The organism is Ruegeria sp. SAZD013, assembly GCF_059612525.1.
The window spans coordinates 1-54308 of sequence record NZ_JBXWQT010000018.1 but is presented as its reverse complement, the minus strand read 5'-3'; the positions used below and the strand labels follow the sequence as shown (position 1 = coordinate 54308).

General features: G+C 56.2%; 58 protein-coding genes, 1 tRNA gene and 7 pseudogenes (1 of these 66 running past the window's edge). 37 read left to right on the top strand and 29 right to left on the bottom strand.

From position 1 onward, the window contains the following. Both AC2FLU_RS04585 and AC2FLU_RS04580 read left to right on the top strand, forming a co-directional pair. Positions 1 to 221: the 3' portion of a hypothetical protein gene (locus AC2FLU_RS04585; RefSeq protein ID WP_496809048.1), read on the top strand. The gene continues 196 nt to the left of window position 1, outside the view; 221 of the gene's 417 nt are visible here — the last part of the coding sequence; its start codon lies off the left edge, out of view; the stop codon is at positions 219 to 221. 171 nt (positions 222 to 392) lie between these two features. Next, positions 393 to 593, top strand: coding sequence for a hypothetical protein (locus AC2FLU_RS04580; protein ID WP_480606770.1), 201 nt, complete (start codon positions 393 to 395; stop codon positions 591 to 593). Positions 594 to 648: 55 nt separating this feature from the next. Here the strand turns inward: AC2FLU_RS04580 and AC2FLU_RS04575 are convergent, their stop codons facing one another. Next, positions 649 to 1380, bottom strand: coding sequence for a Crp/Fnr family transcriptional regulator (locus AC2FLU_RS04575; RefSeq protein WP_496809049.1), 732 nt, complete (start codon positions 1378 to 1380; stop codon positions 649 to 651). Positions 1381 to 1535: 155 nt separating this feature from the next. Here AC2FLU_RS04575 and AC2FLU_RS04570 point away from each other — a divergent pair, with 155 nt between their 5' ends. Beyond that, entirely contained in the window at positions 1536 to 1772 is a 237-nt protein-coding gene (locus tag AC2FLU_RS04570; protein WP_480606776.1) for a hypothetical protein, read from the top strand. A 17-nt stretch (positions 1773 to 1789) separates the two neighbouring features. Continuing rightward, positions 1790 to 1990, top strand: coding sequence for a hypothetical protein (locus AC2FLU_RS04565; protein ID WP_496811882.1), 201 nt, complete (start codon positions 1790 to 1792; stop codon positions 1988 to 1990). A gap of 57 nt (positions 1991 to 2047) precedes the next feature. Here the strand turns inward: AC2FLU_RS04565 and AC2FLU_RS04560 are convergent, their stop codons facing one another. The 8 genes from AC2FLU_RS04560 to AC2FLU_RS04525 form a co-directional block, all read right to left on the bottom strand. Continuing rightward, positions 2048 to 2266 carry a hypothetical protein gene (locus AC2FLU_RS04560; RefSeq protein ID WP_496809051.1) on the bottom strand — a complete coding sequence of 73 codons (219 nt, stop codon included), beginning with the start codon at positions 2264 to 2266 and terminating at the stop codon, positions 2048 to 2050. A gap of 83 nt (positions 2267 to 2349) precedes the next feature. Beyond that, entirely contained in the window at positions 2350 to 2481 is a 132-nt protein-coding gene (locus tag AC2FLU_RS04555) for a hypothetical protein (protein WP_268952749.1), read from the bottom strand. A 380-nt stretch (positions 2482 to 2861) separates the two neighbouring features. Continuing rightward, complete coding sequence (gene hflC, locus AC2FLU_RS04550; protein WP_496809052.1) at positions 2862 to 3881, bottom strand: protease modulator HflC; 1020 nt, start codon at positions 3879 to 3881, stop codon at positions 2862 to 2864. Further along, the gene (gene hflK, locus AC2FLU_RS04545; protein ID WP_496809053.1) at positions 3878 to 4945 is read right to left on the bottom strand and encodes an FtsH protease activity modulator HflK; all 1068 of its coding nucleotides are present in this window, start codon (positions 4943 to 4945) and stop codon (positions 3878 to 3880) included. Before hflK ends, hflC begins: the two co-directional genes overlap by 4 nt. 75 nt (positions 4946 to 5020) lie before the next feature. Further along, positions 5021 to 5512 (bottom strand): hypothetical protein, encoded by a 492-nt coding sequence (locus tag AC2FLU_RS04540; RefSeq protein ID WP_496809054.1) that lies wholly within the window; start codon positions 5510 to 5512, stop codon positions 5021 to 5023. 16 nt (positions 5513 to 5528) lie between these two features. Further along, on the bottom strand, positions 5529 to 5987 hold the full coding sequence (locus AC2FLU_RS04535; protein WP_496809055.1) for a hypothetical protein: 459 nt from the start codon (positions 5985 to 5987) through the stop codon (positions 5529 to 5531). Between the two features lie 8 nt (positions 5988 to 5995). Continuing rightward, positions 5996 to 6382 (bottom strand): hypothetical protein, encoded by a 387-nt coding sequence (locus AC2FLU_RS04530; RefSeq protein WP_496809056.1) that lies wholly within the window; start codon positions 6380 to 6382, stop codon positions 5996 to 5998. A gap of 38 nt (positions 6383 to 6420) precedes the next feature. After that, entirely contained in the window at positions 6421 to 6687 is a 267-nt protein-coding gene (locus tag AC2FLU_RS04525; protein ID WP_496809057.1) for a hypothetical protein, read from the bottom strand. Positions 6688 to 7037: 350 nt separating this feature from the next. Here AC2FLU_RS04525 and AC2FLU_RS04520 point away from each other — a divergent pair, with 350 nt between their 5' ends. The 3 genes from AC2FLU_RS04520 to AC2FLU_RS04510 all read left to right on the top strand — a co-directional run bounded on the left by AC2FLU_RS04520 (position 7038) and on the right by AC2FLU_RS04510 (position 8365). Continuing rightward, positions 7038 to 7457 carry a hypothetical protein gene (locus AC2FLU_RS04520; RefSeq protein ID WP_496809058.1) on the top strand — a complete coding sequence of 140 codons (420 nt, stop codon included), beginning with the start codon at positions 7038 to 7040 and terminating at the stop codon, positions 7455 to 7457. Beyond that, positions 7454 to 7852 carry a hypothetical protein gene (locus tag AC2FLU_RS04515; RefSeq protein WP_496809059.1) on the top strand — a complete coding sequence of 133 codons (399 nt, stop codon included), beginning with the start codon at positions 7454 to 7456 and terminating at the stop codon, positions 7850 to 7852. The genes AC2FLU_RS04520 and AC2FLU_RS04515 overlap by 4 nt, the downstream gene beginning before the upstream one ends. 324 nt (positions 7853 to 8176) lie before the next feature. Beyond that, positions 8177 to 8365 carry a hypothetical protein gene (locus tag AC2FLU_RS04510; RefSeq protein WP_496809060.1) on the top strand — a complete coding sequence of 63 codons (189 nt, stop codon included), beginning with the start codon at positions 8177 to 8179 and terminating at the stop codon, positions 8363 to 8365. Positions 8366 to 8423: 58 nt separating this feature from the next. On the opposite strand, the gene AC2FLU_RS04505 is transcribed toward AC2FLU_RS04510, so the two are convergent. Beyond that, positions 8424 to 9158, bottom strand: a complete 735-nt coding sequence (locus tag AC2FLU_RS04505; RefSeq protein ID WP_496809061.1) for a Crp/Fnr family transcriptional regulator — start codon at positions 9156 to 9158, stop codon at positions 8424 to 8426. Positions 9159 to 9312: 154 nt separating this feature from the next. Here AC2FLU_RS04505 and AC2FLU_RS04500 point away from each other — a divergent pair, with 154 nt between their 5' ends. The 3 genes from AC2FLU_RS04500 (at position 9313) to AC2FLU_RS04490 (ending at position 12815) form a co-directional block, all read left to right on the top strand. Beyond that, positions 9313 to 9555, top strand: a complete 243-nt coding sequence (locus AC2FLU_RS04500) for a hypothetical protein (RefSeq protein ID WP_496809062.1) — start codon at positions 9313 to 9315, stop codon at positions 9553 to 9555. Between the two features lie 273 nt (positions 9556 to 9828). Next, a complete protein-coding gene (locus AC2FLU_RS04495) occupies positions 9829 to 10794 on the top strand; it encodes a fatty acid desaturase (RefSeq protein WP_496809084.1) in 966 nt (321 codons plus the stop codon). A gap of 221 nt (positions 10795 to 11015) precedes the next feature. Further along, positions 11016 to 12815: an SLC13 family permease gene (locus tag AC2FLU_RS04490; RefSeq protein WP_496809063.1), complete on the top strand. Its 1800-nt coding sequence runs from the start codon at positions 11016 to 11018 to the stop codon at positions 12813 to 12815. Here AC2FLU_RS04490 and AC2FLU_RS04485 read toward each other — a convergent pair. The 3 genes and pseudogenes from AC2FLU_RS04485 to AC2FLU_RS04475 all read right to left on the bottom strand — a co-directional run. Then, a pseudogene (locus AC2FLU_RS04485) lies at positions 12812 to 13750 on the bottom strand (Na+/H+ antiporter NhaA); the annotation flags it as partial. The gene AC2FLU_RS04490 and the pseudogene AC2FLU_RS04485 overlap by 4 nt on opposite strands. 54 nt (positions 13751 to 13804) lie before the next feature. After that, positions 13805 to 14008, bottom strand: a complete 204-nt coding sequence (locus tag AC2FLU_RS04480; RefSeq protein ID WP_496809064.1) for a hypothetical protein — start codon at positions 14006 to 14008, stop codon at positions 13805 to 13807. Between the two features lie 654 nt (positions 14009 to 14662). After that, on the bottom strand, positions 14663 to 15592 hold the full coding sequence (locus tag AC2FLU_RS04475; protein WP_480481453.1) for a LysR family transcriptional regulator: 930 nt from the start codon (positions 15590 to 15592) through the stop codon (positions 14663 to 14665). Between the two features lie 105 nt (positions 15593 to 15697). On the opposite strand from AC2FLU_RS04475, the gene AC2FLU_RS04470 reads away from it, so the two are divergent. The 13 genes from AC2FLU_RS04470 to AC2FLU_RS04410 all read left to right on the top strand — a co-directional run bounded on the left by AC2FLU_RS04470 (position 15698) and on the right by AC2FLU_RS04410 (position 25361). Further along, positions 15698 to 16657 (top strand): tripartite tricarboxylate transporter substrate binding protein, encoded by a 960-nt coding sequence (locus tag AC2FLU_RS04470; protein WP_480481455.1) that lies wholly within the window; start codon positions 15698 to 15700, stop codon positions 16655 to 16657. 73 nt (positions 16658 to 16730) lie between these two features. Beyond that, complete coding sequence (locus AC2FLU_RS04465) at positions 16731 to 17201, top strand: tripartite tricarboxylate transporter TctB family protein (protein WP_496715808.1); 471 nt, start codon at positions 16731 to 16733, stop codon at positions 17199 to 17201. A 5-nt stretch (positions 17202 to 17206) separates the two neighbouring features. Continuing rightward, positions 17207 to 18721 (top strand): tripartite tricarboxylate transporter permease, encoded by a 1515-nt coding sequence (locus tag AC2FLU_RS04460; protein ID WP_496715807.1) that lies wholly within the window; start codon positions 17207 to 17209, stop codon positions 18719 to 18721. Beyond that, positions 18714 to 19811 (top strand): lyase family protein, encoded by a 1098-nt coding sequence (locus AC2FLU_RS04455; protein ID WP_496715806.1) that lies wholly within the window; start codon positions 18714 to 18716, stop codon positions 19809 to 19811. Before AC2FLU_RS04460 ends, AC2FLU_RS04455 begins: the two co-directional genes overlap by 8 nt. Positions 19812 to 19913: 102 nt before the next feature. Beyond that, complete coding sequence (locus AC2FLU_RS04450; protein ID WP_480481464.1) at positions 19914 to 20360, top strand: DUF2141 domain-containing protein; 447 nt, start codon at positions 19914 to 19916, stop codon at positions 20358 to 20360. Between the two features lies 1 nt (position 20361). After that, the gene (locus AC2FLU_RS04445) at positions 20362 to 20955 is read left to right on the top strand and encodes a TetR/AcrR family transcriptional regulator (protein ID WP_480481466.1); all 594 of its coding nucleotides are present in this window, start codon (positions 20362 to 20364) and stop codon (positions 20953 to 20955) included. Then, positions 20952 to 21203: a hypothetical protein gene (locus AC2FLU_RS04440; RefSeq protein ID WP_480481468.1), complete on the top strand. Its 252-nt coding sequence runs from the start codon at positions 20952 to 20954 to the stop codon at positions 21201 to 21203. The genes AC2FLU_RS04445 and AC2FLU_RS04440 overlap by 4 nt, the downstream gene beginning before the upstream one ends. 22 nt (positions 21204 to 21225) lie before the next feature. Continuing rightward, positions 21226 to 22380 carry an aromatic ring-hydroxylating oxygenase subunit alpha gene (locus tag AC2FLU_RS04435; protein WP_480481470.1) on the top strand — a complete coding sequence of 385 codons (1155 nt, stop codon included), beginning with the start codon at positions 21226 to 21228 and terminating at the stop codon, positions 22378 to 22380. Further along, the gene (locus AC2FLU_RS04430; RefSeq protein WP_480481472.1) at positions 22377 to 23441 is read left to right on the top strand and encodes a 2Fe-2S iron-sulfur cluster-binding protein; all 1065 of its coding nucleotides are present in this window, start codon (positions 22377 to 22379) and stop codon (positions 23439 to 23441) included. The genes AC2FLU_RS04435 and AC2FLU_RS04430 overlap by 4 nt, the downstream gene beginning before the upstream one ends. Continuing rightward, the gene (locus AC2FLU_RS04425) at positions 23434 to 23841 is read left to right on the top strand and encodes a hypothetical protein (protein ID WP_496809065.1); all 408 of its coding nucleotides are present in this window, start codon (positions 23434 to 23436) and stop codon (positions 23839 to 23841) included. The genes AC2FLU_RS04430 and AC2FLU_RS04425 overlap by 8 nt, the downstream gene beginning before the upstream one ends. After that, a complete protein-coding gene (locus tag AC2FLU_RS04420; protein ID WP_496809066.1) occupies positions 23750 to 24280 on the top strand; it encodes a nucleotidyl transferase AbiEii/AbiGii toxin family protein in 531 nt (176 codons plus the stop codon). Before AC2FLU_RS04425 ends, AC2FLU_RS04420 begins: the two co-directional genes overlap by 92 nt. After that, positions 24223 to 24582: a carbohydrate ABC transporter permease gene (locus AC2FLU_RS04415; protein ID WP_496809067.1), complete on the top strand. Its 360-nt coding sequence runs from the start codon at positions 24223 to 24225 to the stop codon at positions 24580 to 24582. Before AC2FLU_RS04420 ends, AC2FLU_RS04415 begins: the two co-directional genes overlap by 58 nt. Continuing rightward, complete coding sequence (locus tag AC2FLU_RS04410) at positions 24582 to 25361, top strand: inositol monophosphatase family protein (RefSeq protein ID WP_496809068.1); 780 nt, start codon at positions 24582 to 24584, stop codon at positions 25359 to 25361. The genes AC2FLU_RS04415 and AC2FLU_RS04410 overlap by 1 nt, the downstream gene beginning before the upstream one ends. Before the next feature lie 324 nt (positions 25362 to 25685). On the opposite strand, the pseudogene AC2FLU_RS04405 reads toward AC2FLU_RS04410, so the two are convergent. The 3 genes and pseudogenes from AC2FLU_RS04405 to AC2FLU_RS04395 form a co-directional block, all read right to left on the bottom strand. Further along, positions 25686 to 25790 (bottom strand): annotated as a pseudogene (locus tag AC2FLU_RS04405) (IS5/IS1182 family transposase); the annotation flags it as partial. A 316-nt stretch (positions 25791 to 26106) separates the two neighbouring features. Then, entirely contained in the window at positions 26107 to 26325 is a 219-nt protein-coding gene (locus AC2FLU_RS04400) for a GDCCVxC domain-containing (seleno)protein (protein ID WP_480520996.1), read from the bottom strand. A gap of 4 nt (positions 26326 to 26329) precedes the next feature. Next, a complete protein-coding gene (locus AC2FLU_RS04395; protein WP_480520997.1) occupies positions 26330 to 26653 on the bottom strand; it encodes a hypothetical protein in 324 nt (107 codons plus the stop codon). Between the two features lie 98 nt (positions 26654 to 26751). Here AC2FLU_RS04395 and AC2FLU_RS04390 point away from each other — a divergent pair, with 98 nt between their 5' ends. The 3 genes from AC2FLU_RS04390 (at position 26752) to AC2FLU_RS04380 (ending at position 28938) form a co-directional block, all read left to right on the top strand. Then, a complete protein-coding gene (locus AC2FLU_RS04390; protein WP_496809070.1) occupies positions 26752 to 27141 on the top strand; it encodes a MerR family transcriptional regulator in 390 nt (129 codons plus the stop codon). 504 nt (positions 27142 to 27645) lie between these two features. Next, positions 27646 to 27852 carry a cold-shock protein gene (locus AC2FLU_RS04385; protein WP_480473585.1) on the top strand — a complete coding sequence of 69 codons (207 nt, stop codon included), beginning with the start codon at positions 27646 to 27648 and terminating at the stop codon, positions 27850 to 27852. Between the two features lie 72 nt (positions 27853 to 27924). Further along, positions 27925 to 28938, top strand: a complete 1014-nt coding sequence (locus AC2FLU_RS04380; RefSeq protein ID WP_496811881.1) for a fatty acid desaturase — start codon at positions 27925 to 27927, stop codon at positions 28936 to 28938. Here AC2FLU_RS04380 and AC2FLU_RS04375 read toward each other — a convergent pair. From AC2FLU_RS04375 to AC2FLU_RS04360, 4 genes and pseudogenes are all read right to left on the bottom strand, one after another. Continuing rightward, a complete protein-coding gene (locus AC2FLU_RS04375; protein ID WP_496715598.1) occupies positions 28930 to 29178 on the bottom strand; it encodes a ParB N-terminal domain-containing protein in 249 nt (82 codons plus the stop codon). The two genes, AC2FLU_RS04380 and AC2FLU_RS04375, sit on opposite strands and share 9 nt — an antisense overlap. Before the next feature lie 73 nt (positions 29179 to 29251). Next, the gene (locus AC2FLU_RS04370) at positions 29252 to 29941 is read right to left on the bottom strand and encodes a hypothetical protein (RefSeq protein ID WP_480473582.1); all 690 of its coding nucleotides are present in this window, start codon (positions 29939 to 29941) and stop codon (positions 29252 to 29254) included. A 183-nt stretch (positions 29942 to 30124) separates the two neighbouring features. Next, positions 30125 to 30913, bottom strand: coding sequence for a hypothetical protein (locus AC2FLU_RS04365; RefSeq protein ID WP_480521003.1), 789 nt, complete (start codon positions 30911 to 30913; stop codon positions 30125 to 30127). 404 nt (positions 30914 to 31317) lie between these two features. Continuing rightward, positions 31318 to 31494: pseudogene (locus AC2FLU_RS04360) on the bottom strand (IS21 family transposase); the annotation flags it as partial. A gap of 27 nt (positions 31495 to 31521) precedes the next feature. Here AC2FLU_RS04360 and AC2FLU_RS04355 point away from each other — a divergent pair. The 3 genes and pseudogenes from AC2FLU_RS04355 to AC2FLU_RS04345 form a co-directional block, all read left to right on the top strand. After that, positions 31522 to 32223 (top strand): annotated as a pseudogene (locus tag AC2FLU_RS04355) (IS6 family transposase). Between the two features lie 250 nt (positions 32224 to 32473). Further along, on the top strand, positions 32474 to 32962 hold the full coding sequence (locus tag AC2FLU_RS04350; RefSeq protein WP_480521005.1) for an outer membrane protein: 489 nt from the start codon (positions 32474 to 32476) through the stop codon (positions 32960 to 32962). Between the two features lie 701 nt (positions 32963 to 33663). After that, positions 33664 to 33879: pseudogene (locus tag AC2FLU_RS04345) on the top strand (transposase domain-containing protein); the annotation flags it as partial. A 222-nt stretch (positions 33880 to 34101) separates the two neighbouring features. On the opposite strand, the gene AC2FLU_RS04340 reads toward AC2FLU_RS04345, so the two are convergent. Together AC2FLU_RS04340 and AC2FLU_RS04335 are read right to left on the bottom strand one after the other, a co-directional pair. Further along, a complete protein-coding gene (locus AC2FLU_RS04340) occupies positions 34102 to 35070 on the bottom strand; it encodes a hypothetical protein (protein ID WP_496809072.1) in 969 nt (322 codons plus the stop codon). Between the two features lie 9 nt (positions 35071 to 35079). Beyond that, positions 35080 to 36051, bottom strand: coding sequence for a SphA family protein (locus AC2FLU_RS04335; protein WP_496811880.1), 972 nt, complete (start codon positions 36049 to 36051; stop codon positions 35080 to 35082). 339 nt (positions 36052 to 36390) lie between these two features. On the opposite strand from AC2FLU_RS04335, the gene AC2FLU_RS04330 reads away from it, so the two are divergent. Continuing rightward, positions 36391 to 36885, top strand: a complete 495-nt coding sequence (locus AC2FLU_RS04330; RefSeq protein WP_496809073.1) for a hypothetical protein — start codon at positions 36391 to 36393, stop codon at positions 36883 to 36885. A 521-nt stretch (positions 36886 to 37406) separates the two neighbouring features. Here the strand turns inward: AC2FLU_RS04330 and AC2FLU_RS04325 are convergent. After that, a complete protein-coding gene (locus tag AC2FLU_RS04325; protein WP_496809074.1) occupies positions 37407 to 39146 on the bottom strand; it encodes an amidohydrolase in 1740 nt (579 codons plus the stop codon). Positions 39147 to 39364: 218 nt separating this feature from the next. Here AC2FLU_RS04325 and AC2FLU_RS04320 point away from each other — a divergent pair, with 218 nt between their 5' ends. Together AC2FLU_RS04320 and AC2FLU_RS04315 are read left to right on the top strand one after the other, a co-directional pair. Next, entirely contained in the window at positions 39365 to 40933 is a 1569-nt protein-coding gene (locus tag AC2FLU_RS04320; RefSeq protein ID WP_496811879.1) for a hypothetical protein, read from the top strand. Between the two features lie 471 nt (positions 40934 to 41404). Next, positions 41405 to 41666, top strand: a pseudogene (locus AC2FLU_RS04315) (DDE-type integrase/transposase/recombinase); the annotation flags it as partial. Between the two features lie 90 nt (positions 41667 to 41756). On the opposite strand, the gene AC2FLU_RS04310 reads toward AC2FLU_RS04315, so the two are convergent. Continuing rightward, on the bottom strand, positions 41757 to 42512 hold the full coding sequence (locus AC2FLU_RS04310) for a MipA/OmpV family protein (protein ID WP_480521017.1): 756 nt from the start codon (positions 42510 to 42512) through the stop codon (positions 41757 to 41759). Between the two features lie 553 nt (positions 42513 to 43065). Between AC2FLU_RS04310 and AC2FLU_RS04305 the strand changes: the two genes are divergently transcribed. The 3 genes and pseudogenes from AC2FLU_RS04305 to AC2FLU_RS04295 all read left to right on the top strand — a co-directional run bounded on the left by AC2FLU_RS04305 (position 43066) and on the right by AC2FLU_RS04295 (position 45680). Then, complete coding sequence (locus AC2FLU_RS04305) at positions 43066 to 43290, top strand: hypothetical protein (RefSeq protein ID WP_480521019.1); 225 nt, start codon at positions 43066 to 43068, stop codon at positions 43288 to 43290. A 526-nt stretch (positions 43291 to 43816) separates the two neighbouring features. After that, positions 43817 to 44815 carry a cation efflux transmembrane domain-containing protein gene (locus AC2FLU_RS04300; protein WP_496809076.1) on the top strand — a complete coding sequence of 333 codons (999 nt, stop codon included), beginning with the start codon at positions 43817 to 43819 and terminating at the stop codon, positions 44813 to 44815. A gap of 66 nt (positions 44816 to 44881) precedes the next feature. Continuing rightward, positions 44882 to 45680: pseudogene (locus AC2FLU_RS04295) on the top strand (IS5 family transposase). 269 nt (positions 45681 to 45949) lie between these two features. Here AC2FLU_RS04295 and AC2FLU_RS04290 read toward each other — a convergent pair. From AC2FLU_RS04290 to AC2FLU_RS04275, 4 genes are read right to left on the bottom strand one after another with little or no spacing between them, the layout of a single operon-like run. Further along, on the bottom strand, positions 45950 to 46987 hold the full coding sequence (locus tag AC2FLU_RS04290; RefSeq protein ID WP_496809077.1) for an ACP S-malonyltransferase: 1038 nt from the start codon (positions 46985 to 46987) through the stop codon (positions 45950 to 45952). Next, positions 46984 to 49173, bottom strand: coding sequence for a dehydrogenase E1 component subunit alpha/beta (locus tag AC2FLU_RS04285; protein ID WP_496809078.1), 2190 nt, complete (start codon positions 49171 to 49173; stop codon positions 46984 to 46986). Before AC2FLU_RS04285 ends, AC2FLU_RS04290 begins: the two co-directional genes overlap by 4 nt. A gap of 11 nt (positions 49174 to 49184) precedes the next feature. Further along, complete coding sequence (locus tag AC2FLU_RS04280; RefSeq protein WP_496809079.1) at positions 49185 to 50387, bottom strand: acyl-CoA dehydrogenase; 1203 nt, start codon at positions 50385 to 50387, stop codon at positions 49185 to 49187. Next, positions 50384 to 51556 carry a pyridoxal phosphate-dependent aminotransferase gene (locus AC2FLU_RS04275; RefSeq protein ID WP_496809080.1) on the bottom strand — a complete coding sequence of 391 codons (1173 nt, stop codon included), beginning with the start codon at positions 51554 to 51556 and terminating at the stop codon, positions 50384 to 50386. Before AC2FLU_RS04275 ends, AC2FLU_RS04280 begins: the two co-directional genes overlap by 4 nt. A gap of 101 nt (positions 51557 to 51657) precedes the next feature. Between AC2FLU_RS04275 and AC2FLU_RS04270 the strand changes: the two genes are divergently transcribed. Further along, positions 51658 to 52554 (top strand): LysR family transcriptional regulator, encoded by an 897-nt coding sequence (locus tag AC2FLU_RS04270; RefSeq protein WP_480496309.1) that lies wholly within the window; start codon positions 51658 to 51660, stop codon positions 52552 to 52554. Between the two features lie 22 nt (positions 52555 to 52576). Here AC2FLU_RS04270 and AC2FLU_RS04265 read toward each other — a convergent pair whose 3' ends face one another. Next, the gene (locus AC2FLU_RS04265; protein WP_496809081.1) at positions 52577 to 53446 is read right to left on the bottom strand and encodes a hypothetical protein; all 870 of its coding nucleotides are present in this window, start codon (positions 53444 to 53446) and stop codon (positions 52577 to 52579) included. A gap of 181 nt (positions 53447 to 53627) precedes the next feature. Here AC2FLU_RS04265 and AC2FLU_RS04260 point away from each other — a divergent pair. Beyond that, a tRNA-Thr gene (locus AC2FLU_RS04260) sits at positions 53628 to 53703 on the top strand. Positions 53704 to 54308: the final 605 nt, after the last annotated feature.

Sequence of the window (54308 nt, the reverse complement as noted above, 5' to 3'; positions counted from 1 at the left end):
ATCTTTCAACAGTCAGAGATGTACCCACGCTTGATCATGCGAGCGGCAGTGTGGCGACAAAGTTGGTGGCCTTGTTACCTAAGCGCGTGTCGCATCGCGTTTCGAAATTGCCTGAGACAATAAAGTATACCGGCCCCCGGATCCCGATCTATTGGATGCTGATTTCACTTATGGGCGCTCTGATACTTGCGCGGATCTTTTATCTGGCTCAAGCGGGCTAACCTGCGTCAGTACGAAGGCGCTCTCAAACCTGTTAGGTGACATGTGTCAGCTGTGTATTTGGTTGGCATTTTTTTGAGTACCTGAGGAGCGCGGGGAACATGGAGCTCCCCAAAAGAGCTGTATGAGTCTCGTGCTTCTTATTCTCGGACCGTCCAGGAAAGGACATTCCAATGAATGATGAAGACCAAAGTCAGGAAAACCACACCGTCAAGCACATGGCCTCCGTCAAGGCCGCTTGGGACAAAGCACCTGATGGGCCCAAAAAGGCGACGGCAATGAAACACTATCAGGCCGCTGAAAGTGCCCACGAAGCAGAAAATGACGAAGAGGCTCACAAGGAACTCAAGGAAGCCAGTCGGGCGCTGATGTAACGACACGCGTTGGAGATGTAAGCAGGATCGTCCAAAACCAGATTGTAAGACCCAATCAGGCCAGAAGCGGCCGCTTCTGATCCAGATACGCTGGATCGAAATCCGCCAGTTTAACCAGACCCTCATAGTTATTGAACGTCACAAACCCATCCCGAAATGTAACCAACTCGTCCTCCCTGAGTTTGCGCAGGACGCGGTTGACGTGAATGGCGCTCAATCCCAGCGCATCGGCAAGATGGTACTGTGTGAGCGGGCAGTCATAGCCTTTCTTGCTGCCCATCCCCACAAGCGACAGCCTGACTCCAAGTTCCAGTAGGAAATGTGCCATGCGCGCATCCGCATCACGCCGCCCAAGCCCGACAAGATGTTCGACAACCATCGCTTCGTCGCGTGACACGGCCCATAAAATTGCAGTGGCAAGCCGAGGTGTCTCTGCGAAGGCTTGCAAAAGATCGCTCGCCAGAACCTCGGCGGCTTCGATATTAACAATCGGCTCAATGCCATGGTCTGAAGTGTGCAACAAAACGCTGCGCAGCCCAAGGAAATCCCCTGGAATCTGGAAATCGACGATTTGGCGTGATCCGTCAGGCTGAATCTTATATGAAACAACCCAGCCTGCGGCGAGGATATAGGCAGCCTGTTCCGATTGTCCCTGATGAACAAGATCTCGGCCAGCCTCAAAGGTTCTCCTCCGCTGGTGCAATTGTTCCAGAACGGCCAGTTCCGCCTCGGCCAAGGCAACAAATGCCGAGAGTTTCTGTGTTAGCGGGCTGGTGTTGGTGTTCATCGTTGGATTTCCCCGAGCCTGCAAAGACTCTACGAAGAATTTGGTATTGAGGCTACTTTCGATCAGTCCAAAATACCAAAACTCATGTGACAATAGAAAAACCATCACCACCTCGCCTGGTCACGACCCCAATGACTTTTAAATGAATGACCCCAATGTCAGACCACCAAGATCCCGCAGGCATGGCTGCACTCTCGATCTGCGAGGCTCTTCTACTTGCCTTAAACGATCTCAATCTTCTTCACGAACGTGAGATCGTCGGGGTTTTGCGCGATGCTGCCGTGACTCACGAGTGTGCCAATGGTTCGGAATTAGAGCTAGAAACCCATTCGGCAGTCGCCAAATTGATCAACGAGATTATTATCAGCGGTAACTTCTCGCTCCAATCTTAGATCACGCGGCCGGGTACTTGTACGTCCTGTTGTTCGCGTTTCTACCGACGATGCTCCTCGCTGCAATTGCTGGCATGTGGTTCTTTTACCTGCAGCACCAGTTCGAGGATACCAGTTGGCAGCGGGAAAATGATTGGAGCATTCAGGATGCGGCGCTTGAAGGCAGTTCACACTATGCACTGCCCGGAATGCTGAGCTGGATCACCGGGAAAGTCTGAGTTCACCATGTTCATAATCTGGCCAGCCGTATCCCGTTCTATCGTCTTCCCGAGGTCCTACGAGGTCATGACGTCCTTGCCAACACCCGGCGCATCACTCTCCGCGATAGCTTGCGCTGCACAAGCCTCGCGCTCTGGGACGAATCCGAACGCATCGTTATAGTGAGGTATGGAACAATCCGGGAATGGATCAGAAACTTCGGAAACCAAATTGCGAAACATGCCAAAGCGGCGCTCCAATGGCCTTCGGATACCATGGGCCGGAGTTGCGGCCATTGCCCATGTCTCCATCCCTTCCTGAAGACGCGAATCCTGCACGCTCCGCCTTGGTTGCAATCTTCGTCTTGCGACTATCGAAATTACTTTTTCTTACTCCCTATCTTGACCGGCTTCTGACCCTTTGAGAAATCGGCCGTCGCCACGATTTTTTCCTTTGCTTTCTTTGGCTTTTTAACTTCGCGGTTGCCGCGCCTCTTGTCACCTTTCGACATCTGAATTCCTTTCAGGTTGGTTTCTCTCAATACGTTTGCATGTCACAGACCGACCGACTGCATTGTGATGGTCTCGTAGTTGGGTCAAAAGACCTGCGTCACGCCCTCAAGGGTCCTAAATCTGATGCAATTCCAGAACTGTATGCGTACCGATAAGACGCGGGGTGATTTCAACGGACAAACTGGACTTTTGCGTTTGCGGCGGATGCACGTGCCGAAAACCCAAAACTTTGAACCTATTAAACGCGGATGGTGTGGATGGCGTCTGCTCCCAAACACCGCGTTTGCGGCATCGGGTGTCGGTCGCAATCTGGCGTTCGGCGCTTCGCGTTTCGTCTAAATCCACCGGTTCTTCCGTCATCTCTTTGTTCTCCGATTCATCAGCGTTCGGCCGCAGCCGTCAGGCCGGGACAGGGAGAAGACGTGCTCTCGGCCGGCTCTCCGGCCTCCATTCCTCTCAGAAACCTGAAAAGTTCGCTATCGGTTGTCAGGACCAGCGTCGTTCCGCCTGAAATCATGTCCTTGTAGGCCTGCATTGTCCGGGTAAACGCATAGAATTCGGCTGCTTGGGCGTCGATGTTGTAGGCATTTGCGTAGATCGCAGCCGCCGAGGCGTCAGCCACGCCGCGGATTTCCTCGACGGCGCGATACGCTTCAGATTGTATCTTGTTCAGATCGCGAACCCGGTTGCCGCGAATTCGCGCGGCTTCGCCATTGCCTTCGGAAAGAAAACGTTCAGCGATCTGGCGACGCTCGGAGATCATGCGGTCATAGATCTTCGGACGCACACTCTCATTGTAATTGATCCGCTTGAAACGGATATCGAGAAGCTCGATCCCAAATACACGAACCTTCTCTGAGGCGGCTGCGAAAATCTCCTGTTCCACAAGAGCGCGGCCTTTCTGGATAGGAACCAGAGAACCTATGTCCTGCGCACGCTCCTCATCGGTTAGAAGCGTGTCCCGCAGCGGGATCCGGCCTTTCGTAGTCCGGATAATCTCTATCAACTCGTGTTTGGCGACGGCATTGCGGGTTTCGCTGCCGAGAATATCGTCTAGTCGGGATTGCGCGCTGCGCTCATCGCGCAGCCGCAGGAAATATTGCAATGGGTCGGTGATTTTCCAGCGGGCGAAAAGATCGACGGAGATGTAGAGCTTGTCCTTGGTGGGCATGTCGGACGGATTGCCATCCCACTCAAGAACCCGGCGGTCGATCCGGTTGACTTCCTGAACGATGGGCAGCTTCAGCTTTAAACCGGCCGTTATAACTGGTTCTCCCACGGGTTTGCCGAATTGGGTGATAATAGCCTGTTCGACTTCGCCAACTGTGTAGAGGGAACCGGAGGCAATCACGCCAACTGCAGCCGCAATCCCTGCAATGAGACCCAGTCTGATGTTCATGACGGATCCTCCTGAAGCCTGTCGAGGTTCAAAAGCGGCAGGATGCTCGCAGTCGATCCTTCGACAATGATTTTTGACAGGATTGTGGGCAGAACATCCTGCAGTGTCTCTATGTATATCCGCCGCCTCGTGACCTCTGGTGCCTTGACGTATTCGGCCAAAAGCGCGGTGAACCGCGCGGCGTCGCCTTCCGCCTCGTTGATCCGTTTCAGGCGATAGCCGTCGGCCTCGCGGATCCGCTGATCTTTCTCGCCCTCGGCCAGCGGAATGACTTTGTTATATTCGCGGCGCGCCTCATTGATCAGGCGTTCCTTTTCCTGCTGGGCCTGGTTGACCTCATTAAACGACGCCTGAACGGGTCCCGGCGGGTTGATGTTTTTCAGCTGCACCTGGTCAATGCTGATGCCCATGGCGTATTTCGTGGACAGAGCCTGCATCTTAAAAAGTGCCTCGCTCTCGATCTCTTGCCGGCCGATGGTGATGACCTCGTCAACCGTGCGGTCTCCAACGACCTCGCGCATCACGGACTCAGAGACGTAGCGCAAAGTCGCGCTTGGCTCGCGTACCTCGAACAGGAACTTCAGGGGGTCCGAGATCCGATACTGCACCACCCATTCCACAAGCGCGGCGTTCAGATCTCCCGTAACCATTTCGGTTTCACGTCGGCCGTCTGACGGGCTTTGGAAGGGATCACTCCTGCCCGGCGTGGTGAATCCGAATTCCTGCTTCAGCTGCCGTTTTACGGGCACCAGTGTGGCAACGTCGATGCCAAACGGGAATTTGAAATGCAGGCCAGGCGGAACCTCAGCAGTGTATTTGCCGAAACGCTGGACAACGGCGACCGAGTCGCTCGGGACTGTGTAATAAGAAGACCAGGCTGCAACCGCCGCCAAGACTATCGCTCCTGCAACCAGTACCCCTCTCACTGGCGGCCGCCCTTCAGGGAGTAATCCGCTCAGGCGGTCGCGGCCTTGACGAAGAAGATCGTCAATCTCGGGAGGATTGCTCTTCTGTTTGCTTTGCCATGGCCCACGGTCTTCCGGGCCGCCGTTCTGTTCGGGCATATCGTTTTCTCCCTTGCTCGTGCGAACCGGCACCCGGCGCAGACTCTGGCGGTCCGCGGGGTGGATCCACGTGTCTTATTCCCTCTGTGTCGGCATTCCTTCGTTCTCCGCAGCCTGTATTTGTGAGTTTTCTTGTGGCGATGTACCTGCTGTATCCGCATCCCGTGCCTCTTTGTCCGCCTGAGATGCGCGCCCGCCCGCGTAGAGATGCCGAAGCTGCATCTCGGAAACACCGTCGGCCTCCATCACCAGCCGAACCATCGGGTCTGCCAGCATTTCTTCGAGGAAAATTTCGGCCAGATCTTTTCCGGTCAGCTTGTCCTTTGCCAGGGCATCATCGAGGTCGGCCAGTGAAACCGCCAAGGTTCTCGTCAGGCCGGGGTGGGATGCCCGAGAATGCAGTCTCACCGCTACAGATGCTTTCCAGGCTTCCGGGTGCAGATGGTCGGGCGGTGAACACAGTTCCGTTTCAATATCGTACTCTCCTGCCGGAAGCGTCTCGTCGAAGCCAGGCACACTGAAAGGCCGGGCGAAAACCGCAATGGACTTTCTGACTAGCTCGTTCATAGGAGAAGTCCTCTCATCAAAGCGACAAGCGCGCCAAAGCTGCGGCTGCCAGAGCAATGCCCTTGTCGTGGTAGTCTCCGTGGAACACGCCATCCACCTTGACCTCCCAAATCCCATTCCTCTCTCTGACACAGACACGATCAGCTTGCGCAGTGGGATAATAGGGGTGTGCCGAAGTTTGTCTCTTTTCCGGTTGGTGCAATGGCTTAACGAGTACGCTGGAGCTCACTGTCTTTGGCAATTGCGTTTCTCCAAGGGCCATCACGGCGCGAATAAACTCCTCCGCGTAGTCATCCGCGTTCCGGTGGTCATGCTCGTGCCGCACCATGGCCATCGGCTCAACAAAACGCTTCTTCAGGTGCTCAAGAAAACGCGGTTCCGTGTGCGACATGTAAGCAATGAGCGACTGGAGAACCCGTTCATGGGCTAGAACGCGCCGTTCAAGATCGGTTGTTTCAGTCAGTTGTGGTGACATGGCGCTGCTCATCCTTCAGTGATCGTGTTTTCCGGACGCTCCGGTGACTTGTCTACGTCAAGGGCTGCAAGGCAGGCTTGCGCGATGTCCCGGTTCGGGGTCTCTGTGCCTGGTACCGTCGCCCAGCCAGCCGCCATGAGGGCCTCTCGCTGCCGGAAGGTAGAGGCTGCCCGGATCGCCGCCATCTTGGCAGCCCGTTCCGGATCGGATCGGGCCATGTCCAGACAGACTGGCACCAATGCGGTGGCAACATGTTCACGGGCCATAGCCACGGACCTGTCGTTCGAGGTTCGGCCGGTTACCCAGCCGCCCCAAGAAAATCCAGCTACACTGACAAGTACCGCGCCGATGACGGCGCCGTAGAGGCCGGGTTTAAGCCATTCGGGAGTGTTCATCGTAGTTCCTCCAGCGGCAAAGCGCCGCCTCGCTATCTTCAGATGTCATATTGAATGCCGCGGCCAAGAGCCTTTTCCAGGTCGGTCCAGGAAATTGGCCGCATTTCTGTTCGGCCCAGCGAACGCCCTTTGCCGTTTATGGTCAGGAAAATCGCTGTTCTGCGGTAAGCCGGGAAACTCAGCGTCTCGATAAGTTCTTCCTCAACCAATACTTCGTATTCACCGGCAGGCAGCTCGTCCGAATATCCGGATAGGGTAAACGGGCGCGGGAAGGTCACGGTGGATCTGATTGAACGCAGCGCCATCTCCGGTCTCCGCGATGTATACGTGCCTTCCGCACTGCCTTGGCTGCAGCATACCGATTGCACAGTGGCAACCGAACTTTACGGTCATCATACTTATATCCCAGAACCGGGCGGTACGCGCTGACCCATGTTAGCGCCGCCGGGACCCGGGCCGCGCTGGCGAACCCTGGAGCTGCCCTGATGTTTGACTTCAGAGGTTTGGACACCGGCTGATCTGCATCAGCGCGTACTCCAGGCGACGCGGGTATGATCGAAACAATCCGAAACATTTTGATCTTGCCAGAGGAGGCCCCGATCAGTCGGCACGTTCGCTCCCAAGGTCCGAAAGCACTGAAAAGGAGGAAGTGGTGATGCCCGCAGGTGGCATTCTTTACCCGCACAGCCCTGAGTTCGATCGGTTTTTGCAAGCCTTCGTTGGTGAGGACCGGAAAGGCAATGCTGTTACGGTACTTTCGGCCCTTGCAAGGCTAGAACTCGAACCTTGGGAAGAGGCAGCCGCGCTTGCCGCTTTGGAGGAAGAGGCCGCTGGTTCGCGACTGGAGATGCTGTTGTCGCAATTCCGTGACGTGCCCGAACTCAAACAGGATTACAGATCGGTCGCGCGAGAACTGACCCGTCTTCTTCCCAAACGCCGCAAGCGTTTAAGGGCTGTTTCTGGTGGTGTGGAAAACCGGCCGGCAAATTTGTCTGGATTGATTTGGGTGGTACTGACGATCTTCTTTCTGATTGTGCAATTAATACTCGCGGGCACTCCGGGAACGGGCCAATGACCTTGGGCAAAGCACAGGACGGCGATCGCAGGCAGGGCGGTCTACCCGGTCATGACAATGCAATCCTCTGGGATCTGGAGGCGCGGCACTGGACCAGCGGCGCGGACAGCGCTCGCACGGTGACTGCAAAAAATGCAGTGATGATACTTCCCTATCCGCCAGGCATCCTTCAGGGCGGACAGATTCTGGAGCATATGAAGAAAAACACGGGCTGGCGAACCGTGGAAATGAAAGACCGCAGCCAAATCCGGCAAGGAGCCATTGCCGTGCTCGCCTATCGCGTATTCGCTGAAAAGTCGGGTTCACCAATCTATGAGGCGCTCTGCGCGTCCACATATTTTCTGGACAACGGTCGGTGGCTGCGGCTGTCACATCAGCAAACCCCCACCACCTGACTCCAGCAGGATGAATCTTCACCTTGGGGCGAAACCTCTAACGAACTTATTGACATGTGAACCGGCCCCTGGGGTCTGGATTCAGAACCAGAACTTGACCACTACAGCCGATGCCCAAGCGGACAGTACAACTTTCGAGTGTCCCAGGCTAACCTGCGTCAGTGCAGCGGAGCGGAGAAGATGAGTACATATATTCGTGCCTGCCGAATCTCCGGCGGCACTCAGTTCCGAGCGAAATAGAAGCGCGTGAAGCGTGCGGTTCTTGAAACGAGCCGCATTGCCCAGCGTCTCCTACTCTCGGAATGTCCAGGAAAGGACATTCTAATGACACCTGAACAAACCAATGCCACCGAGAAGATGACCTCGGTCAAAGCAGCTTGTGACAAAGCGCCTGCCGGTCCCAGAAAGGATCGGGCGCTGGAACACTACCAGGCTGCCGAGAAAGCGCACGAGGCGAATAACTACGGCGAGACGAACAGGGAACTCGACGCGGCTGCAAAAGCGATTAGCTGACTTATCTCGTCTTAGAAGAAAATCAGGCCGCCCCAAGTTTAGCGAAGGGCGGCCTCCTTCATTTCAAAAGTGGGTCGGTCTGATCCAGATACGCCAGATCGAAACCCGAAAAGCCCACCAATCCGTCATAGTCGTCGAACGTCACGCGGCCGTCCTGAAAGGTCAGCAGACCGCTTTCGCGAAGCTTCCGCAAAACACGGTTCACATGGACAGCGCTTAGGCCGAGTGCATCAGCAAGATGATACTGTGTCAATGGGCAGGCGTACCCTTCCTTGCTCCCCATTCCGACCAACTTCAGCCTTGCCCCCAGTTCCAGAAGAAAATGCGCCATGCGCGCATCCGCGGCGCGTCGGCCAACTCCAACGAGATGCTCGACCACCATGGCTTCGTCCCGTGATGCTGCCCAAAGAAAGGCTGCCGCCAGGCGAGGGGTTTTCGTGAGTGCATCCAGAAGGTCGTCCGCCAGAACCTCCACCGCCTGAATGTCCGTGACCGGCTCGAAACTGTGGTCGGAGGTGCGCAACAGCACGCTGCGCAATCCAAGAAAGTCCCCTGGTATCTGGAAGTCCACAATCTGGCGGGTTCCGTCCGGCTGAAGCTTGTAGGAACAAACCCAGCCGGCAGCCAGAATGTAAGCGGCCTGATCAGACTGCCCCTGATGCACGAGATCACGCCCCGCCGTGAAGGACCGGCGGCGCAGATGCAAACGCTTCAAAACGTCCAATTCGTCGTCAGACAAGGCGACGAAGACTTGCAGCTTCCGTGTCAGCGGGCTTTCTAAGATATCCGTCATCAGGGCCTCTCAAGCCGGAAAAGCTCCAGACGCAATCGTGCAGAGACTGCTTTCGGTTAGCCCAGCTTAGCCTTTTTTCTGCGAAGATGCTTGTGATAAGCGAGGCCGCCCGGTCGCGCGCTACTTTAACCGTTACCTGGAAGGAAGCCATAAAATGCGTAGCGAGCAGGACTTCTCGGGAATGGCGGCCCTCGCAATCTGCGAGTCCATGCTGCTGGCGATGAACGATCACAAGCTCCTCGCTGAACGCGAGATCATGGGCATCCTTCGCGATGCTGCAAAGACGCATGAAAACGCAGCTGCAACTGATGGAGAGATAGAGGCGCATCGGGCCGTGGCGGTTCTCATCAACCGGATCATTGCTGGCGGGAACTCCGTTCGGAGGCCGCCGGGATGACACATAATTTCAGCGAGATAAATATCGTCCATGCCGTTTTCGTCCAACTTGAATAATGCACGGGGCCAACAGCCCGGCCAGCAGGACATGCCGGGCGGCATCCAACCTGACAAGCAGAATGCCGGATCTGCATCGACCGCGCGGCAAGCGCGGGTCCAGCCAGGACCCTTGCCCGTCACGGGTGGGGCACCCGGCGCGGGATACCCCTCCGGTGTAACCGGTCCGAGACAGGAAGAGGCGCAGCTGACCGCATCAGACTGGACACGAACCCTGATGAAGTACCGGCAGCCAATCCCCTCCCGCAGCATTTTCGAACTGACGGTCACGCTCGTGCCTTTCGTGGCAATATGGGCGGTTGCCTGGTGGGTGCTCTCGATCAGCACCGTGTTGGCACTGGCTCTCGCGTTGGCGAATGCAGCCTTCCTGCTCCGGCTGTTCATAATCCAGCACGACTGCGGACATGGTTCCCTGTTCCGCGACCGGCGTCTGTGCGATTGGATCGGTCGCGTGATCGGCGTTATCACGCTGACACCCTACGACGTCTGGCGCAAGACCCACGCGATCCACCACGCCACGAGCGGAAACCTGGACCGGCGGGGCATCGGAGACCTGCCGGTGCTGACAGTCAGAGAGTACCGCGGGAAGGGATGGCCCGGCCGTACGCTTTACCGCCTGTTACGCCATCCGGTTTTCCTGTTCGGGGTGGTGCCGTTTTACACGTTCTTTCTGCACAACCGGCTGCCCGTCCATCTGATGCGGTCCGGCTGGCGCTACTGGTTGAGTGCGATGGCGACAAACGCTGCCATAGGCCTCACTCTGACAGTGATTGTCTTGCTGGGCGGTTGGGAGGTAATGCTGTTCGTCTTCCTGCCGACGATGCTTCTGGCCGCAATAGCCGGCATGTGGTTTTTCTACGTGCAGCATCAGTTTGAGGAAACCAGCTGGCGGCACGAGGAAGACTGGAACATCCGGGACGCGTCCCTTCACGGCAGTTCGCACTACGCTCTGCCCGGCATCCTGCGCTGGATCACCGGGAACATCGGAGTCCACCATGTGCATCACCTGGCCAGCCGCATCCCGTTTTACCGTTTACACGACGTAGTCAAGGATCACGACGTCCTGGCACAGACCAGACGCATTACGCTTTGGGAAAGCTTCCGCTGCGCGCGACTGCACCTTTGGGATGAGAAAAGCCGCAGATTGCTGTCGTTTGCAGAGGCCCGGGCACTTCCCACCTGAGCCTTGCGTAATATTGCCACTGGTCAGTGAATTGGTGCGTTGGATAGGAAACTGGGAGCATCTCAATAGGCCATTTGTCGCTCCACGGACGGCCACGTCTGTGCCAGTTGGGTTTCTTTCTGAGCCAGTATTGTCGGGACAATTGGGCTGATTATTCAGTTGTCGCTCTAGTCAGGAAGGTGGATGCTGCGACCGGCATATCGTCAGCGGCAAAGGTATGAATGAAGGAGGGCGGACTGATTGATCTCATCGCCGACTATGAACCCTATCTTGCGCTCGCAATTGTCATCCTTCTGTTCGCAGCATTTCTTTCCGAGCGCTTCGAACCGGACGTAACCGCTGCGGGGGCCGCCGCGCTGTTTGTCGTCTTGGGGTTTGTCCCCACGAATGAAGTTCTGGCAGCGTTTTCGAACCCTGCACCCATAACGATCGCCGCGATGTTCGTAATCAGCGGCGCGCTGGTCCGAACCGGGCTTCTCGACGCACTTGCGAACAAGGTTGTCGCCGCAGGGAGCAAGCGCCCGGTCGCCGGTATAGCGGCGTTTCTCATCGCGACGCTAGTCGCCTCGGGTCTGATTAACAACACGCCGGTCGTCATCGTCCTCATACCGGTGGCCATTCGTTTGGCGCAGAGCCTGGGCTTTGCTGCGACACGCCTGTTGATTCCGCTATCCTACATGTCCGTCCTGGGCGGGACGTGTACTCTGATCGGCACGTCGACCAACCTTCTGGTGGACGGCGTTTCCCAGGCGTCTGGCTTGGAACCGTTTTCAATTTTCGAGATCACACCGGTCGGTCTGGTGGCCGCGGCCACAGGCGGTGTGGCGCTCCTCCTGCTTGGACCTGTCCTGCTGCCAGACCGAAAGGATATTTCGGAACAGGGCGGCGACGATGAAGCGACTTTTTTGACCGAGGTACGCCCGCAAGAGGACTACCCGAATATTGGTCGAACGATTCATGAAATCGCCGCCTTCAGCCGAAGAGGTGTTGAAATCGTCGGCATCCGTGCGCGTTCTGGAGTCAAGAGAGAGGGATTTAGTGAACACATACTCGAACCGGGCGACAGGATCATTGCCAAGGTTGCGACATCAGAACTGCTCACCCTCAGGAAACTTGAAGGGATCGAAGTCGGGTTGCGCCAGGGGCCAGCGGCCGAAAACACCTCGGAGCTAATCGTCGCCGAAGCTATCGTGACGCTTTCACGCCGAAGCCGTGGAGTGCGCATTGCCCAGCTTGCCATGGGGCACCGATACGGCATGCGTGTTCTTGGCGCCCACCGACATGGGGAAGTGCTTGGACCCGACCTGTCGACGGCGCTTTTGCGCCCCGCCGATACACTGCTTTTGGAAGGAACGCCTGAAGGCTTTGCCCGAATGACCGAGGCGGGCGATCTTGCCGCGATCACGGATGCCGGGGGGCGCGCCTTCCGCCGCGGGAAAGCGCCGCTAGCTCTGTTCACGCTTTTCGCGGTTGTGGCGCTCGCTGCAGCCGGGTTCGCCGAGATCAGCGTGCTTGCCCTTGTCGCGGTCGCTGCCATCCTCGTGCTCCGGTGCATCGACAGCGGCGAAGCCTGGGCGTCCATCGACGCCAGCGTCCTTGTGCTGATCTTTTCCATGCTAATCGTCGGCAGCGGTATGCAGAATGCAGGAGCAGTCAACCTGATCGTGGAGACATTGGTGCCGACTCTCGTAGAGTTGCCCCTAATTGTTACGCTCGCTGCGATCTACATACTGTCTTCGGCGCTCACCGAGGCGGTTACCAACAACGCCGTTGCCGTCGTCGTTACACCTCTCGCGATCGGTGTTGCGGAACAGCTCGGTGTCGACGCCAAGCCGTTCGTCGTCGCTGTGATGTTTGGCGCAAGTGCAAGTTTCGCCACTCCGGTCGGCTATCAGACCAACACATTGGTATATGGCGCTGGGAACTACAAGTTTTCCGACTTCCTCAGGATCGGCGTTCCGATGAATCTTATCGTCGGCGCAGCCGTGGTTGGGGTGATCCCGGTATTCTTCCCATTCTAGGGTACCCGGTCTTGTTCTGCGGTGCTTGTGGCGCTTTTTGTGCGCGCTGCGTGAATTGTCAGCAGGAGCAGCATGAGGATCCCGGCCGTTGCGGCAATAGCTGATCCTGAGAGAATTCCAAGCTTTGCGGCGTTCAGCGTCGCCGGATCGAAGGCCAAGCCCGCTATGAACAGCGACATCGTGAAACCGATTCCAGTTAGAAACGAGCCGGCCAGAATTAACGGCCCCGACAAGCCCGGCGCTAACACTGCCAGGCCTGATCGGACAGCTAGCCAGCTGAACCCGAAGACGCCGATCGGTTTTCCTAACACCAGGCCGACAATTATCGCCAAGGAGACCGGTTGTTCGAAATCGGCACCCTGAACCGTGATGCCGGCATTTGCCAGCGCGAAAATCGGCATGATTGCAAAGCCGACCCAAGGGTGCAGCATTGTCTCGAGCCGTTCGACTGGCGAGAGTGCCTCCGTGACCGCTCTGCTTGCTTGACGCAGGTTATGGCGGGTTGCGGTATCTCCCTGCTGCCGATCGCCGGCCGGAACGGCGCGTAGGCGTCCAAGGATTGCATGCAGCCGGGCATCGCTTACCCAGATGCGCGTCGGCGTCATAAGGCCCAGAATGACCCCTGCGATGGTCGCATGAACGCCGGAGGCATCGATGCATAGCCAGACTGCCGCACCGAGAAGAAAATAAACCGGGACACTTCTGATCCCGACGCGCGAGGCGCCTGCGACGACACCAATTCCCAGCAGACCCAAACCGAGCGCCGACCAGTTCAACGCTTCCCCGTAACCGAAGGCGACGACGAGAATTGCGCCGACATCGTCAAAAATGGCCAGAGAAAGAAGGAACAGACGCAAGGTGGACGGGATCCGCCTTCCAAAAAGCGCCAGGCATCCAATCACGAACGCCGTATCGGTTGCCATCACGGTTCCCCAGCCGTGCGCCCCGGGCTAGGGCTTATACCATAGGCCGGCGTTGACCCTCTCTAATTAAGACCCAGCGTTCGAGACCTCGAAGTGGGTTTTCACCACGCGTAACAAGTGCTCAAAATCACCCGAGACGGCTTCCACCAGGAATGTCTGAATTCTGGATTGCTCGGCTCCGGCTGTTGCGGCTGCGTTCTGGCAGCGTGCCAGCACTTCAAAGGCATTGGCGTTTGTTCTGGGCAGGTCGATGGTGGCAAGTTTTTTCATGTCAAATCCTCATGTAGAATACCGAGCAACAATCGCAGGCCAAAATTAATCTCAGGTATAAGATGTGGGGATTTTGGCCTCGTCCAACGAACTCTCCAGATTTAATTCGAGTCGCGATTACAGGCTCAACAGCAAATGATCCCGATCCAAAACGGCCGTACGTTCAATAAGCAGCAAATAACGGTGTTGAGCCCGCAGGAGACCAAGAGATTTTTCGCGCGCTCGCTCGCTGCTATAAGATAGCCGGGGCCGCAGCATCAGCGTCAGGGTGACAATATCCGCCAGCAAGAACGGCCCTGAACGGCCGTTGGACGACGAGTATAGGCGCAGCGGTGCGGCCCGTCAGAAGAGACATTCGCTGCGACGTCGAAATCTGATGCTGGGTGAATTCACACACTGCGGACCTTCCAGACCTTGAGGTTTTCGCATACTGCTGTCGCAGAAAGACCCGTGCAGTTGCAGCATCACGCTCGTGGCGCCGCAGCAGATTTCCCGTTTCCGGCCATTCACCCGTGCAGCTTTGGCCAATATCCATACCGACCATTCGCTGCAGGCTGATCGTGCGATTGAGGCGCGCAACAAACCGATCTTTGTGAGGGAAAAATCAACGGCGAGCGCGATTTTGTCCCATTCATGGCTCCGGTGAAATTCAGCTCAACCATTTTGCCTGCGAGTTAGGCTGTGCATGGTTTGGCTTGAGGAGCACACATGGTCGACGTGCAGGGCCAGGATCTCCCTAAAACAGTCTGCGGCCTCGTTGGGCTTTTGCACCTTAGGGAGTAACAAACCAAACGTCATCCATCTCTCGGGCTCGATTGGAACCACAGAAACCCTGCATCGAAACGGGTGGGCAACCATCTCATCCGCAATCGTGATCCCAGCACCTTCCGCGACCAGAGCGCAGGCCAGCTGCGATGCAGAAACTTCGTGCGTTTTGCGCGGCGTCACGCCTGCCGAATTGAATGTGTCATCCAACTGATCGCGCAGCAGCAGCCCATGCATCAAACGAATGACGGTATCGTTGGCGAGCTGATCGGCGGTCACTTGGTCTGCATCCGACAACGGATGGTCCTTCGGCAGAATGGCCAATGCCCGGACCCGGACCAGCGGTGCCGTCCGAATATCAGGATGGCTGACCGGAAGGGCCGCGATGCCGATGTCGTATTCCTGCCCGGCCAGCCATTTTCCAGCCTCGCGGCGGGCGCGCACATCGAGGGTCACGTTTACGTCAGGGTACGCTTGAATGAACTGCCCGACAGCGGGCGCAGACAGGAATTGGGCAATCCGTGGCATCGTCACGATCCTGAGGCTTTCGGTCCGGCCCGCCCGGATTTCCCCTGCAATCCGGGGAATCTCGTCAAGATTGTCGAGGATGCGCCCGGCCTCGCGGTAGAACGCAATCCCTTCTGTGGTGGGGGACAGGCTGCGCCCGCTGCGGTCAAACAGCCTTAGTTTCAGTTCAGCTTCCAGACCGCTGATCAATCGGCTGATGGCAGGCTGGCTCAGATGCATGACCTCAGAGGCGGCGGCGACGGAGCCTTCGGAAAAGGCATAGCGGAAGGCGCGAAGCGCTTTGATGTTCATAGCCTCGACTCTTTACTATTTTGCAGTATTAGATGCTATCTTTGCAGAAATCGCAATCCAAGCGCCTGCTAGAAAGGCTGCGTCACTATTTTTGGAGGAGCCCAAATGAAACGCAGAGCATTCCTTGGTGCTGTTACAGCTGCGGCGGCGCTGGTCGCGACCGCCACTGCCAGCCACGCGGCTGACTGGCCAAAACGCCCCATCAACCTGGTCGTGCCTTACAAGGCCGGGGGCGGGACAGACGCCTATGCGCGTGCCATCTCTGCCGCCGCAGAAGGTGTGCTGGATGTGCCGGTTGTCGTCGTGAACAAGCCCGGCTCGGGCGGGCTCAATGGCGCCAATGCCGTGGTCGGGGCCCGGCCTGACGGATACACGATGATGATGACCTCGGGCGGGTCGTTCCTGCTGTCGACCATGACGCGCGACACCAAAATCGACGCGCTGGACAGCTTTGATTTCGTGGCGCAGGTTGGTCAGTTGCGCACGTCTCTCATGGTGCCGACGGGCAGCCCCTATCAGACCGTGCAGGATGTCATTGACGCGGCAAAGGCAGATCCTGGTTCGCTGCGTTGGGCCCATTCCGGTCGCGGTGGATTCCACCATGTGGGCGGTCTCGGCTTCCTGGCCAATAACGGGATCGAAGCGCAGGATGTCCCATTCAAAGGCGGCGGCCCAACCCGTGCGGCCCTGATCGGTGAGCAGGCCGATTTCGGCTTCCTTGGGGTGCAGCAGCTTCGTGGATTTGAAGAGCAACTGCGCGCCCTGGCCGTCAACAGCGCTGACCGCGACACGATCATGTCCGATGTTCCCTCCTTCGGAGAGCTGGGCGTTCCCTTCGCCGCCGTGTCGTCTCCCGTGATCGTATTCGCGCCCAAAGGCACACCGACCGAAGTCATTTCCGCCATGGAAACGGCACTGGCCGAGATTGCCGCCAAGCCGGAATTCGCCGAGCTTCTGGCCGAACGCGGCACCGGCCCGGTCTACGCAAGTGGGGCAGACGCCAAGGCCACATTGACCGCAATGAAAGCGGATGCCGCTCCTTTGGTCGAGACCTTGAACAACTGAGCCGGGCGGTGGTCTGGCCGGCATCAGCTCCGGCCCGGCCATCCCATCTCAACTATTTCCGAAGGAGGACGCCATGCGGGATATGGTCGAAGGAATTGTACTCGCGCTATTGTCTCTGATCGCGATCTGGGGCGCCTGGCAGGTCCCTGCCGCAAGCCCCGGCGACACCTGGGCCGGGGTCGTGCCATTCGCTGCCTCGGTTGCCCTTCTGGCGCTTTCAGGCCTGTTGTTGTTCAGCGGGATGCGCGCCACGCAGACAGGTCACGACGTTGCCCAAGAACGTGACACCGGCACGCTCGACATCCTGATCCTGTTTGCGGTTGCGCTGATCTATCAGCAATCCTTCCGCTGGTTTGGCTATGTCCTGCCCACGGCAATTGTTGCTCCGGTGGTTCTCTACATCTTCGGTGTCCGCAACTGGATCGGGCTGGCTGTATCCATGATCGCCTGCCCGCTCATCTTCCACATCATCTTCTTCGAGCTGCTCGGTGTCTTCCCGCCCTATGGCGAGGTGTTCGACCTGCTCGACTGGTTCCGGGGGTAAACCTAATGGAGATCTTTCCCGCCCTTCTGTCGGTCATCACCGATCCGACGCTTCTGTTCGCCATCGTTCTGGCTGCTGCCGTCGGCATGATCGTCGGCGCCACGCCCGGCCTCACCGCCTCCGCGGCCATCGCAATGCTCCTGCCCATCACCTTCTACATGTCGCCACTGTTTGCGCTGGCGTTCCTCTATGTGATCGGCAAATCCGGGCGTTATGGCGGCTCGGTTGCCGCGATCCTGTTCAACACGCCCGGAACGGCGGCAAGTGCCGCAACGCAGATCGACGGCTATCCGCTGGCCCGCGCCGGCAAGGCCGGAAAGGCGATGAAGGTCGCCACAATCTCGTCGGTCATCGGTGATTTCATGGGTGATTTCATGCTCGTGATCGGCGTAGGGTTCATCGCCGCCATCGCGCTCAAGCTCGGCCCGCCCGAAACCTTCGCCATCTATTTCGCAGCCTTCGTGGTGATCGGGTCGGTGATCGGAAAATCGGTCACCAAGGGCCTGATCTCGGCCCTGCTCGGCATCCTCGTGGCCATGGTCGGCCTCGATCCGATCTCCAGCGAGGAACGGTACACGTTCGGTTCGTTCGAGCTGTCGAACGGCATCGGCCTAGTCCCGCTCATGATCGGTGTCTTCGTGCTGGGCGAGGTCTTTGCCCAACTCGAAGAGCGCAAGAAGGCAAAAGGCGAGGTCCGGGAAAACGAAAGCGATCCCACCGGGCACAGCCTCACTTACGAAGAATACAAACCCTGCATCCCGCACGCCGTCCGGGGCGGGTTCATCGGGGCGGGGATCGGCGTTCTGCCGGGGCTCGGCTCGGCCATCGCGGCCTTCATCTCCTACGGCGAGGGTAAGCGCCGCGCCAAGAACCCCGAGCAATGGGGCAAGGGCGCATTGGAGGGCGTCGCCGCGCCCGAGGCCGCCAACAACGCTGTGTCCGGCCCGTCGATGGCACCGCTTCTGACCCTCGGCATCCCGGGTTCGACCATCGGGGCCATCCTGCTGGGCGTCTTCCTGATCCACGGCATTCAGGTCGGCCCCACCCTGTTCCTAACGGACAAGGAACTGGTCTATCAGCTCTTTGCCTGCGGGATGTTGGGGATCCTTGCCTACGGGGTGATCGGCTATTTCGGCGCCACGCAGGTCGCGCGCCTGATCCTGAAAGTTCCGGTCAACGTGCTCTACCCGCTGATCTTCATGACCGCCTTTGTCGCCGCCTATTCCGCCCGCGGTTCGATGTTCGACGTGACCGTCATGACCGTGGCCGGTTTCGTGGGCTGGCTGATGCGCAAGTTCGACTTCAACGTTGCGGCGTTCGTGATCTCGTTCGTGCTGGCCAAGGGGGCCGAGGAAACGTTCCGTCAAGCATTGCTGATGTCCGATGGCGGCGCGCTCATCTTCATCGAACGCCCCATCGCCGCCGGTTTCCTGCTGCTCGGGCTCGTCGCCATGGGCTTGCGCATCCGGTCGATCATGAAGGAACGCCGGATCGCAGAGGGTGGGCTGGACGATGCTTGATTACCGAATCTACCGCAACTGCTTCTCCTCCGCCGAAATGCGGAGGATCTGGTCCGAGCCTGCCACCATCGCCGCCTGGCTGAAAGTCGAACAGATCCTTGCCCGCTGTCAGGCCGATCTGAAACTGATCCCCGATAACGCGGCTGCGGTGATCGAAACTGTCGGCGTCTCCGATCTGGACACCGAAGCGCTGGCCGCCGAGATGGACCTGGTCGGCCGCCCCATCGTGGGGCTGGTGAAACAGCTGCGCGCGTTGGCGGGCGAGCACGGGTGCCACGTTCACCACAGGGCCACCACGCAGGACATCATGGATACGGCCACGGTCATGCAGATGAAGCTTGGCCTTGCGGAAATTGAGACCGGCACAACCCGGCTGATCGGTCTGCTGGACGGCCATATCCGCGCCCACCCCTCGACCGTGCTAATGGGGCGCACCAATGGTCAACACGCCGTTCCCGTGAAATTGGCAACCAAGCTGACCGTCTGGCGCTCGGAGCTTGTGCGGCGCAACGAGGCTTTGCAGCAAGCCGCTACCCGAGGTCTCAACGTGCAGATCGGCGGCCCGGTCGGAGACCTGCGAGGTTATGAGAACGGATCCGGAGAACGGATCAAATCCGCTGTTGCGGAACGTCTCGGCCTTGGCGTTGTCGAGCCGCATTGGCAGAACGCCCGCGATAGCATAGCGGATATCGTCGCTGCGCTCGGCGTCCTTTGCGCCTCGCTCTGCAAGATTGCCCACAATATCAACCTGCTGTCATCATCCGACATTGCCGAGGTCTCCGAAGATCATGTCAACGGCAAGGGTGCGTCCTCGTCCATGCACCACAAGCGCAATCAGCGGGCTTCCGAATTCATGGAAGCAGTCTCCCGCCTTGGCCGGCAGCAAGCCGAACAGATCGGAGAATTCACGCTGCATGAACATGAAAGGTCGGGCGGTGCCTGGATCGGAGAATGGGTGATCGTGCCCGAGGTGTTCCTGCTCACCTCCGGGGCTTTGCACTGGGCTCAGGCACTGTTTGAGGGGCTGACCTTCCATCCCGACATGATGGCGGAGCGGTGCCGGGCTTCGGTCGCTGAGCCAGCCGTCTGATGCGCTGGCGCTGCCGCCGCTTTCTAAACATTTGCTGTCATCATTGACAATCAACTCGCATCTCCCTAAATGCTGTCAAAGATGACAATTTAAGGTGACCCGATGCGATCTTTCAAACTCCCCTCAGCCGCTGGCCTTGCCGCAGCCCTCGGATGCGGGGCGCTCGCCCAATCGCCCGAAACCGCTCCCCTCTCTGTGACCGTCGACGGGCTTCGGAACGGGAACGGCGCGGTGATCGTGGCAGCCTTCGATCAGGCCGAAGCCTTTCAGGCGATGGACATGACCAAGGCCGCCGCGATGGCCCTTGTTCCGGCCGCAGGCACTAAGGTCGCGGTCACCTTTCACGATCTGCCGCAGGGGGCTTATGCCTTTGCCGCGTTGCATGACGAAGATCTGGACGGCGACCTGGACATGAAAGGCGAAGTGCCGACCGAGGGCTACGCCTTTGCCGCCATGGGGCGCCGCGGCTTGCCGTCGAAATTCGAGGATGCGGCGGTTACCGCTGGCGAGGCCGCTGTATCGACATTGCGGCTGAAATACTGGAACTGACATGGTTGGGCGTCCTTCAAACCGCGACGAACGCTATGCGCAGGTGATGCAGGCACTGGTGCGATGTGTGGCACGCTTTGGATTAGAGGGCGCCTCTCTGACCCAGATTGCAGCCGAGGCCGGGCTGACCCGCCCGCTGATCCGGCACCATCTGGGCAATCGCGAAGAAATGATTGCGGCGCTGCAGGACTATGTTCTGCACAGCTTTGCCGAACAGACCGAGGCCCTGATCGAAGCCCTGCCGCCGGACGCGGCCGGTGCGGCGCTGGTCGATCTTCTGTTTGCCGACACCGCCGGGTCGTCCCCGGATATGGTGCTGGCCTTCGCTGCGCTGACAGCACGCGCTGCCGAGGACGCCGACCTGCGCGCCGCCTGCCGCGAGTCCATGCTGGGCTTCGAGGCCGCGATCACCCAAGTGCTGCGCAAAGACTACCCGCAAGCCGACCATCACGCCGTCGACGCCGCGGCCCATGGCATTATCGCGCTGTATCTGAACGTGGCGTCCCTGGCGCCGCTGAGCATGCCGCAAGACTGGACGCAAACCGCCTACACCCTCGCGCGTAACCTGCTGGAAGGATTGAACGACCCATCATGAATCAGACCCGCGCACTCAACTACGTCGCCTTCGCCGCGCTGATGATCACGACGGCACTTGGCTATCAGTCGCTCTGGGGGCTGCTGTTCCTCTACTGGACGGTCCAGAGTTACCACACGGGCTATGCGTTCCTGCTGTCGGACGTGACGCGCGAAGAAGACCCGGTTCTGTACTGGCTGATCCTGATCGCCTGGATCGTCTTCTGCATCCTGCTGGTGATGGCCGATTTTCTGCCCGGTTGGGGCTGATACCATTCTTAGGAGTACTTGAATGACCCGAATGCTGCACCTGCTGCCCGTCGAGGCCTATACCTCGCAGGCGTGGTTCGACCGCGAAATGCGCGACATCTTCTCAAAAACCTGGCGCTACGCGGGGTTCATGGAGGATGTCAGCGAACCCGGTCAGTACATCACCGTTCAGGCCGGACTGAACAACATCTTCATCGTGATGGGCCGCGACCGCCGCCTGCGTGCGTTTCACAACATCTGCCGCCACCGCGGCACGCAACTGATCCGCGCCGTCGGCAAGACGCAAAAGGCGCTGACCTGCCCCTATCACGACTGGACCTATGATCTGGAGGGCAACCTGATCTCGGTGCCCGAAGAACAGGAAGAATTCGGTCAGGTCGACAAATCCTGCCTGGGCCTGAAACCCGCCAGGGTCGACATCTGGAAGTCGATGATCTTTGTGCACCCCGACCCCGACGCGCCCTCGATCGCCGAATGGTTCGGGCCGGTCGAGCCGCATATCGGCCCGCACGTTCCCGAAGAACTGGTCGAATACGAAGAACTGAACAACAGCTACGAGATCAAGGCCAACTGGAAGGTGGTGGTCGAGAATTACATCGACGTCTACCACCTGAGCCATCTGCATTCGAACACGCTGCAGATGTATGACCACAAGGCGGCGAAATACCACTGGGAAGGCCCCCACTACATGTTCTGGGAACCGCCGGTCGAGGCATTCCTAAAGGATCAGGAGGCCAAGCTGATCGCCCCACGGGTGATCCCAAAGGACATGAACGGCGCCTGGGTACCGATGCTGTTCCCGGGGATCGGGCTGGCCGGGTCCGAGGATGGCTGGAACATCTTCATTGTCGAACCGCTGGGCCCTGAACTGACCCGCGTCAGCAACCGGGGGCGGGTCTCGAACAGCTCTGGCTGGGATTTTGCCAAGCAGGAAATGCGGTCCTCGAATTTCTGGACCAAGTTCGGCCTCAGCGGCAAGTACGAAGACCATGACGCCATGAGCGAGGATGACCCGATGGTCGCGGGCGACTTCACCGGCGAGGATATCTATGCCTGCGAACAGCAGCAGAAATCGTTGAAATCCCCTTATTTCGAAACTGGTCCCGCCGCCGTCGGCGAAAGCCCGGTGGTCGATCACCAGAAGGTCGTTCTCGAATGGTTGGGAGAGGGCAAATGAACGCACGCAGCTTCCACCCGCTGACCGTTCTCGACACCCGCGACGAAATCGGCGGCATGGCCAGGACGGTCATGTTCGACGTGCCTGACGGCCTGCGCGAAACCTTCGCCTGGCGGCCCGGCCAGCACCTGTCGTTCCGCATTGCGGTGAACGGAGAGGAACAGCGCCGCAGCTACTCGATCTCGTCCTCGCCTTTCACCGGTGATCCGCTGCGGATCACAGTGAAGCGGGTTCGGGACGGTGTGGTCAGCAACCACATCAACGACAACGTGCGGAAAGGAGACGTGATCGAGGTGATGCCGCCCTTTGGCGGGTTCTGCCTCGATCCCGGCGCAACGTCGCGACGCACGCATTACTTCTTTGGCGCCGGCTCTGGCATCACACCGCTTTATGCGATGCTCAGCTCGGTCATGGCGGCAGAGCCCAACTCCTTCGCGCATCTGGCCTATGGCAACAACAACGAAAAATCCATTCTGCTGCACGATGAACTGAACGCCGTCTGGGAAACCAATCCCGAGCGGATGACGGTCCATCACATCTTTTCCAAACCCGGTTTCTGGTCCTCTGCCGATTACTGGCGCAAGGGCATTATCGACAAACCCGCGATCGAGGCGCTGATCGCCGAGAACCCACCCTATGCGCAGGACGCGCACTACTATATCTGCGGGCCGGGCGGGATGAACAAGGCGGTCAAGGCCGCATTGATGTCGCTCGACGTGCCCGCCAACCGCATCCACATGGAAAGCTATGGCGGCGTGGCAGAGCTCGACACCAGCGTTGAAGGCGTGGCCGCAACGGCAGACATCACACTCGGCGGCACCCGGCATTCCATCGACGTGGCCAAGGGGCAAACGGTTCTCGAAGCGGCCAAATCCGCAGGGCTGAAACCACCCTTTTCCTGCCAGTCGGGCGTCTGCGGCGCCTGCCGCGCCAAGCTGACCAAAGGCGATGTCCACATGCGCGCCCGCATGGCGCTCGAGGACGCGGATATTGCGAAAGGGGCGATCCTGACCTGCCAGTCGCTGCCGGTGACGGAAGCCCTGACGCTCAGCTATGACTGATCGCTTCAAGGGCGACGAGGCCGGTACATTCTTCATCGCATGTATCGGCCTCACCCTGGTGACCTGGCGCATAAGCTTCACACTCGGCGCCTATGGCGAGGTGTTCTACACTGATTTCATCACCATCTGGCTCGTTTCGCTTGCCGCATTGGCTGCAGGTATGGTGATCGAGCGGACAGAGGACAACGTGCGCTATCTGACGTGGTGGGGCAGTGTTCTTCTTCTGTTGCCAAGCACGATGATGACCGCAACATTCTGGGCTCCTGGATGCATTCTGTCGTACAACAGATCGTTGCGCAGGCCTGATCATGGACCAACTCGCCAACGGCACTGCGGAAAATCGCGACGAAGCGTTTCAGGAGGCTGCCGCGCAGCTTGGATTATCCAAGGCCATTGTTGAAAAGGACTTCTGGGTCTGCTGGTCCCTGAAACAGCTCTTCGCCCTGCCCTCCTTTGGCAATCACATGATTTTCAAGGGAGGAACATCCCTTTCCAAGGCTTATGACGTCATCCATCGCTTCTCGGAGGATGTGGATCTCTCCCTCGACCGGGCGCAACTTGGTTTTGATGGCGAGCGTGATCCCGAAAACCCGAGACTTTCCGGAAAAAGGCAAAAGCAGTTGCTTCAGGAATTGCAGGCCTCGGCAGAGAAGATGGTTTCAGGACCGCTTCTTGATGAGGTTCAGCGTGCGTTTGATGCAGGCTTGGAGCAGAAGTTCTCACTCTCGGTCGATCCAGGCGATGCGCAAACCCTGCTCTTTTCCTACCCTTTGCGATATGGATGCTATTGGGTTTTGTGCGGGATGTCCCGGTTGAATACGAAGAGGCAGCGCTTGTAGATGGCGCATCACTAATGCGCCGTTTGCGGTCAATCGTACTGCCGGTCATGACGCCGGGACTGATAGCGACTTCGGTATTCTTGGTCATCCTGAGCTGGAATGAGTTCGCGTATTCGTTGCTGTTCATCCAATCACCAGAGAACTTCACGCTACCCACATTCATCGCAACTCTGATTACAGAAGATGAAACCTTTTGGGGCAAGTTGTCGGCCGTTGGTCTTCTCGCGTCTCTCCCGATCCTGGTCATGGTTGGCTTTGTACAAAAGGGCCTGACACGCGGATTTGGTGGGGGAATTAAGTAATGCCAGTGGGTCACGACAGCCGGTTTGAGTTGGCAAAAGATGTCGCCGTTGAGGCAGGGAAACTTGCCGTTCAAATGCGCAACGAACGGTCTGCCGGTTTTGCAGAGCGCAAGTCGCATCAGGACTTTGTAACTGCTGCGGATATTGCGGTAGAGGAACTTATACGGCGAAGAATTCACGAGTTCTTTCCTGAAGATACGATCCTTGGAGAGGAAAAGGGCCTCGTTGGTAGTGGTTCTTCCGTTTGGGCCATAGATCCAATCGACGGCACAACCAACTATATGCACGGGTTACCTGACTGGGCAGTCTCGATCGGGTATTGCCGGGACGGAGAAATCAAATTTGGGGCTGTCTTCGCTCCGGATGTCGCGATGTTTGGTTCAGCGTGTGCCGGTAAGGGTGCAAGCCTGAACTCTTGCGAAACAGGCGTTTCAAGTTGCGAGCTTGCGAGTGATGCGCTGGTTCTATTGGGACGATCCGCGCGCCACGGCGCCGACGACTATCTCGATCAAGTCCAGAGACTGATCGACCATGGCATGGAATATCGTCGAAACGGATCTGCCGCTTATAGCTTGCTTACCGTTGCCGCTGGACGGGCCGATGCGTTTTTTGAAGCACATCTCAATCCTTGGGACGCCATTGCCGGAATGCTCATTGTGGAGGAGGCAGGTGGCAAGGTCGATTTCCCCCCATATTCCGAATTCATTGAAAGAGGGGGGGCTGTCTTGGCCAGCAATTCTAAACTTCACGACCTGACAAAAGCAGCCATCCACGGGTAAGATGATTTCGGAGCCGCTTGCTATCTATACCTATCATAAGTTTCAAACGGCTTTGTCGCAAACTTTTGGCTATGCGGCCGAAATGACCACGTGACAAGCCCAAGCCTCACCCCTCTCATTCACACACAAATAACTTGGCAATGCCGTTGAAACAATTACCTGTAAGGTCGTCTTCCGCTTCAGAAGCTATCGAAGAAACTCTCCTGCAAAGGGGGTGAGGCAATGTAATCCTTTGAGTTGGGGTTGCATCCCCAAGGATGGCTTTGTTGCACAGATCAGGGTTTGAGCGCGCATCCCCTTTCCCTGGACGGACTTTTACAATTCCATCTCAGGATCAAACCAGATCGATAGCGAACCACGCTGCCTAAGCGCCGTGTTGTACGAAGGCCAGTTCATGGTCTTGTACGTCGTAGCGGACCAACTGCTCATACCTCATAGCTACCCCACTGGATTCAAACAGGGAATCCCTCGCGCCAATTGTGCAACAAAGCCTTTCGGAAGTAGAGAAGACCGGGAATGTCAGCTTCACGGCTTTAACCAACCGTTCGTACGCGATTCGGCGAAATAGCGTTTCGAACCCAACCTGTACCCTGGATTTTATTGGTGCATGCGCTTGCAGCTGGAACAACGCTGCAACTGCCGAATATCTTGTGCGGCCAAGCAGCGGAAAACCTGTCATTCATGCAAATCGCCGCGATGCTCGCGGCTGCAACACACAGTTCGCTCAACAAAGCCATCCTTCGCTTCATCTGCAACAGCTATCGCCTAGCTGAATTGGTGGACACGGGACCGTGGCATATGAACAGTAAACACAACAGTCGCCTTCCAATGGCTTCAAAACTGTTTTGCACGATTTGCATTCATAGAACCACTGGCAAGCATCCGTTGGCATTTCCTCGGTTTCGCTGTGGCCGCAGTTCGGGCAAGTCAGGGTGCTTTCCAGGACTACAGTTTGTTTTGTCATAGTCTCACATCTTCATGATCAGGTAATCGTTAATCCGTGCCTCGTTAAACACAACGACCCAAGCCACGCCGGTGATCAGAGTCGTTCCTGCAAGCCGCCATTTCAACGTCGGCAAGGAACCGCGCTGATAAGATACCAGCCACGATATCGCGACGAGCGCCGTTGAAATCGTCAGCACATAGTAACTCGCTGCGGCAAGCTTTCCAAAGATTGCCAACCAACTGCCGCCCAGCCCCATTAACATCACTATCATGGGCAAAACGCAGCAAGTCGCGACGCCAAGTGCTGATAGAGATCCCAAGTAGCTGAGGCTAAGGTATTTCTGCATTCCGTTTCCCTCATGAACCATGACGTGCGGAGTTGTGGAGACAGCAACTTCTCGTATAACTTCTGTAGCCACTACAGGATCAAGGCAGGAAATCTCACATGTTTGCGATTGGGGAAGCATCCCGGCAAAGCGGAGTCGGAATTGAAACTATCCGCTATTACGAACGCGAAGGGATCGTGCCTAAACCAGAAAGAGCATCGAATAATCGACGCATGTACGCCGCGCACGATGTTGGACGGCTTCGTTTTCTACGGAAGTGCCGAGACTTGGGTTTTTCGCTTGCCGATGCAAAGGTGCTTCTCAACCTGTCCGAAGGTGATAGCGAGGATTGCCAATCCGTTAAGGAACTGGCCGAGCTTCATATCTCCAATGTGCGTATGAAGATAAACGAACTTAAGCGATTGGAGGCCGCCCTGAATGAACTTACGGCCAACTGTAAAATCGGGAACGTTTCTTGCCCGATGCTTGCGCAGATACGGACCTACTAATTGCACTTTGAGGCTCGCAGTCGCCCTATGCCAACGCAGCATGACCCAAGATTCGGGCCGCGCAAAATCTGCCGTTCGTTAGAGAGGTCAACTCGTTGGTTTAGCAATGTTTCCACCAATCAATGACATTTGTGCCTCGCCGCAGTGTTCTTGTAGCGCGCGGTGAATTCGGACAGTCAGCCCTACCTGCCGTATCTGAGCAATCAATTTGCTGCATACGCACTGGGCAGGTTTTATCACAGAAGCCGACTTCTGATTTCCGAACCACAGAGCAATGGTCCTGCTTATCTTTGTCCAAACTTGGGCTAGGCAGACGCAGATCTTCTGTCGCTTTCCATTGTATCAAGACTTGTATCGTGTGTACGCTAAGCCCATATACGCAAGGCTCACGTTTTTCTTTTTCGACCTGCTGTCTCCCAAATTCGGCGTTCAGTCTTTCGATTCAGACCGACCACGCCGAGTCGCCGCAATAATGCGGGCGGCAAGTATTAGGAGACTTCGACCATGGCAAATGGCACAGTAAAATGGTTCAACTCGACCAAAGGTTTTGGCTTTATCGAACCTGAAGGTGGCAAGCGCGACGTGTTCGTGCATATTTCAGCACTTGAACGTTCCGGCATCAGCGAATTGAAGGACGGCCAGAAGGTTACCTTCGACGTCGAAGCTGGCCGTGATGGTCGCGACAGCGCTGCCAACCTGGCACTCGCATAGCCTGCTACGGGCACCCTTCTGGGGTGCCCGAATGCTCAGGGGGTTCCTCAGAGGCGTTGGAGAACAAGTCAGTTGCAACAGCAGGAATTGACCCGGGCGCTCGCGCAATACCGTGTGCCTGATACGAAGCGTAGCGTTTTTGAGCTGGCAATCACCGTCATTCCCTTTTTCACGCTATGGGGCGCAGCGTGGTTTGCGTTATCTTTTAGTGTCTGGGTCGCGGTTCTACTGGCCATCCTGAACGCCGCATTTCTGGTGCGTCTCTTCATCATCATGCATGATTGTGGTCACGGATCTTTCTTTAGAAACCGCACCGTTTGCAATTGGACCGGTCGGGTCCTGGGTGTTCTCGCCCTCACACCCTATGACGTCTGGCGGCAAAGCCATGCGATCCACCACGCCTCAACCGGCAACCTTGATCGGCGCGGGATGGGCGATATCCCTACGTTGACTGTAGAGGAATACCTGAAGCGAAAGTGGGCCGGTCGTGCCGCTTACAGGTTAATACGGAACCCCTTCTTCCTGTTCTGTATCGTACCGGTCTACACGTTCTTTCTTCAAAATCGCTTGCCCTTTGGTTTCATGCGGTCAGGCTGGCTGTATTGGGCAAGTGCAATGGGAACAAACGCCGCGATTGCGGTGGTCCTGGCTCTGATTTTTTGGACCGGAGGCATGGATGTACTGGTTTATGTATTCCTGCCAACCATGATCGTCGCCGCGTCGATTGGTATTTGGCTTTTCTACATTCAACACCAGTTTGAACACACGACCTGGGAGCGGGAAGAAGGGTGGAATCTTCAGAACGCAGCATTCTATGGAAGTTCTCACTATGCCCTGCCAGGTATCCTGCGGTGGTTCTCTGCCAATATTGGTGTGCACCATGTTCACCACCTTGCCAGCCGCATACCTTTTTACCGGCTTGACGAAGTTTTGCGCGACCATTCCGAGTTGGAAAATTGCCAGCGTATTACTTTGTTCGAGAGCTTTCACTGTGCACGATTGCATCTTTGGGATGAAGAAGGTCAGCGCCTGCTGGCATTTTCCGAGGCTTTGTCGAACGCCAATCTCAAAAAGAGTTTAGTGTAGTCTGGCACGGACCAAATAGGCTTCAACCGTTTCACCGCCTAGGGCGCGAATGGCCTCTAGTCGGTGAAGGCCTTCAATCAGCACGAACCGCTTGTTGTCCGCACGTATCTGGATCGGCGTCTTCTGGCCATTCTTCAGGATATCTTCTGCCAGCGTCAGAACCTTTTGTTGATCAAGTGTTTTGGCCCGTTTCACAGGTACATAGATCAGGTCGAGCGGATATGGTTTTTTCTCCAACATAAGCTACGTGTGCGCCTTTCTTGCGTTTATTCCGGTTCGAAGTTCGCTTCAAAGGCAGGCGCTGGAACGTGCGTCATAGAACCGAACGAACAGCATCGCGCAGCTCCTGATGCATGATCCAAGTCGCTGGTTCATCGTCACTTTTGACGTGAGAAAATGCCAATACCTGAGCGGCGCCATCATTCTGTGCCGATCCGGCTTCGGGAAGCTCGAGTTCCAGATATTCTGCAATCAATAGCCCGATTTTCTTGAAGACCTTGACGGACGCCTCGCGCGATTTGTAACCAGCTGCCTTAGTTAACTGACCAATGCTCAGTCCTTCCTTGCCTGCGATTGTAAGTGCTTTGAGCATGGTGACCTGCGCAGTGGAGAGCCTGATCTGGCGCAATGCTTCGACATATTCTCCTTCACTGGGAATGAAGTTGCCGGAGTTCGCCTCCAAACGACGTCGAGCGCTGCGTTTCCTGTCTCGCTCTTCGAGAATTTCTTTTAAGGCTTCAATGGCCAATGACGGTGTTTCGCCAACTGCATCAGCAATCAAACCTTGCGTTTTCGCTGGTGGCTTGGGGAATGCGCGCGCAACGCTGTTACCGCTCAGAATGCCAGCCTTAATCAAGTACTTTCCAAATTCTACTTCGATCACTTCTGATACGTCAGCGTTCCGCGTCTTGCGAACACTGCGGTCCTGAAATGCTCTTTGTTCCAGACCACGCACTGACATCTTTGAGTCAGAAAGGGTCACTTGAGGGGCATTTTTACGCATCAGAGAAACACCACTACAATTACCGCTGCAACAAACACTGCTAACGCTATAGATATCTTAATCCCGTGGGACCGGCGACGCGCCTTTTCGGCTTTGATCCTTTTGCCAAGATTTTCGTCAATCGAGTTATGGTTCACGGCTTGGTCCTTCCGGATTTGTCAGGCGATATTGATTTCCACGAACCTATTTTCGCGGAATTTTTTCGGCGCACTTATCGTTCTGTCGTGTGAACGGCCGATTGCATTCCCAACCATCACCTCTTCGATTCAAATGAGCGTTTGAAGGAACAAGGATCGCATCGCACCTGTCCCGGTTTGCGCGAAAACCACGTTCGCATTTCCATCCAGAGTAGGAATCTGGTTCAAGATACGCATGCTGTGGAACAGCCACAGGCTCACAGCCGCTCTCCGCTGCGTTGTAACCTCTGAGGCATACCCAACCATCCGAGCTTTTTTTATCGCTCAGACGACCGTTTTTTGGGACTTCTATTGCAACACAATCCTGGTTCTCCTTACGAAATCCCCAGTTGCAGTGTATTTCCTGTGCGCCAAACCTGGTTTCGACGTATCCATTTTGAGGTGCGATCAGTTCTTCGCATTTTTCTTCGACACGCTGGAACAGCCGATTGCACTCCCACTGATCTCCGGTTGATGCAAGATAGGCATTTTCAGGAACTCTTATTTCCTCACAGAGATCTCCGACATTCTGAAAACCGTGATTGCATTCCCAGCCACTGCCATAGGAGCTACCTGTCAAATATGCGTTTTCTGGTAAGTCTGTTCTTTGGCACGATCCATTCTTGTTTTCGAAACCTTCGTCACAAACTGATCCATCGGCATTGCCTGCGACTTGGGCAGGAAGCTTTGTTCCTGAGAGCGACACCAAAAGTGCTGGGATCAAACAAAGAATGCAGCGCGTAAACACGATGAATGACTGATTGAAGCGGAGCCTGAGACCTGATCTATCGGCCATCAAGCACGCAATTAATGAGCCATGTGCTGTTCATACGGCGCCTTCTTTCATGGGTCACGCGGTGACTGGTGCATGTCAGGTGACAGTTGCGAATGCTTGCGAGGAACGAGCTCATAGCGAAGACCCCAGCGAAACCCGTTCCTGTGCTGGGCACATGCTACAATTAGTCTGAAGGCCATTGGATCATCGAAGCCGGCAGCATCGCGACGACGAGTAATTTTCACCAATGCACTTTAGTGGTCCTTAGCCAGCATAGAGTCAAGGAAGTTTCCCTCGTCGCAACGCTAACTCCACTAGGGCAGATAGTTTTTGAAACGGCATTGCCAAGTTATTCGGCGAGATTGTTGAGGCTAGATATTGCGCCGGGCGCCGGGCTTGCGTTGGATCACAGCGAAGTGATGTCACCAGTCATAGATCACGCTGCCGGATTTGTGGTGTGACAGATCGATGATGCGATCGTGGGCACAAACGGTCTGGCCTTCCGCCAAAACGACCAACCGTTCCGTGTAAACATGCCGGCAGATACAGCAGTTTATGAGGCTGGCCGGGCCGCTGTAGCGATTGCGCTCGAGGGTGACTATGATACGATTTAGACGTAGGTGACATCGATGATTTCGTCATCGGTCAGCTACAGGCGCCACCGATTTCCACCTCAGATCATCGCGCAAGCGGTGTGGCTGTACGTTCGCTTCAATCTGAGCCTGTGGGAAACTGAAGAGTTGATGCTGCAGCGGGGGATCGATGCTTCTTACGAAACCGTCCTGCGTTGGTTCTTCAAGTTCGGGCCGGCGGTAACTCGAAACCTGCGGCAGAGACTGAACCGTCCTGGCGATGTCTGGCATCTCGATGAAGTTGTTGTGAGACTCTATTGTCGCGAATATTGGCTTTGGCGCGCGGTTGATCAGCATGGCGTCGTGCTGGACGAAATACTCCAACCGAAACGGGACAAATGGGCTGAAAAACGGCTGTTACGCCGCCTGATGAAGCGTCTTGGTTTCACTCCCAAGCGGATCATCACGGACGTGCTGCGCTCGTATGGTGCCGCCAAGCGAGAGGTAGCGCCGGGTCTGGAGCATTGGTCGCACAAGGGCCTCAATAACCGCGCCGAAAACAGCCATCTCCCATTCCGAAAGCGAGAAAGGACAATGCAAGGCCGTCGCTCTCCAGCAGGGTTGCAAAGGTACATGGCGACACACTCCGCAATCCGCAACCGCTCCAGCGTCCCCGCTCGCCGCCGCTCCGCCTGAACAATTCGATATCACCGCCTCGAAGCAATTGACGCCTGGAATGCCGCCACTCAAGCAGCCTGAATTTTATTAAACAGTATTCTTTGCTTGATCGCGAGCTAACGTAACAACACCGGGCAGGTCAGTTTTATTCAGATGGGAAGGTTCAGTTCGGTAACTGTAACTTACAGTTTCGAACCTCCAGAATGTTCTCAATCTTCCACAGTTAACCAGAGGACGGTTAACAAATCTCATACCGTCGGATCTCAAACGAACAACTCACCGAGGTAAGACAATGTCTGGAAGAATGGTAATAAAACCCGCGGCGATCGCAATGACCACAGTGATGGCGTTCACCTCTGTTCCTGCTTTCGCAGCAGACTGGAATGGCAGCTACGTCGGAGCCCGTTTTGGCTATGGGAACCTTGCAGAGGACTTGGACGGCCATGGCGACTTGGTTGGACTTCATGTGGGTCGCGATTGGGGAATTGACGGTAGTTGGGTAGCTGGTCTTTCAGTTGACTCTAGCTACTCCAATGTTTCCGCAGGTATTGGCGACTTGGACAGCTTGAGCCGCATCAAAATTCGGGGTGGCTATTCTTTTGGAGACACCTTGGCCTACGTAACGACCGGCTCAGCTTACGCTGCGAGTAGTGCAACCAATGACGAATGGGGATATACAATCGGCATTGGATTGGAGCACCGCATTTCTAATAACGTTTCACTATTCGGCGAAATTCTTGAAGACAGGTTTGACACATCCGGCGGAGACAATAATTTTAGTGTCACCACTGCGACATTCGGTTTGAACTACCGTTTTTAGGAGTGGCAAGCTAACCAAATATATCCCGACTTCACATAATTTATGCGTAGTCGGGGTAATTGATTCTAGGGTCAGGATTCACAACCAGTTTCTGACGTCAGTGCTAATGGGACAGTTTAGGTTGATTTGATAAGAGAGGATTTCTGGCTCATCGTAACCACCAAGGAGTGGAGATGAGAAAGAAACCCGGAACCAAGCAGAGCCACAGTGAGAAGGTCGTAAAGGACATTCGTGGTCCTCCGTTTCCTAAACATAGCGGTGGACCAGTTCAGTGGGGGAGGCTCGGCCGAAAGCAGAAGTTGGGCCAGCGCGGTCAGAGCAGTTGCCTTCTCCTCCTGCGTAATCTGCATAATCGGATTGGGATGAAAGGGTAGCGGCAGCTGCGCTGGATCGGTCCTTCGTTCCGGAATCATACTCGGCCTCCTTTGTCGTTTCCTCTTCGAAACGCTTCGCCGGAACCCCAGGGACGCGAGAACACCATGAAGATCATTAAGCGCAGCAATGGAAACCAGCGGGACGCCCAAACTCAGGGTCGAACACACTGCCGCGTCAAGAACCCACTCCGGTGCCATGATCGCGCTCCAAAGCTACGTATTGTCCATCACCGCGCTGGCGGGATTGAAACACCCGGATATCTGAACCGAAATAGGCATTCCATCCGTAACGCACACGGGAAAGCTGCCCGACATGGGCAGAATGAACGGGTACTGCCCCTGAACAGGAAAAACGCGCTCTTCGCCGGACACGACGCGGACGCCGAAAACCGGGGCGTCATCGCCTCGCTGATCGAAACCTGCAAGCTTAACAACGTCGATCCACATGTATACCTGACCGCAACGCTCTCAGCCATCGTCAACGGCCACAAACAAAGCCAGATCGACGATCTCTTGCCCTGGAACCTCGCTGCCCACGTGTGATCGAGTTACCGTTTACGTTTGAAATCCAAAAACCAGGATCTTTATGCGGATCGCGGGTTAACGTGACAACACCTGCCATCAGCCAAACAGGCGCTAACTCAACGAAGGCCATAGGTCAAAAGTTTGCAACAGATTTAGAAACTTACAAGATTCATAGATTTGGATTCCCAACGGGGAAACCCACGTCCGAACATTGTCTTAAGTTCAAAGTTGAGCGCGACGCTAAAACCTTAGGCCCAAGCCTATGGAATAACCGTCAAAATCCTCGGCGATTACACCACTCAGCATTATCCGCCCGGCCTGAACCAATGGAACACCAATTCGGCTTGCGTCGAACTCGATGCCGACACCAGCAGTTGCCAACCAATCGGTGTCCAGAACCTTTGCGGCATCCCCTCGATAGTACACCAGTCCAGCATCCAGAACTAGGTGCGTGGGCAAGTTGAAGAACCTGACATCTTTCAAAGGATAGCGATGGCGAGAAAAAAGCGTCGTCTGGTTGGAGTTGGCCTTGGCCCCACCGGCTTGTGGTTCGTCAATTGGGTGAAACTCCAGAAACGTTTGGCGAAATCGGTATTCTGCCTGCCAAAGGCCAACCTGGGTCTCCTTGAATACGGCGACAGATGCCCCTAATCCCAGTGCATTCAGGTTTCCGTCAACTGAATCCGCCGACTGCGAATTGACCGGAAGCAACGGGAAGTCAATAATTGAAGCATCAGCCGTAACATGGCCGAATGATACATGCCCGACCGGACGAATGCGCCAGTCGTTTTTCAACGGAAACTCCCAGCCTAAACCAAAGGTTGCCGCTACACTTGCCCAGGTCACGTCCACACCGACACCAGGTGCAATTTCTGGAAAGAAAAGCACCGGGTTGTATTTCTGATAAGCCACAAGCCCTTCAAGATATAAGCCATTTTCGAGCGGGTGATACCCGCCTCGGAGTTGGCTTGATCTAAGGCTTTTTGTGTCGCCTGTTGCCCTTAGAAAAGAAAAAGAAGACATTGTTTCGTTTGGGGTGGCAGCAATACTCAAAACTGACAATGCTGCGCGTGCCGCCGCTTCTGAAGCATCCGGATCAGTACTTTGCGCTGTCGCAGCACAGCCTACACTCATAGCCAAAATCGCCACGCAGGCACGATCTTCTCTCATTTTGCCTTTGAAGGTAAACGATTCACCGAATGACCTCATGCACTCCGGTTAAAATGCGTAGGCAAGCGACAGCAGGGTCGCGAAGCCTTCCGTCGTGTTTCGGTTGTCAAATTCCTTCCCCATGCGCAAGGCGATCTGAGCGCCTGGAAGATCTTTGGGTTTCCAGACACCTTCAGCTCCGATTAGGTTGATCTCATATTTTGAGGGATTGCCTCCGGGTGTACCGCTTTGCTTTGAAACTTGGAATGATCGTGCCGCCAAAAGCCCCAGACTGAAGCCCCGGGCGACTTCTTTTCCAAAAGCAAACTCCAATGACAGGACGTCACCTGGGCGAATATCGGTGGTTTTCTGGCGTCCGAACGTTTCGTAACGTGCCTGAAACGTTGCCGCCCAAGGCAGGCCTGCGTCCTGCTGCCATGTTGATCCTACGAACAGCATGTGGCTCCAAAGGCCCTTGCCGGTGTTGGTGCTTCCACCCGCTTCAAATTCTCCGGTTGGGGCCCAAAAGGTGTAGGATGTTTGAAAGTGCCAGGTATTGTGATGCCACCCCAACGCGATTGGTGTGACAACTGTGTCTCCCAGATGGTAGTCTGTCCCCGACCCGGGTTCAGGCCGCAATATCTGATCTCGGTAAGTCAGGACAACGCCTGCCGCATAATCGGCCCCGAGTATCCTGACGTCACGAAAAACATATCTGAAGGTCAACCGGGCCGCGTTGACTGTGGGCGTTGGTGCACCGATGTCATCTCCGTTGTCATCGACATAACGTTGGATATCGTAGTTGATCCACCCATTTTCGATTACCCTAGTTCCCTGAGGAGGCAGTACAGCAGAGGTTTGTCCCAACCCGCCACCCAACCCGTAGCTTCCCGCAATTGGAAACTGAGCCGCCGCTGTGCCGCCGATTATCGAAGCTGCAATGAATGTCAGAGCGCCGAGAACCGCTGAAACCTGTGTCGAAACAGGGAAAAATGCACGTGCTGAATTTGAAGATAGGAGAACTTGCCAAAACCGCTTCATAATGGAACACCTCGCCGCCTTTGTAAGGCGATCATAATCAAATTTGTTTATTTGTTGATAGGCCGTGACTTGCTCCCCACGGTCGTTAATTGTTTTCGTTAGAAACAGTTGAGTGGCACCGACGGCAGCCCCGACCATTTGACGACCGCAAATGCAATCAATGTTCCTGGATGTTTTGCATGGTTTTAATTCCCTTGCTTGCCGTTGACGCCGCGCACGCGTTTTGTTGTATAATTAAACAAGCAGATTGATGCGGTTGACCTGTTTACGCGAAAAAACCGAGCCACGGAGCGGCCCCGTTCGCACCCATCAAAATCCCTCTCGATTTGGACCGATTGAATGACAGTCGCGAAATCACAGTATAAAGCGCCACGACGAGCAGCAACATTGGTAATGGCCGTGATCGGTGCAAGCTTATTCCTGCTCTTCCTTTCTCGGGACCTTCCCGGCGGGTTGAGTGACGAGTGGGCGAAGCAGAACTTCGGGCTGGTGATACGCTACGTGATTGCGATGACGTTGGGTGGGGCGTTCATGGGGTTTCTGCTTGCTCCGATGTTTGGTCGTTCAGGCGTTGGGGGATGGGTGACAGCATTGGTTGGCGGACTTTTGTCAACATTGATTGCAGGCGCATTCGGCAGCTTTCTTGGATTATTGCCCGACCTGCTTGCCGATGGCTGGCAGGCAAGTGATTTCGTTTCAATATTATTTGGGTTTGCGGTTTTGCCACTTGCTGCGGCCGAAAATTTCAGTTCGTCTTTGATTTGGCTGGTAATGGTGATTGCGGCACATATTCTTTCCCTCTTCGAGCGCAGAAAGAACACGGTGGACCGTTGATGCTTGTTGGCCTTAAAAGCTCAACACTAAAGCGTTTCGGGATTAGCCTGAGGTATGCTCGGCAGCCTTGAAGTGACCCGCTCCGGGGTTTCCGGAGGCTCCAAATCAAGGAAAGATCGCAGCCAAAAAAAACAACAGAGCGAACCGCTATTCACCTGAGACACGTACACGGGTCGTGCGGATAGTGCTCGACGATCACGTCAGCTACGAAAGCGAGGCAGCGGCGATCTGGACGAATTCTGTTTTTGTCCCGCCCCAAGTGCTCGCCTACAGGCGTCTGATGGTTCGGAATGTGGAGTATTCGATTTGGCCCTGAATTCAGATTGTGCAGGCGGTACCGAATCCTTTTGACCTCGCAGATCATGTCGACCTACATCCGTCGCGAATATGATGTGTCCCAATTCCAGGGCTGCGAAAGGGTCGCATTATCAAACCTTGGGATCAAACATCTGGGTCAAAACGAAAAAAGAGGCACCTCCATAATTTGGGGTGCCTCTGAAGTTCGGTCGTATTGACCGCGACTATAGTCCATCCCGATGGCGGAATTGTCCATCCATAATCGTTGCTTGAACCTTGGTCGTCAGCAGCTCTTCGGGATTATCCAATTCCAGAATGTTTCGGTCCAGAATCACGATATCGGCCAATTTCCCCACCTCTAGGGAGCCCAGTTTGTCTTCCATTCTCAATTGCCAAGCTGGATTGATTGTTACGGCCTCAATCGCCTGCATCAGGTCCAGCGGGGCAGCTCCATTTGGGAACTTCTTAGAGTTCGCGGGGTCCAGGGGGTTCTTGAACGTAACCGCAGTATAGATCTGATAGAGCATACTGTTGGTCGACATCGGCGCGGATGGGTAATCTCCTGCAAGGCTGACGCTGACCCCGGCATCGGCCAGTGGCCTGTATTGAGAAACACGCTCGTTCGTGCGCGTGTCACCCAACATGCTGAGAAAGTCCTGATCCTGCCCAGCCCAATCTACCGAAAAAATCGGGGTGATGTTTACCGGAATGCTGTTGTCGATCATGCGTTGCTGGTCATCAGGATGAACGATCTGATAGTGATGCAGCGCATTGCGCTCGTCCGCGTTGCCGGAGTCGCGCGACGCAAGGATCGCGTCAATCATCCCACGCACAGTGCCCGACCCTTCAACATGGGCAAAAACATCTAGACCTTGGTCGTTTGCGGCCTTGACGACCTCTTTCATCTGATCCGGTTTCACCGCCGAGATGCCTATATTGTCTGTTCCCTCGAACGGCTCAAGCATCAGAACCGCGCCGGCACTCCATGTCCCTTCGGGGTGTAACTTGATGCCATGTACGCGAAACAAGTCACCGTTGTACTTGTCGGCCATTGCACGTGCCCGCGCCGCAAATTCAACCGGATCGGCTGTCGCGTCCTTGTAGGCCGGTTGAACAAATGTTCGCACTGGCAAATCACCCTCGGCGAGCGCTTTTTCAAGCACCTTCATGGAAATCTCCAAATCATCGAACATGCCAGGTGCGTTTGTGAAATTCGGAGTGACAACACCAGGAATCAGTGCTGTTGTTGTGCCACCTGCGACCACTTGCGGCTGAAGTTTTTCGCGGCTTTCCTCGATCATTCGCTCGGGTTCCCAAGCGACTTTCGTATAGACAGGGAACCACGAACCTTCCTTCCCGACGCCCAATGGGTTTCCGTCGTCATCCCTGATCCAGTAAGTAACCCCTGGCACCGGGTCCGGCGTATCTTTGGTGATGTTTCCTGCTTCGAGCGCCTTGGTGTTCAGCCAGGCATCGTGAATGGTGAAGTCGATGATAATCGCGATCTTGTCGGGGATGATTTCATCCAACTCAGCGGCAGTCGGCGCCCCCCCCATAAGGGTTGCATTGTATCCTTGGCCGACAACGATCGGCAGATCCGGGTTTTCCGCCACGTAGTCCCGCAGCATCTGCAGTGTTTCTTCTTTGTCTTTTGCCGCATTCAGATCGACGCCTAGTGTCGACCAAGCGGAGCCAAGAACATGGTCGTGGGCGCTGACATAGCCGGGGAGCACCATCTTGCCGGTCAGATCAAGGACTTCGGTGTTCTCGCCAGTCAAGCTTTCCACGCCATTCACGTCGCCAACATACACGATCTGATTGCCTCGTACGGCAACGGCTTGCGCCTCGGGATTTTCTTTGTCCATTGTCAGGACGAAAGCATTTTTCAAAACCAGGTCTGCGGCATCCTGAGCATGAGCAAGGCTGGCACATAGTGCCAGTACACTGGCAGAAATAAACTTCATCTGTTGTCTCCCCTGTCAGTCGTTCCATCATATATGAATAATATCAATTTGCCATCGAGAATGCGGAACTGCGCCACCCTTACTGAACTGGTCCACCGTTATGTTTAGGAGGCTCTGCTGCGAAGCTTCCGGGCGGCCCTCTCGACCATGCTCTTCGACGCTGCTACCATCGGCCTGTATGAACCCGATACAAGTTGGTGCTAGGGAGTGTGAAAGCATTGACCGAAATTCAACCAGATGAGGAAGCGGTCACTGCACAACTCAATCGCATTCTTTCCTCTTCGGATTTCACCGCCGGGCCACGGGTTCAAAGGTTCCTGACCCACCTTGTGAAGGAAGAACTCGCCGGACGTGGAGATCTCCTTAAGGGCACTGCACTGGCAATGGATGTTTTCGGTCGCGACGCCAGTTTCGACCCTAACAGCGATCCCGTCGTCCGGCTCGAAGCGATCAAGTTGCGAAAGGCACTCGAACACTATTACCTGACCTCGGGCGCCGGAGACCAGTTGGTGGTATCGGTGCCAAAGGGGCACTATCGACCTTGCTTCGATATGCGACCTCCAGTTCGGGCCAAGGTAATAAGGACCCCGCAGACGGAGTTGCCCAAGCTGGCTATCCTGGGTTTTACCGGAGAAGATGGAGAAAAGGCGCGATTGTACCGAGACGGACTTCCCGAGGAGATCGCACTTGAGCTGGCGCGCTTTGGCCATCTACGCGTGATTTCCGGTTGGCATGAGAGCGTGATCGCATCTGACAACAACAATTCGGCCCTTGCAGGAGGGGTCGACTACATATTGCGTGGCAACGTTCGCGAGGCCGGTGGGAACCTTCGCATTTTAGTCCAGTTGAGCCGGCTTCCTGATGAGACCTTGATCTGGTCAGACCGGTTTCGGATCGAGTCCAACTATGCCGATGTATTCGGACTTCAGGAGGACATCGCGTGCCAATGTGCGAGACGGTTGGCTGATGCCTACGGTATCGTCGCCGAAGATCTGAACGCGCAATATACCGGCCGCAGTGCTACGGATGCAGGCGTCTATGAAGCGCTTCTGGCGTTTCATGCACACGTAGGTACATCACGACTTGATAGCCTGAAGGAGTTTCAGGAGCTCGCAGAAGGCGCCCTCCGGCACAACCCATCGAGCGGTCTCGCCCATGCTTTGGTTGCGATAGCATTGATCGAAGCAGCGACACTCGGCGCTACCCCGATCGAAGATGTGATCGAGCCGGGAAGAATCCACGCTGAGAAGGCCATCGCTCTGGCTCCCAATTGCCAGGAGGCGCTTTTTGCCTCAGCAGCCTTTACCCAAGCACAGGGGGACGCTGCACGGTACCGAAATCTAATCTCGCGTGCCGTCGATGCTAACCCAAACGCGACGCTGATGATGGCATTGGTCGGTGGCTGGCTCGCCAAGTCGGGTGACATCGAAGACGGCCTAGCGCTTGTGCGAGAAGCGCGCGAACGCAACCCGTTGCTGCCAATCTGGGTGTCCATATCGCTCGCGATGGAACCATTGATCGCGGGAGATTATTGCTCAGCCTCCGACCTTGTCCGTGACATCGACGCGCACGATGCGATCTACGACTGGTTACTGATCGCGGTCACGCATGCGCTGGCCGGGGAATTCGAAAGTGCCCGCGCCGCGATCGCGACATTCACAGAACGCGGCGTCGATCCCACAGACTATGCAGCGAAAATTATGATGGACGATCGGCTACGTGCGCGAATTGACGAGGGACTGAAGAGGCTTGAGGCGAGCCGATTCGTCGAGGTGCGAGGCGAGTAGATAGGTTTCATTGCAAAGTTTTAGGTCGGTCAAATAGATTTGCGATCGCTATGGGTTCAGATTGCCAACTCGTCGGATTGACGAAACGGGCAGAGTCAAGGGGATCTGTTGCTAAGTTTTGACTGCTGACGCTCATAAGTGTTTCGAGTGAATGGATATCAAAATATTGAAGTCGAAAGTCTGTTTATGATCTCCTTCCAAGGCGCACAGTATCCGAAAGATGTGATCCTCTTCGCAGTGTTCTTGAGTTACCCCCTAAATTTACCCGGTAGTCGATGACGGCAGACAGTTTTCTGAACCGAGTAAAACTGGGCAATGGATCGGAATTACAGAGATGGGCTCGGGCTCTCGAAACCCCTACCAGTCACAAAAAGGCGTTGTCGCTCTTGCCAGAAGACTTGCGATCCTGATGCTCGGCATCTGGACACACGAAAAAACTTTTAAAATGAAGGAGGCATAATCAGAGTAACGGGGATTAAGGCCATCAATAAAATGCTCAAAGACTTTGTCTGCACGATCCCGATTGAGATGGTGAGGCGGAAATACTTGAACAATATCGTGGAACAGGAACATCGTTTCATCAAGAGACGCACGCGACCAATGCTGGGGTTCAAGGCCTTCGCTTCAGCGGCGGCAACGCTCGACGGAATTGAAGTGTCGTACATGATCCGCAAGGGCCAAATCAAAACCTTGACTCTGTCCATTTCAGCAGTTCGCTGAGCTCGCCGTCTGACTCACAGGCGATTGCTGATACAACTCGACGGGCTCACATCTTTGCAACAAATCCCCTACAAGTGGTCTGTGCGAAATGGTTTCGACCACGTCAGAAGCGCACTAAAAAGGCGCGACGGAGACCAACACGCACTTCGAACTGATCGGCGGACCCATTACGAACGATGGGTGAGCCGGCAGCCGCGTCTTGAAACCTTTCGTATTTGGCACCAACTTCCAGCCACCAAGTATCGGCGAACCTGTGGGTGACGACGAGTTCCAACCCTGCACTGACCAACCCTCCAGCTGGGTCGTAGGCGGGGTATTGACTGCGTATGGCTTCGTCCGGCGTAATTCCGAAATAAGTCTGATTATATTTGTCTGTACCGAACAGCAGTCGCGGCCCGAAGCGCACTGTCATTCGATCCATCGGGCGCGCTATGTAATTGGCTTCGATTGCGGCGACGAAACTGTCGTGCCCGCCCAGCCCATACCGAAGATCTGCAAAAACTTCGGCGTTCCGCGAAACATATCCGACCCCTGCGCCGATTTCGATGGATAGACCGACATCTTCCAGGCCAGTCAGCTCTGGGTAGTCGGAAGAGTCCCGTGGCGGAACATATCGCGCTGATAGCCTGGGAATGAACCCGGGAGGAAATACCAATGGATCTTCCGTCAGGACCGGATCGCCATACCGAAGAAACTGAGAAAACAGAAACGGAACTTCGACACTTCCCATTGGATAAAGCTGCTGACTATTCGCTCCGAAATACTCCGGAACAACCTGTGCGCCCAGAACACCTGTGACGATCATCGACGTCTGTCGCCCGCCATCCTCCACTGTGACGCGTTCGCCGGGACCTATCACGGTAACTTCTGCGAATGACTGAATGGGAGTAGATATCAGAGCTACTGCCAGTACTAGACCAACACCTGCTCTGATCGGCGACCGTTTTGTGTCAGCAACTGGAAAAAAACGATTTGCAGCTTCGACTAGAATACATAGTACTTTCAATTCTGGATTAACCGAGCGCGAACGATAGGGAATGTTTGGCTGTGAAGGGTCTGCAGGTATTGTCCGATTCATGCACGCGCCTCCGTTTTGTTGCCCCAATTGGGCCCACTGTCCGAGTAAGAAGCCCTGGACGTTATTCTTTGCCTCAAACGAATTCTAATGGAACAATATAAGAGGTACTTCGGATGAAGGCCTTTCAAAGCAACGTCGTACGAGACCAACCGAGCGCCCAAAGCCTATCAGACCATGTTGGTTTGACAAGACCGGCGATCGTGTTCGCCGGATCGGCGTAGGGCTTGTACGAACATACCTTTAACAGGCGGTTACGCACTGAAGAGGTGCGACAGCCCACACTGGCTGCGAAAACCGTCCTGGACGTTGCCGGTCTGTGACTGGTGTCAGTGCAATGGCTAGCGCTGCTGTGGGGTTTGTCGCTCTTCCGGCGGCGCTCTGTCTTGATATGATTAGTGTCGCGCTGTATCGCGCCATCTGGGCCGCTTTTCTGATCGCGGGAAACTATTTCTGCAACTGGTTCGGCCACGAAGGAAGCCAGAACACACATTTTCAGATGCTGAACTGGGGTATAGCCAATTCAGTTGGTCTGATCCGTCAGGCGATCTACTTTGCCTGACGTAAATCAAGTTGTACTACTCCACGCTGTTTCTTTGGGCAAAGTCAAAGCCATCAGGCAACCGATCCGCATACGGAACCAACTTGCTCAAACGCGGCGGCGTCTTGAACCTCGGTTCTACAGCACCTTCGCGCAGACACTTCTGACGGTGTTGCGAGACAGCCCCGTGCGCCGTTAATTATCGCGGATTGGCATTTTGTCACGCAATGCCCAGCGTCGTATGACACTCAAAAAATTCCATGCCGATCACTTCAAGTCTCCCCAAACAAAATACTCGGAGCAATGTGTTCACAAGGGTCAATTCTCAGTGAAAGTTATCAGGCCTACCGGGTCACTTTTCAGTGGAAATCAACAATCGTGTGAGGCCGGAGAAATGAGTGCTGGCTAAATGATCTCAGCCGCCAAGAAAACTCTTTATGAAGGGACCTGTCCACAAATGGCGATGCCATGGGGATAAACCACTGACCTGTTGACGGATTCTTCTAATATTCACCACAAGTGTTGGCGAAACATCAACGGAAGGATATTGGAAGAGCAGATTGATGTCACATCAGGACAGCAAAATATGACGACGCTGAATTCAGATAGCAGAAAACGGCTGGAAAGACGCTCTCTCAGCGTGGCCATGTGGGGAAACCTTTTCATGGCCGCCGCGGGGGTGCTGGCTGGTATGTTGTCGAATTCAAACGCGATCATGATGGACGGACTGTTCTCCCTGGTCGGGTTCGGCTCGGCGCTGCTTGGGCGTCGAATCAGTCGTCGCATCGATGCGGGTCCGGACAAGGTACGCCCTTTCGGCTACGCCGCTGACGAGGCTATTTTTGCGACATTTCGCTCACTGTCTCTTCTCGGCTTGGTCTTGTTCGCAATAACGAATGCGATCAAGAATATCTACAACTACCTCAACGGCATAATGCCTGAGCCGTTGAACTTTGCGCCGATGATCATCTACTTCGCCGGGATTGGCCTCACATGCACCTTCATGTGGGGCTTCCATCATTTCACCTGGCGCCGAATGGGAAAGAACAGCTCGATCCTGCGGCTCGAGTCCAAGGCTGCGATGTTCGACGGGCTGATTACGGCGGCGGCAGGTGTAGGGCTGGGTGCCGTCTACTTGTTCCGCGACGGTCCGCTGGCACCAGTTGCGCCGGTGGGCGACTCGGTAATCGTCCTAGTACTGTGCTTGTTGGCGGTCGGAACCTACGTCACAGATTTTCGCAGAGGATTGGGTGAATTGGCGGGCGTCAGCGCAAGCCCCGGAGACATCGCTGCAGCCCGACGGGCTCTGCGTGCTGCTATTGTTCAGGATGGAGGATCACTACAGGATCTGTCCGTCACCAAACTTGGGCGAACATTCCTGATTACAGTCTATTACAATCCCGGCCGGCCGATTTCTGCGTCTGTTATCGACGACCTGAACCTGCGCATGATCCGTGATACGCGCGAAGCACTGTCCGGCGCAGATGTGCTGCTCGTGATCACGGAACACTCAAGGCGCTGGCCGGATTCACTGAACCCTCTCTAACTAGGGTCAGGATGCATTGATTTTCGCTTCGTTGCTTGATTCACGGCTCGAAAACGGAGCGATGATATGAGCGACCTTTATTGGCTGACAGACGAGCAGATGGCCAAGCTTTCCCCTTTCTTCCCGAAGTCGAACGGCAGGCCACGGGTCGATGGTAGAAGGGTGCTGAGCGGGATTATCTTCATCAATCGCAATGGGTTGCGTTGGCGAGATGCCCCCAGGGAATACGGACCTCACAAAACGCTCTACAGCCGGTCGAAGCATTGGAGCGAGAAAGGCATCTTCGCACGAATGTTGGCTGGTCTGGCCGCCGAGCACGGTGAAAAGAAGACTGTCATGATCGACGCCTCATATCTAAAAGCCCATCGCACGGCGTCCAGCTTAGGCGCCAAAAAGGGGGGCATGGCCGCCTGATTCACTGCCCAGCAGGCGCATCCGAAGGATGCTGCCGAGAGGGGGCCGAACCAAGGGCGGCATGAATACCAAGCTGCATGCCATTTGCGATAGCAAAGGTCGCCCGCTCAACCTGTTCGTTACCGCCGGGCAGGTCAGCGATTACATCGGTGCTCGGGCTCTGCTCAGCAGCATACCAAATGTGGACTGGCTGCTCGGGTGCTCGTGGCTATGACGCCGACTGGTTCCGAGACGCCTTGAAAGACAAAGGGATACGCGCCTGCATCCCTGGTCGAAAGCAGCGCAGGCGCCGGTCAAATACGACAAGCGCAGATACAAGCGGCGAAACCGCATCGAGATCAAGTTTGGCAGGCTCAAGGATTGGAGGCGCGTGGCAACACGCTATGATCGTTGTCCCAAGGTCTTCCTATCCGCCATCGCGCTCGCGGCTCTAGTCATCTACTGGTTATGAATCCTGACCCTAGCCCTGTCGCCTGTCTGCAAGGTGCTCGATCGAAAGAGTCCCGATTTGCGCGAAGGTGCCAAATGACCTGAAGCATTGGATAACGGGTCGCCGCGCGGGGTTGGGCGCTCAGTCATCTGTTCCCGTTTCGGAAGCGTGGATTTGATAAGTAGGCGCTTTTTTGGGCAGGCTCTGAACAGAAGGTTCGGTGCGAAGAGTGGAGCGGAGTGCCCGCGATAGATCGATTTGCGCCGGGCGAACCGCCAAGGTGTGCAAGGTCAGGTCACACGTGCGCGTTGATCCTCGATCCCCATTGAGATCAGCGAAGGTTCTTCGCGTTGGCTGGTCTGAAAGCTTGCTTTGTCCTGCATCTTGTCCCAATTGCTCAGGATCAAACATTGCGCGACGGCTCCGCCCAGTGTGGTTCCCGGTCCGGTGACGATGAACATGTCGGGTGCGAACTCTTTCGCGGCCTGTGATACGGCCTTTGTGAAATCATAGGTTTCGGTCACCTGATGACCCAAGGTGTAGTCCCAAAGCGCGTCCAGATCACAGGCTCCGGGCCACCAGATCTGACCACGGCCATCTATCATGGGCAAATTGGGTTGCCGGAACAGATCTGCGGCAAGGCGGGCGCGACCGGCTTCGGCAACTGGGCGTTGCAGATGTGAATGAAACCCTGCGTGATTGGCCAGCCGCATCGGAAATCGTTCCTGCACCACAGGCACCTTGTTTTCAAAGGCGGACAACCCAGCTTCATCCCCGGCCAGAACCAGCATCCCGCCCAGATCAATTGACAGGGTGAGGGTCGCGCCGGTGCCGTCGATCTCAGCGACCAGAGCCAGCAGTTCGGCCTTGCGTGCCGGGTTCGGCTGCCAGTCGGCATCCATGAAAGGATAGATCAACTGGCCGCCAATCAGGCTCTGCTGCATGAGTGTTCCCATGGTGTTGACCACCTCGAACCCTGCCTCGGCGGTCAGAGCGTCCCCGCAGGCCAGGGCTGAATACCAGCCCATCGAGTTTCCGGTCACAGCCACCACGTCGATCTTCTCCGGATCGATGGCACGAAAATCGCCCAGCGTGGCGGCATAGATCAAGGCCGAGGCATTGTCTCCGCGCGTGTGCTTTGCCACGGAATACCGTGTTGCGGCGTCCAGTTCGCTTAGGGTTTCCTGACCCTGTGCGCGCCGCATGCCATCGAAATGTGCCAGCAGGGCCTTGTCGGTAAAATGCCGACCCAGAACACCCAATTCGGGTTTGTTATAGGTTCCGCGCCCCGGACAGATGACAACAGCGGTTTGTTTCGCAGACCTCATTTGCCCGTCTCCATAAGGGATCTTGCTGCGGCCTCGATGCTGTCTTTCGATGGCATGGTCGCGGCATAGGCCGGGCCGGTGGCAATAAAGCTGTCTTCGGCGGTAATACGAGCCATCGGCACATCAGTGGTTTCGTGGAAATGGGCCATCAGGGCTTCGGCCACGCCGCCGTGATGCCGGGTTTCATCGACGATCAATATCCGCTTGGCGCCGCTTACGGCCCGGGTCAGCGCGTCTTTGGGAAGCGGCGACAACCAGCGCATGTCAATTATCCGGGTTTTTGTCCCGTCGGCCTCCAGCGATTTGCGCGCCTGATGGCTGAGGTAGACGCCATTGCCAAAGGTAACGATGGCCAGATCGTCGCCATCTCCATCCACGCCGACCTCGCCGAAACCGATCCTTTCGGATGGGTCGGGGTAAGTGTGCATCCAGCCTGCGTCCCCGGCTTCGTGCAGGTCCCGCATCGGGTAGAGCGCGATGGGTTCCAGAAACACGACCAACCGCTGTTCTTCCCGGGCCAGCCGCACGCATTCACGCAGCATTCGTGCAGCGTCGGCGCCGTTCGATGGGCAGGCCAGGATCAGCCCCGGAATATCGCGCAAAACCGCGACCGAGTTGTCATTGTGGAAATGCCCGCCAAAGCCCTTTTGATACCCCAGCCCGGCGATGCGAACGACCATCGGGTTGGTGTACTGACCGTTCGAGAAGAAGGGCAGGGTGGCCGCTTCACCGCGCAACTGGTCTTCGGCGTTGTGAAGATAGGCCAGGAACTGGATTTCCGGCATGGGCGTAAACCCGTTTTGGGCCATCCCGATGGCGAGGCCCAGAATCGACTGTTCGTCTAGCAGCGTGTCGATCATCCGGTCGGGTCCGAAACGGGCCTGAAGCTTTTGCGTCACGCCATAGACACCGCCTTTGCGCCCGACATCTTCGCCCATCATCACGATCTCGCCGTGTTCAAGCATCAGGTCGCTCAGGGCCCAGTTGATCAGGCGCGACATGATCTGGGGTTCAGCATGTGCTTTGAGGTCGCCGCCGAATACCTCAGCCCGATGTTCAGCTGACGGGCCATTGGTCGGGGCGCAGGGGCGTGCGGGCGGGATCAGGCTGGCCATCACGTCACCTGCGGTTTTCAGGCGAGGGCGGGTGATCGCCTTGTCGGCGACGCGGGTGACGCGGTCGCAGGTGTCGGTGTACACCTTCAACGCGTCATCCGGTTGCATCGCACCGGATTGTTCCAGCAGACGGACGGAGTGCAGCAGGGGGTCGTTCGCCTCTTCGGCTTCGACCTCGGATTTTGGCATATAGGTGGTGGGCATATCTGCCCCGGCGTGGCCATACAGGCGCACCGTGCGGATGTGCAGAAATGCGGGCTTCTTGCGGCTGCGGACATAGGCGGCGGCTTCTTGAGCGACACGGTAGGTTTCGAAAACATCGAGCCCGTCGCACGAGAAATACCTCAGTCCCGGTCGATGAGAGAATGTCGCGGCAATCCAGCCTTGCGGTGTCTTGGTCGAAATTCCGATCCCGTTGTCCTCGCAGCAGAACAGGAGTGGCAGGGGAACCGACTGGTAAGACGTCCACTGCGCGGTGTTGAACGCGCCTTGCGCAGTGGAATGGTTGGCCGAGGCATCACCAAAGGAACAGTAGACGATGGCGTCGTCCGGCATTTCTGCATGTTCGGGTTTGTGACGGCGGGCTGCCCCGATTGCATAAGCAGCGCCGACAGCTTTGGGCAGGTGGCTGGCAATGGTCGAGGTCTGCGGCGGGATGCAAAGCGCCTTTGACCCCAACACCTTGTGCCGCCCACCGCTGATCGGATCATCAGAGGATGAAGCGAAGGACAACAGAATATCCCATGTCGGGCTCTGCCCCGGCACCTGATCGGACCGGGCGATCTGAAACGCGGCGTCGCGGTAGTGCAGAAAAGCAGGGTCTGTCGGGCGCAGGGCTGCCGCCACCGCAGCCATCCCCTCGTGACCAGAGGAGCCGATGGTATAGAATCCCTGGCCCGCTTTCTGCATTGCCCGGCTTTGGCGGTCCAATGCACGGCTCAGACATTGCGCGCGATATAGCCCGACTGCTTCGGGCGCTGTCAGTGGGCCAGACGGCGTCGCGCCAGCGGGAAAATCCCGTGCCGCAACCCGGCGCAGGAAGTTGTCATGCACAATGGTTGCGCGATCCATCTTTGTCGTCCTCAGGCGAAGGCTTGCAGGCCCGTTTGCGCGCGACCCAAGATCAAGGCATGAACATCATGCGTGCCTTCATAGGTGTTCACGGTTTCCAGATTCACCATGTGGCGGATCACGTGGAAATCCTGGCTGATGCCATTGCCGCCGTGCATGTCACGTGCGTGGCGGGCGACCTCAAGTGCCTTGCCGCAATTGTTGCGCTTGATCAGGCTGATCATCTCGGGTGCTGCGCGGGCTTCGTCCATCAGACGACCCACGCGCAGAGCGGCCTGAAGGCCCAAGGCGATTTCGGTCTGCATGTTCGCAAGCTTCAGCTGGAACAGCTGCGTTTGCGCCAAAGGGCGACCGAACTGTTTTCGGTCCAGACCGTATTGCCGCGCGGCGTGCCAGCAGGCCTCGGCTGCGCCCATCGATCCCCAGGCGATACCGTATCGTGCGCGGTTCAGGCAGCCAAACGGCCCCTTCAGACCTTCGACACCCGGCAACAGAGCATCTTCCCCGACCTCGACATTGTTCATCACGATCTCACCCGTGATCGAGGCGCGCAGCGACAGTTTGCCTTCGATCTTCGGAGCTGAAAGACCGGGTGTACCTTTTTCAAGAACGAAACCCTTGATCTTGCCGTCATGCGCGTCTGATTTGGCCCAGACGACAAACACGTCAGCAATGGGCGCGTTCGAGATCCACATCTTTGACCCGTTGAGGACATAGCCTCCATGAGTCTTTTTCGCGACGGTTTTCATGCCGCCGGGGTCCGAGCCCGCATCGGGCTCGGTCAGGCCAAAGCAGCCAATAGACTCCCCGCTGGCCAGTTTCGGAAGGTATTTCCGGCGCTGTTCATCCGTTCCGTAGGCATAGATCGGATACATGACGAGGCTGGACTGTACCGACATCATCGAGCGGTAACCGCTGTCGACCCGTTCCACTTCGCGTGCGACCAGACCGTAAGTGACATAGCTGGCACCGATGCCGCCGAATTCTTCGGGGATAGTCGTGCCCAGAAGGCCCATTTGACCCATCTCGCGAAAGATTTCGGGGTCTGTTTCTTCATTGGCGAAAGCCTGGGTCACACGTGGCAGCAGTTTGTCCTGCGCGTAGGCGTTGGCCGCATCGCGCACCATGCGTTCGTCTTCGGCCAGCTGGTCTTCCAGCAGAAAAGGGTCATCCCAAGTGAAAGGGCCAAGCTGGGGGCGGGATTGTGGTTTCATGAGAGTTTCCTTTCTACAGCGGCTTTGAGACGTGCAAGCCCCGCTGCAATTGTATCTTGGGCATAAGCAAAGCTCAGGCGAAAATGTCCGGGCAACCCGAATGCGCGACCGGGAACCAGAGCGACACCAGCATCTTCCAACAACCAGGTGCAGAAGTCAGCGTCATTTTTGAAAGGCCCACCCTGATCCTCAAGCAGTCCGGCGCAGGAAGGGAAGGCGTAAAACGCCCCGTCGGGTGCCGCGCAGCGCAAACCCGGAACCGCGTTCAACCCTGCAACCACCAGATCACGGCGCTGGGCAAATACGGCGCGGCGTTCTTCCAACAGGCCCGCGCTGCCGGTCAGCGCCGCAAGCGAGGCCCATTGTGCAATCGAACAGGCACCCGAGGTAACCTGCCCCTGAACGGCCACCATCGCCTTGATCAGCTCGACCGGCCCGATCCCCCAGCCTATGCGCCATCCGGTCATGGACCATGCTTTGGCGACACCGTCGACGATCAACAGACGGTCGGCAAGGTCTGGGGCCGCCTCGGCCACTGATACAAACGGAGTAAAGCTGAGATGGCGATAAATCTCGTCCGCAAGAACCCAAACCTGTGGATGCCGGGACAGAACAGATGCGAGGGCGGCAATTTCATCCTGCGTGTAGATTGCCCCCGACGGGTTCGACGGCGTGTTGAGCATCAGCCAGCGTGCGCGCGGTGTAATGGCGGCCTCTAACTGTTCCGGCAGAAGCTTGAATCCCTGATCCATCTGGCAAGGCAGAATGACGGGCGTTCCACCCGCCATCCGCACTATGTCAGAATAGCTGGTCCAGTAGGGCGCGGGCATGATGACCTCGTCGCCGGGGTTCAGGCTGGCCAGCATGGCATTGGCAATCACCTGTTTGGCACCGGTCGACACAATGACCTGAGCAACTTCGGCTTTGGCCTGCCGGGCAACTTCGATGCGCAAATCGGGCACCCCGGCCGTCGGCGGGTACTTCGTCTTGCCGTCCAGCGCTGCCGCGTGGGCTGCTTCGACCACATGGGGCGGGGTGGGCAGGTCAGGCTCACCGGTCGACAATGCCAGAACATCGCGCCCTTCCGAACGCAAGCGTGCGGCGGCCTCGGAAATCTGCACGATTTCGGACAATTCGATACCGTTTAGTCGGTTTGCGCGATGGAACACTGTTAATCTTCCTCTGGAGATGACTGAGGTTCTATCTGCAAAGTAACTTGATAAAAATACGCTGTTTTGTATCGTTTCAGTGACTAAAACTCATGAGTGATATGCCCAGAATCAATTCCCTGCCGTCTTTTGCCCTCATGCGCAGTTTCGAGGCTGCTGCACGCCACGAAAGCTATACCATGGCGGCAGAAGAGCTTGGTGTGACGCAGGGCGCGGTTAGCCGTCAGGTTCGTGAACTTGAGGTTGCGCTGGGGGTGACGCTGTTTCGCCGGGTCGGACGTGCGGTTCGCTTGTCGAAAGCGGGTCGCGCTTTGTTTGAAGAACTTGCAGGCGACCTTGAGCGGCTGAACGGTACGATCAATCGTGCGATCGCGGCCGGTGACGGTGCGTCGTTGCTGACCTTGGCGGTCCTGCCCACCTTTGCGACACGGTGGCTGGTGCCCAGACTGCCGGATTTCAAGCACCTGCATCCGGGGATCGAACTGGATCTGCATTCCTACACGACGCCGTTCAGCCTGGAAGAGCGGCGCATGGACCTTGCCATTCACTTTGGGCACGAAGACTGGCCCGGTGCGCGGCTACGCAAGCTGTTCCCGGAAAAACTTGTTGTAGCGGCTGCGCCTGTGTTGTTGGGCGACCAACGGACGTTCGAGGAACAGCATGTGTTCGATCTGCCGCTGTTGCATCTGACCTCGCGGCCCGGGCTGTGGTCCGAATATCATGCCAGCCATAGACTTGAGGCCAGAACGGTTTTTCCAGGAATGCGCTTTGATCAGTTCTCGATGCTGATCGAAGGCGCAGTTGCCGGGCTTGGGGCTGCGATTTTGCCGTCCTACCTGATCGAGGCCGAGTTGGCGTCGGGCGCGCTGGTCCAGACCGGGCAACTGGCGAATACCTCGGGCAGCGCATATTTCATTGCCACACCAACCGGGCAGAGGAACGAAGCCGTACAAGCATTTGCGGACTGGATCATCCGGCAAACGAAAAGGCATCAGTAAGGGTGCAGCCGCGAAAGAAAGGTTACAGTACCCGGATACCTGGCATGGTCTGGATGACTGCCAGATCCTGCTCGTAAAGCTCTGTAAATGCGTCAACGATGTCGGCGTTCCAGCCGGGCAGATCAAGTTCCTCTTCGACCTCATCGGGCCGGGCGTGGTCTTCCAATATCCGCGCAAGGTCTTCGCGTTGAGTATCTTTGTCGAGGCCGTTGCTGCCCCGCACGATGTCCAGAACATGCCGTTGACCGGTTTCAGTCAGAAGCGACGACAGCAACGCATACTCATCCACCAGAGGAGCGTCACCGGGCAGGCCCGCCATTGCGCGCATGATATCCCCCAGAATCAGTGGCAAGTGTTCATTCTTCCACAAAGTGAGCTGCACCTGAGGCGCAAGATCGCGCAGATCTTCGATCATGCTCAACCAGCTCAGGCAGCTCAGATCGGTGCTGGTCAGAATCTCCTGCCGGTGATCTTCATGGATCGACATCAGGACCTTGGGTATGAAAATCCCAGGGTTCACCAGACCGACGAATAATTCAACTTGAGCATCCTCCAGCAAGGTTTGCACATAGGCTGTCCGCTGCCCGGCAAAAGGGTAAATCTGTCCATGTTGCAGGGCAGAGCGTGTTGGGCCAAAGAACTTGTCGTTCGAGAGGATGACACGATCAACATTTGGATCATCTGGAAGAAGGGCGTGCAGCCCGTCCTGCGTTTCTGAATCAGTCAAATCCTGAGCAAGAGCATCAGACAGAACCTTGACAAACTGACGCCCGCCGCGTGGCCCCAAGATCGCAGCACGGCAATCCACCAAGGCCTGCTTGTTTGCCGAAAGCGAGGACAGCACTTGCCCTTCATCGGCAAAGGCGGCCCCGGCATGGATTACTACCTGCATCTTTAGTCCTTTTACCCTCAGGGGCTGTGTCCATCCCATTCTATGTCTTTGCGTCGCATGAAAATCTGCAACGAACCAACCCCGCGGTTTCTGCACTTTCTCAGGAAAACGGGCAATCCCCAAGTTCGAGTCAAAAATGAGGGTTGCAGTCCTCTGTCGGACGAAGTAATCGACTGCCAATGCCCCTATAGCTCAGCTGGTAGAGCAACTGATTTGTAATCAGTAGGTCCGCGGTTCGAGTCCGTGTGGGGGCACCACTTTACATGATAAGATTCTGTAATATAATGTTTTTCAGAGCGGTACCTTGTGTATCCCCTGATTTATCCCCTGTTTTTCTGTTGATGGATATGAGCCCAGATTTTCTCGCCATCGATTCCCTTGATACGCATTCTTCTAATAAGATTGATGATAGTAAATGTTGGTGTTTTTTAGAGTTAGGGCTGTGAAAATGTCCCAACTTAAACGGGCAAACCGACCCAGGTTTTATGCCTTTTGACGATGCTAGGCTCCGAAGGCAGCTCTCATGAGTACTCTACGCGATCACCAGCTCGCAGTCCGGTCCGGGTCTGTGCAGCCAGAAACTGGCGACACTATGGTCGTTGCCATCCCATTCTCCTAATTGGACGAATACATCGTCGTGCAAATGTAGTCTCCTTTTAGCGAATTTAGAGAGCTTCAAAAGATCAGTCTGGGGAAACTTGCTGCATCGCTGTAAGTGCAATGCTGCGCCCGCGAATACCTCTCACACTCACGTTCGCTGCGCCTGCACAAGTCCGGTTTGTCCGGAGGGTGTGTGGAAACTTGGTTGATCTCGGAGCCTCCAATCGGTTTTGACTTTTGTGTCCTTTTTGGCTTGGGATCA

Bases quoted from the DNA above. Each gene is read 5' to 3' on its own strand.
- AC2FLU_RS04580 (WP_480606770.1), top strand. From the start codon at position 393: ATGAATGATGAAGACCAAAGTCAGGAAAACCACACCGTCAAGCACATG.
- AC2FLU_RS04575 (WP_496809049.1), bottom strand. From the start codon at position 1,380: ATGAACACCAACACCAGCCCGCTAACACAGAAACTCTCGGCATTTGTT.
- AC2FLU_RS04570 (WP_480606776.1), top strand. From the start codon at position 1,536: ATGTCAGACCACCAAGATCCCGCAGGCATGGCTGCACTCTCGATCTGC.
- AC2FLU_RS04560 (WP_496809051.1), bottom strand. From the start codon at position 2,266: ATGGCCGCAACTCCGGCCCATGGTATCCGAAGGCCATTGGAGCGCCGC.
- AC2FLU_RS04555 (WP_268952749.1), bottom strand. From the start codon at position 2,481: ATGTCGAAAGGTGACAAGAGGCGCGGCAACCGCGAAGTTAAAAAGCCA.
- hflC (WP_496809052.1), bottom strand. From the start codon at position 3,881: ATGAACATCAGACTGGGTCTCATTGCAGGGATTGCGGCTGCAGTTGGC.
- hflK (WP_496809053.1), bottom strand. From the start codon at position 4,945: ATGCCCGAACAGAACGGCGGCCCGGAAGACCGTGGGCCATGGCAAAGC.
- AC2FLU_RS04540 (WP_496809054.1), bottom strand. From the start codon at position 5,512: ATGAACGAGCTAGTCAGAAAGTCCATTGCGGTTTTCGCCCGGCCTTTC.
- AC2FLU_RS04535 (WP_496809055.1), bottom strand. From the start codon at position 5,987: ATGTCACCACAACTGACTGAAACAACCGATCTTGAACGGCGCGTTCTA.
- AC2FLU_RS04530 (WP_496809056.1), bottom strand. From the start codon at position 6,382: ATGAACACTCCCGAATGGCTTAAACCCGGCCTCTACGGCGCCGTCATC.
- AC2FLU_RS04525 (WP_496809057.1), bottom strand. From the start codon at position 6,687: ATGGCGCTGCGTTCAATCAGATCCACCGTGACCTTCCCGCGCCCGTTT.
- AC2FLU_RS04520 (WP_496809058.1), top strand. From the start codon at position 7,038: ATGCCCGCAGGTGGCATTCTTTACCCGCACAGCCCTGAGTTCGATCGG.
- AC2FLU_RS04515 (WP_496809059.1), top strand. From the start codon at position 7,454: ATGACCTTGGGCAAAGCACAGGACGGCGATCGCAGGCAGGGCGGTCTA.
- AC2FLU_RS04510 (WP_496809060.1), top strand. From the start codon at position 8,177: ATGACACCTGAACAAACCAATGCCACCGAGAAGATGACCTCGGTCAAA.
- AC2FLU_RS04505 (WP_496809061.1), bottom strand. From the start codon at position 9,158: ATGACGGATATCTTAGAAAGCCCGCTGACACGGAAGCTGCAAGTCTTC.
- AC2FLU_RS04500 (WP_496809062.1), top strand. From the start codon at position 9,313: ATGCGTAGCGAGCAGGACTTCTCGGGAATGGCGGCCCTCGCAATCTGC.
- AC2FLU_RS04495 (WP_496809084.1), top strand. From the start codon at position 9,829: ATGAAGTACCGGCAGCCAATCCCCTCCCGCAGCATTTTCGAACTGACG.
- AC2FLU_RS04490 (WP_496809063.1), top strand. From the start codon at position 11,016: ATGAAGGAGGGCGGACTGATTGATCTCATCGCCGACTATGAACCCTAT.
- AC2FLU_RS04480 (WP_496809064.1), bottom strand. From the start codon at position 14,008: ATGAAAAAACTTGCCACCATCGACCTGCCCAGAACAAACGCCAATGCC.
- AC2FLU_RS04475 (WP_480481453.1), bottom strand. From the start codon at position 15,592: ATGAACATCAAAGCGCTTCGCGCCTTCCGCTATGCCTTTTCCGAAGGC.
- AC2FLU_RS04470 (WP_480481455.1), top strand. From the start codon at position 15,698: ATGAAACGCAGAGCATTCCTTGGTGCTGTTACAGCTGCGGCGGCGCTG.
- AC2FLU_RS04465 (WP_496715808.1), top strand. From the start codon at position 16,731: ATGCGGGATATGGTCGAAGGAATTGTACTCGCGCTATTGTCTCTGATC.
- AC2FLU_RS04460 (WP_496715807.1), top strand. From the start codon at position 17,207: ATGGAGATCTTTCCCGCCCTTCTGTCGGTCATCACCGATCCGACGCTT.
- AC2FLU_RS04455 (WP_496715806.1), top strand. From the start codon at position 18,714: ATGCTTGATTACCGAATCTACCGCAACTGCTTCTCCTCCGCCGAAATG.
- AC2FLU_RS04450 (WP_480481464.1), top strand. From the start codon at position 19,914: ATGCGATCTTTCAAACTCCCCTCAGCCGCTGGCCTTGCCGCAGCCCTC.
- AC2FLU_RS04445 (WP_480481466.1), top strand. From the start codon at position 20,362: ATGGTTGGGCGTCCTTCAAACCGCGACGAACGCTATGCGCAGGTGATG.
- AC2FLU_RS04440 (WP_480481468.1), top strand. From the start codon at position 20,952: ATGAATCAGACCCGCGCACTCAACTACGTCGCCTTCGCCGCGCTGATG.
- AC2FLU_RS04435 (WP_480481470.1), top strand. From the start codon at position 21,226: ATGACCCGAATGCTGCACCTGCTGCCCGTCGAGGCCTATACCTCGCAG.
- AC2FLU_RS04430 (WP_480481472.1), top strand. From the start codon at position 22,377: ATGAACGCACGCAGCTTCCACCCGCTGACCGTTCTCGACACCCGCGAC.
- AC2FLU_RS04425 (WP_496809065.1), top strand. From the start codon at position 23,434: ATGACTGATCGCTTCAAGGGCGACGAGGCCGGTACATTCTTCATCGCA.
- AC2FLU_RS04420 (WP_496809066.1), top strand. From the start codon at position 23,750: ATGGACCAACTCGCCAACGGCACTGCGGAAAATCGCGACGAAGCGTTT.
- AC2FLU_RS04415 (WP_496809067.1), top strand. From the start codon at position 24,223: ATGCTATTGGGTTTTGTGCGGGATGTCCCGGTTGAATACGAAGAGGCA.
- AC2FLU_RS04410 (WP_496809068.1), top strand. From the start codon at position 24,582: ATGCCAGTGGGTCACGACAGCCGGTTTGAGTTGGCAAAAGATGTCGCC.
- AC2FLU_RS04400 (WP_480520996.1), bottom strand. From the start codon at position 26,325: ATGACAAAACAAACTGTAGTCCTGGAAAGCACCCTGACTTGCCCGAAC.
- AC2FLU_RS04395 (WP_480520997.1), bottom strand. From the start codon at position 26,653: ATGCAGAAATACCTTAGCCTCAGCTACTTGGGATCTCTATCAGCACTT.
- AC2FLU_RS04390 (WP_496809070.1), top strand. From the start codon at position 26,752: ATGTTTGCGATTGGGGAAGCATCCCGGCAAAGCGGAGTCGGAATTGAA.
- AC2FLU_RS04385 (WP_480473585.1), top strand. From the start codon at position 27,646: ATGGCAAATGGCACAGTAAAATGGTTCAACTCGACCAAAGGTTTTGGC.
- AC2FLU_RS04375 (WP_496715598.1), bottom strand. From the start codon at position 29,178: ATGTTGGAGAAAAAACCATATCCGCTCGACCTGATCTATGTACCTGTG.
- AC2FLU_RS04370 (WP_480473582.1), bottom strand. From the start codon at position 29,941: ATGCGTAAAAATGCCCCTCAAGTGACCCTTTCTGACTCAAAGATGTCA.
- AC2FLU_RS04365 (WP_480521003.1), bottom strand. From the start codon at position 30,913: ATGGCCGATAGATCAGGTCTCAGGCTCCGCTTCAATCAGTCATTCATC.
- AC2FLU_RS04350 (WP_480521005.1), top strand. From the start codon at position 32,474: ATGACCACAGTGATGGCGTTCACCTCTGTTCCTGCTTTCGCAGCAGAC.
- AC2FLU_RS04340 (WP_496809072.1), bottom strand. From the start codon at position 35,070: ATGAGGTCATTCGGTGAATCGTTTACCTTCAAAGGCAAAATGAGAGAA.
- AC2FLU_RS04335 (WP_496811880.1), bottom strand. From the start codon at position 36,051: ATGAAGCGGTTTTGGCAAGTTCTCCTATCTTCAAATTCAGCACGTGCA.
- AC2FLU_RS04330 (WP_496809073.1), top strand. From the start codon at position 36,391: ATGACAGTCGCGAAATCACAGTATAAAGCGCCACGACGAGCAGCAACA.
- AC2FLU_RS04325 (WP_496809074.1), bottom strand. From the start codon at position 39,146: ATGAAGTTTATTTCTGCCAGTGTACTGGCACTATGTGCCAGCCTTGCT.
- AC2FLU_RS04305 (WP_480521019.1), top strand. From the start codon at position 43,066: ATGGCTAGCGCTGCTGTGGGGTTTGTCGCTCTTCCGGCGGCGCTCTGT.
- AC2FLU_RS04290 (WP_496809077.1), bottom strand. From the start codon at position 46,987: ATGAGGTCTGCGAAACAAACCGCTGTTGTCATCTGTCCGGGGCGCGGA.
- AC2FLU_RS04285 (WP_496809078.1), bottom strand. From the start codon at position 49,173: ATGGATCGCGCAACCATTGTGCATGACAACTTCCTGCGCCGGGTTGCG.
- AC2FLU_RS04280 (WP_496809079.1), bottom strand. From the start codon at position 50,387: ATGAAACCACAATCCCGCCCCCAGCTTGGCCCTTTCACTTGGGATGAC.
- AC2FLU_RS04270 (WP_480496309.1), top strand. From the start codon at position 51,658: ATGCCCAGAATCAATTCCCTGCCGTCTTTTGCCCTCATGCGCAGTTTC.
- AC2FLU_RS04265 (WP_496809081.1), bottom strand. From the start codon at position 53,446: ATGCAGGTAGTAATCCATGCCGGGGCCGCCTTTGCCGATGAAGGGCAA.